The organism is Skermanella aerolata KACC 11604, from assembly GCF_000936425.1.
GTDB lineage: Bacteria > Pseudomonadota > Alphaproteobacteria > Azospirillales > Azospirillaceae > Skermanella > Skermanella aerolata.
Genome location: NZ_AVFK01000049.1, coordinates 1 through 45,524 on the forward strand (window position 1 = coordinate 1; position 45,524 = coordinate 45,524).

Annotated in this window: 46 protein-coding genes and 4 tRNA genes; 30 read left to right on the top strand and 20 right to left on the bottom strand. The window is 63.5% G+C overall.

Going from position 1 to position 45,524, the window contains the following annotated elements; genetic code table 11:
- Nucleotides 1-279: 279 nt before the first annotated feature.
- From N826_RS33005 to N826_RS33020, 4 genes are all read left to right on the top strand, one after another.
- Nucleotides 280-354: transfer RNA gene (locus N826_RS33005), tRNA-Gly, on the top strand.
- A 136-nt stretch (nt 355-490) separates the two neighbouring features.
- A tRNA-Ala gene (locus N826_RS33010) sits at nt 491-566 on the top strand.
- Between the two features lie 37 nt (nt 567-603).
- Nucleotides 604-689: transfer RNA gene (locus N826_RS33015), tRNA-Tyr, on the top strand.
- Between the two features lie 581 nt (nt 690-1,270).
- Nucleotides 1,271-2,638, top strand: coding sequence for a ribonuclease J (locus N826_RS33020; protein ID WP_244619737.1), 1,368 nt, complete (start codon nt 1,271-1,273; stop codon nt 2,636-2,638).
- Nucleotides 2,639-2,766: 128 nt separating this feature from the next.
- Here the strand turns inward: N826_RS33020 and N826_RS33025 are convergent.
- Nucleotides 2,767-2,842 (bottom strand) — tRNA-Ala (locus N826_RS33025).
- A gap of 198 nt (nt 2,843-3,040) precedes the next feature.
- The gene (locus N826_RS33030) at nt 3,041-3,439 is read right to left on the bottom strand and encodes a TIGR02300 family protein (protein ID WP_044436114.1); all 399 of its coding nucleotides are present in this window, start codon (nt 3,437-3,439) and stop codon (nt 3,041-3,043) included.
- 224 nt (nt 3,440-3,663) lie between these two features.
- Between N826_RS33030 and aroA the strand changes: the two genes are divergently transcribed.
- From aroA to rpsA, 3 genes are all read left to right on the top strand, one after another.
- Nucleotides 3,664-5,022 (top strand): 3-phosphoshikimate 1-carboxyvinyltransferase, encoded by a 1,359-nt coding sequence (gene aroA / locus N826_RS33035; RefSeq protein WP_044436115.1) that lies wholly within the window; start codon nt 3,664-3,666, stop codon nt 5,020-5,022.
- Nucleotides 5,023-5,074: 52 nt separating this feature from the next.
- Nucleotides 5,075-5,740: a (d)CMP kinase gene (gene cmk / locus N826_RS33040; RefSeq protein WP_044436116.1), complete on the top strand. Its 666-nt coding sequence runs from the start codon at nt 5,075-5,077 to the stop codon at nt 5,738-5,740.
- A 141-nt stretch (nt 5,741-5,881) separates the two neighbouring features.
- The gene (gene rpsA, locus N826_RS33045; RefSeq protein WP_044436117.1) at nt 5,882-7,606 is read left to right on the top strand and encodes a 30S ribosomal protein S1; all 1,725 of its coding nucleotides are present in this window, start codon (nt 5,882-5,884) and stop codon (nt 7,604-7,606) included.
- Nucleotides 7,607-7,623: 17 nt separating this feature from the next.
- Here rpsA and N826_RS33050 read toward each other — a convergent pair whose 3' ends face one another.
- The 3 genes from N826_RS33050 to N826_RS33060 form a co-directional block, all read right to left on the bottom strand.
- Complete coding sequence (locus N826_RS33050; protein ID WP_063772355.1) at nt 7,624-8,964, bottom strand: type II toxin-antitoxin system HipA family toxin; 1,341 nt, start codon at nt 8,962-8,964, stop codon at nt 7,624-7,626.
- Entirely contained in the window at nt 8,961-9,251 is a 291-nt protein-coding gene (locus tag N826_RS42285; protein ID WP_244619736.1) for a helix-turn-helix domain-containing protein, read from the bottom strand. Before N826_RS42285 ends, N826_RS33050 begins: the two co-directional genes overlap by 4 nt.
- A 127-nt stretch (nt 9,252-9,378) precedes the next feature.
- Nucleotides 9,379-10,752: an MFS transporter gene (locus N826_RS33060; protein ID WP_044436118.1), complete on the bottom strand. Its 1,374-nt coding sequence runs from the start codon at nt 10,750-10,752 to the stop codon at nt 9,379-9,381.
- Nucleotides 10,753-11,131: 379 nt separating this feature from the next.
- Between N826_RS33060 and N826_RS33065 the strand changes: the two genes are divergently transcribed.
- Both N826_RS33065 and N826_RS33070 read left to right on the top strand, forming a co-directional pair.
- Complete coding sequence (locus tag N826_RS33065; protein WP_044436119.1) at nt 11,132-11,692, top strand: hypothetical protein; 561 nt, start codon at nt 11,132-11,134, stop codon at nt 11,690-11,692.
- Nucleotides 11,693-11,848: 156 nt separating this feature from the next.
- Nucleotides 11,849-12,637 carry an SDR family NAD(P)-dependent oxidoreductase gene (locus N826_RS33070; protein ID WP_044436121.1) on the top strand — a complete coding sequence of 263 codons (789 nt, stop codon included), beginning with the start codon at nt 11,849-11,851 and terminating at the stop codon, nt 12,635-12,637.
- A gap of 89 nt (nt 12,638-12,726) precedes the next feature.
- Here N826_RS33070 and N826_RS33075 read toward each other — a convergent pair whose 3' ends face one another.
- From N826_RS33075 to N826_RS33115, 9 genes are all read right to left on the bottom strand, one after another.
- Nucleotides 12,727-13,011 carry a hypothetical protein gene (locus N826_RS33075; RefSeq protein ID WP_044436122.1) on the bottom strand — a complete coding sequence of 95 codons (285 nt, stop codon included), beginning with the start codon at nt 13,009-13,011 and terminating at the stop codon, nt 12,727-12,729.
- A gap of 96 nt (nt 13,012-13,107) precedes the next feature.
- Nucleotides 13,108-13,722, bottom strand: a complete 615-nt coding sequence (locus tag N826_RS33080; protein WP_044436124.1) for a glutathione S-transferase family protein — start codon at nt 13,720-13,722, stop codon at nt 13,108-13,110.
- 84 nt (nt 13,723-13,806) lie between these two features.
- On the bottom strand, nt 13,807-13,998 hold the full coding sequence (locus N826_RS43685) for a hypothetical protein (protein WP_147041168.1): 192 nt from the start codon (nt 13,996-13,998) through the stop codon (nt 13,807-13,809).
- Between the two features lie 468 nt (nt 13,999-14,466).
- On the bottom strand, nt 14,467-14,676 hold the full coding sequence (locus tag N826_RS33090) for an antitoxin (protein ID WP_244619735.1): 210 nt from the start codon (nt 14,674-14,676) through the stop codon (nt 14,467-14,469).
- 139 nt (nt 14,677-14,815) lie between these two features.
- Nucleotides 14,816-15,172 carry a type II toxin-antitoxin system PemK/MazF family toxin gene (locus tag N826_RS33095; RefSeq protein WP_211099449.1) on the bottom strand — a complete coding sequence of 119 codons (357 nt, stop codon included), beginning with the start codon at nt 15,170-15,172 and terminating at the stop codon, nt 14,816-14,818.
- A 78-nt stretch (nt 15,173-15,250) separates the two neighbouring features.
- Nucleotides 15,251-15,505: a type II toxin-antitoxin system Phd/YefM family antitoxin gene (locus N826_RS33100; protein ID WP_044436132.1), complete on the bottom strand. Its 255-nt coding sequence runs from the start codon at nt 15,503-15,505 to the stop codon at nt 15,251-15,253.
- A 191-nt stretch (nt 15,506-15,696) separates the two neighbouring features.
- Nucleotides 15,697-15,939 (bottom strand): ribbon-helix-helix domain-containing protein, encoded by a 243-nt coding sequence (locus tag N826_RS33105; protein ID WP_244619734.1) that lies wholly within the window; start codon nt 15,937-15,939, stop codon nt 15,697-15,699.
- A 71-nt stretch (nt 15,940-16,010) separates the two neighbouring features.
- Nucleotides 16,011-16,349, bottom strand: coding sequence for a type II toxin-antitoxin system PemK/MazF family toxin (locus tag N826_RS33110; RefSeq protein ID WP_211099450.1), 339 nt, complete (start codon nt 16,347-16,349; stop codon nt 16,011-16,013).
- Entirely contained in the window at nt 16,327-16,485 is a 159-nt protein-coding gene (locus N826_RS33115; protein ID WP_244619733.1) for a hypothetical protein, read from the bottom strand. The genes N826_RS33110 and N826_RS33115 overlap by 23 nt, the downstream gene beginning before the upstream one ends.
- 477 nt (nt 16,486-16,962) lie before the next feature.
- Here N826_RS33115 and N826_RS33120 point away from each other — a divergent pair, with 477 nt between their 5' ends.
- The 3 genes from N826_RS33120 (at nt 16,963) to N826_RS33125 (ending at nt 18,514) form a co-directional block, all read left to right on the top strand.
- The gene (locus N826_RS33120) at nt 16,963-17,184 is read left to right on the top strand and encodes a hypothetical protein (RefSeq protein ID WP_147041167.1); all 222 of its coding nucleotides are present in this window, start codon (nt 16,963-16,965) and stop codon (nt 17,182-17,184) included.
- 80 nt (nt 17,185-17,264) lie between these two features.
- Nucleotides 17,265-17,954: a hypothetical protein gene (locus N826_RS43690; protein ID WP_147041166.1), complete on the top strand. Its 690-nt coding sequence runs from the start codon at nt 17,265-17,267 to the stop codon at nt 17,952-17,954.
- Between the two features lie 104 nt (nt 17,955-18,058).
- The gene (locus N826_RS33125; protein ID WP_044436136.1) at nt 18,059-18,514 is read left to right on the top strand and encodes a hypothetical protein; all 456 of its coding nucleotides are present in this window, start codon (nt 18,059-18,061) and stop codon (nt 18,512-18,514) included.
- 494 nt (nt 18,515-19,008) lie between these two features.
- Here N826_RS33125 and yddG read toward each other — a convergent pair whose 3' ends face one another.
- Nucleotides 19,009-19,929 (bottom strand): aromatic amino acid exporter YddG, encoded by a 921-nt coding sequence (gene yddG / locus N826_RS33130; RefSeq protein ID WP_044436138.1) that lies wholly within the window; start codon nt 19,927-19,929, stop codon nt 19,009-19,011.
- A gap of 148 nt (nt 19,930-20,077) precedes the next feature.
- On the opposite strand from yddG, the gene N826_RS33135 reads away from it, so the two are divergent.
- The 6 genes from N826_RS33135 (at nt 20,078) to glyA (ending at nt 28,107) form a co-directional block, all read left to right on the top strand.
- Nucleotides 20,078-21,328, top strand: a complete 1,251-nt coding sequence (locus N826_RS33135) for a sarcosine oxidase subunit beta family protein (protein ID WP_044436140.1) — start codon at nt 20,078-20,080, stop codon at nt 21,326-21,328.
- Between the two features lie 16 nt (nt 21,329-21,344).
- The gene (locus tag N826_RS33140) at nt 21,345-21,686 is read left to right on the top strand and encodes a sarcosine oxidase subunit delta (RefSeq protein WP_044436142.1); all 342 of its coding nucleotides are present in this window, start codon (nt 21,345-21,347) and stop codon (nt 21,684-21,686) included.
- Nucleotides 21,683-24,706, top strand: a complete 3,024-nt coding sequence (locus N826_RS33145; protein WP_044436144.1) for a sarcosine oxidase subunit alpha — start codon at nt 21,683-21,685, stop codon at nt 24,704-24,706. Before N826_RS33140 ends, N826_RS33145 begins: the two co-directional genes overlap by 4 nt.
- Nucleotides 24,699-25,295, top strand: a complete 597-nt coding sequence (locus N826_RS33150; protein WP_052832490.1) for a sarcosine oxidase subunit gamma — start codon at nt 24,699-24,701, stop codon at nt 25,293-25,295. Before N826_RS33145 ends, N826_RS33150 begins: the two co-directional genes overlap by 8 nt.
- Nucleotides 25,296-25,388: 93 nt before the next feature.
- Nucleotides 25,389-26,768 carry an L-serine ammonia-lyase gene (locus tag N826_RS33155; protein WP_044436146.1) on the top strand — a complete coding sequence of 460 codons (1,380 nt, stop codon included), beginning with the start codon at nt 25,389-25,391 and terminating at the stop codon, nt 26,766-26,768.
- Between the two features lie 28 nt (nt 26,769-26,796).
- Nucleotides 26,797-28,107: a serine hydroxymethyltransferase gene (gene glyA / locus N826_RS33160; RefSeq protein ID WP_044436148.1), complete on the top strand. Its 1,311-nt coding sequence runs from the start codon at nt 26,797-26,799 to the stop codon at nt 28,105-28,107.
- 29 nt (nt 28,108-28,136) lie between these two features.
- On the opposite strand, the gene N826_RS33165 is transcribed toward glyA, so the two are convergent.
- Both N826_RS33165 and N826_RS33170 read right to left on the bottom strand, forming a co-directional pair.
- Nucleotides 28,137-28,454 carry a DUF4351 domain-containing protein gene (locus N826_RS33165; protein ID WP_044436150.1) on the bottom strand — a complete coding sequence of 106 codons (318 nt, stop codon included), beginning with the start codon at nt 28,452-28,454 and terminating at the stop codon, nt 28,137-28,139.
- 36 nt (nt 28,455-28,490) lie between these two features.
- Nucleotides 28,491-29,480 (bottom strand): Rpn family recombination-promoting nuclease/putative transposase, encoded by a 990-nt coding sequence (locus N826_RS33170; protein WP_169789459.1) that lies wholly within the window; start codon nt 29,478-29,480, stop codon nt 28,491-28,493.
- A 215-nt stretch (nt 29,481-29,695) separates the two neighbouring features.
- Between N826_RS33170 and N826_RS33175 the strand changes: the two genes are divergently transcribed.
- From N826_RS33175 to N826_RS33205, 7 genes are all read left to right on the top strand, one after another.
- Nucleotides 29,696-31,738 (top strand): NADH:flavin oxidoreductase, encoded by a 2,043-nt coding sequence (locus N826_RS33175; RefSeq protein ID WP_044436154.1) that lies wholly within the window; start codon nt 29,696-29,698, stop codon nt 31,736-31,738.
- A gap of 7 nt (nt 31,739-31,745) precedes the next feature.
- Complete coding sequence (locus tag N826_RS33180) at nt 31,746-33,641, top strand: (Fe-S)-binding protein (RefSeq protein WP_044436156.1); 1,896 nt, start codon at nt 31,746-31,748, stop codon at nt 33,639-33,641.
- Nucleotides 33,638-34,867 (top strand): electron transfer flavoprotein subunit alpha/FixB family protein, encoded by a 1,230-nt coding sequence (locus tag N826_RS33185; RefSeq protein ID WP_044436158.1) that lies wholly within the window; start codon nt 33,638-33,640, stop codon nt 34,865-34,867. The genes N826_RS33180 and N826_RS33185 overlap by 4 nt, the downstream gene beginning before the upstream one ends.
- Nucleotides 34,860-35,642 (top strand): adenine nucleotide alpha hydrolase family protein, encoded by a 783-nt coding sequence (locus N826_RS33190; protein ID WP_044436160.1) that lies wholly within the window; start codon nt 34,860-34,862, stop codon nt 35,640-35,642. Before N826_RS33185 ends, N826_RS33190 begins: the two co-directional genes overlap by 8 nt.
- Nucleotides 35,643-35,714: 72 nt before the next feature.
- The gene (gene proV / locus N826_RS33195; protein ID WP_084721392.1) at nt 35,715-37,067 is read left to right on the top strand and encodes a glycine betaine/L-proline ABC transporter ATP-binding protein ProV; all 1,353 of its coding nucleotides are present in this window, start codon (nt 35,715-35,717) and stop codon (nt 37,065-37,067) included.
- 3 nt (nt 37,068-37,070) lie between these two features.
- Nucleotides 37,071-37,982 (top strand): ABC transporter permease, encoded by a 912-nt coding sequence (locus N826_RS33200; protein ID WP_044436161.1) that lies wholly within the window; start codon nt 37,071-37,073, stop codon nt 37,980-37,982.
- A gap of 43 nt (nt 37,983-38,025) precedes the next feature.
- Nucleotides 38,026-38,916, top strand: a complete 891-nt coding sequence (locus N826_RS33205) for a glycine betaine ABC transporter substrate-binding protein (RefSeq protein ID WP_044436163.1) — start codon at nt 38,026-38,028, stop codon at nt 38,914-38,916.
- Nucleotides 38,917-39,221: 305 nt separating this feature from the next.
- Here the strand turns inward: N826_RS33205 and N826_RS33210 are convergent, their stop codons facing one another.
- Nucleotides 39,222-40,727: an MAC/perforin domain-containing protein gene (locus N826_RS33210; RefSeq protein ID WP_044436165.1), complete on the bottom strand. Its 1,506-nt coding sequence runs from the start codon at nt 40,725-40,727 to the stop codon at nt 39,222-39,224.
- Nucleotides 40,728-41,165: 438 nt separating this feature from the next.
- Between N826_RS33210 and N826_RS33215 the strand changes: the two genes are divergently transcribed.
- Nucleotides 41,166-41,870: a transposase gene (locus N826_RS33215; protein WP_044436166.1), complete on the top strand. Its 705-nt coding sequence runs from the start codon at nt 41,166-41,168 to the stop codon at nt 41,868-41,870.
- Nucleotides 41,871-41,887: 17 nt separating this feature from the next.
- On the opposite strand, the gene N826_RS33220 is transcribed toward N826_RS33215, so the two are convergent.
- The gene (locus N826_RS33220; RefSeq protein WP_063772356.1) at nt 41,888-42,109 is read right to left on the bottom strand and encodes a DUF2283 domain-containing protein; all 222 of its coding nucleotides are present in this window, start codon (nt 42,107-42,109) and stop codon (nt 41,888-41,890) included.
- A 162-nt stretch (nt 42,110-42,271) separates the two neighbouring features.
- Between N826_RS33220 and N826_RS33225 the strand changes: the two genes are divergently transcribed.
- The 3 genes from N826_RS33225 (at nt 42,272) to N826_RS33235 (ending at nt 44,125) form a co-directional block, all read left to right on the top strand.
- Nucleotides 42,272-42,487, top strand: coding sequence for a ribbon-helix-helix domain-containing protein (locus tag N826_RS33225; protein WP_044436192.1), 216 nt, complete (start codon nt 42,272-42,274; stop codon nt 42,485-42,487).
- Between the two features lie 23 nt (nt 42,488-42,510).
- Nucleotides 42,511-42,852 carry a type II toxin-antitoxin system VapC family toxin gene (locus N826_RS33230; protein ID WP_345769888.1) on the top strand — a complete coding sequence of 114 codons (342 nt, stop codon included), beginning with the start codon at nt 42,511-42,513 and terminating at the stop codon, nt 42,850-42,852.
- Between the two features lie 541 nt (nt 42,853-43,393).
- The gene (locus N826_RS33235; protein WP_044436172.1) at nt 43,394-44,125 is read left to right on the top strand and encodes a CPBP family intramembrane glutamic endopeptidase; all 732 of its coding nucleotides are present in this window, start codon (nt 43,394-43,396) and stop codon (nt 44,123-44,125) included.
- A gap of 98 nt (nt 44,126-44,223) precedes the next feature.
- Here the strand turns inward: N826_RS33235 and N826_RS40865 are convergent, their stop codons facing one another.
- The gene (locus N826_RS40865) at nt 44,224-44,796 is read right to left on the bottom strand and encodes a hypothetical protein (protein WP_052832492.1); all 573 of its coding nucleotides are present in this window, start codon (nt 44,794-44,796) and stop codon (nt 44,224-44,226) included.
- Nucleotides 44,797-45,147: 351 nt separating this feature from the next.
- Between N826_RS40865 and N826_RS33250 the strand changes: the two genes are divergently transcribed.
- Nucleotides 45,148-45,516: a response regulator gene (locus N826_RS33250; protein ID WP_044436175.1), complete on the top strand. Its 369-nt coding sequence runs from the start codon at nt 45,148-45,150 to the stop codon at nt 45,514-45,516.
- The last annotated feature ends 8 nt before the right edge of the window (nt 45,517-45,524 follow it).

Here is a 45,524-nt window from a genome sequence, read left to right on the forward strand (position 1 = left end):
CAGGTACGATAGTTCGAGCAGGACGGTTGAAAATATTACCTTCAACCACAGTTATTAGGGTAGCATTGGCCCAAGCAGTCCGCGTCAGCGGCGCTACGCCAGGATACCCGGATCCGCAGTCCCGTACGTTCAAGGACTGGAAGCGCGGGGACCTCAGGAGGGAACGAAGCTGCGACCCATACGGTCGAAGTGGGACCGATCGAGGGCCGGGAAGGTGAATGCCCGGCAACCAAGTGCCGATACGACACACGACTACGACAGACACACCACACGAAATTCGCGGGCGTAGCTCAGGGGTAGAGCACAACCTTGCCAAGGTTGGGGTCGAGGGTTCGAATCCCTTCGCCCGCTCCATCGCTTCATCCACGTAAGACCTGATCGGCAGCCGCAAGTGCAGGCGCCGCGTAGGGCAGGGGAGTTGCCGGTGAGCGGTACCGACACGAGACACGACACGACGACATCGCCCATCGACATGGGTGTTCCAGAGATTGGGGCCATAGCTCAGCTGGGAGAGCGCTACAATGGCATTGTAGAGGTCAGCGGTTCGATCCCGCTTGGCTCCACCACTACCTTCCCCTCAGGGGCCTCAAGTTCGATCCATCCGGAGGGGTGGCCGAGTGGTTAAAGGCAGCAGACTGTAAATCTGCCCGCGATAGCGTACGCTGGTTCGAATCCAGCCCCCTCCACCATGAACCCGATCATCGCACCCGGTTCTCAGATCGTTCCGCATATGCGGTGGCGGTCAGAGCAGCCGGGTTATTCGTTTTTCCGTTTTCGTCTCGTATCTCCAGTTCGTCCGAGACTGGATCCGCACTGCCGGCTTGATCGGCGTTTGGCCGTATTTTCGGCCACTCATCAAGCTTTTCCAAAAGTTTTCCGAAATTCAGTGGGCGCATTCAGACGATGCGTCATTTTAAACCGGTCCGAAATCCGTGGTTTCAATCCGCCTGATTTCCGACGCAAGCAAGAAAGAACAAACTGCATGAGAAGTCCAAGGGATCGCCGCCGTTCGCGGACATCCACCTTATCCGTCCGTAGCGCTCAGGATCTCGGTGTCGGGGAACAGCCCCTGATCTCCACGTCGCCGACGGTTCCAGCCAGAACGGCGGCCCCCGCCGCTGCACGTACTCCCAGCCCCCGCACTCAAGCCCCCCGTACTCAGGCAACCAATCAAGCTGCCCGTACTCCCAATGCCGGCCCCGTACGTGGCCCGGTCCCCGGTACCGACGAGATCATCTTCCTGCCTCTCGGCGGTTGCAACCGCATCGGCATGAACATGACCCTCTACGGTCATGCCGGCAAATGGCTGATCGTCGATGCCGGCGTTGCCTTCGGCGGCGACGACATGCCGGAAGTCCAGTCTTTCATGGTCGATCCGGCCTTCATCGAAGAGCGGATGGACGACGTCGTCGGCCTCGTTGTCACCCATGCCCACGAAGACCACATCGGCGCCATCCACCACCTCTGGCCTCGGCTGGAATGCCCGATCTACGCCACTCCCTTCGCGACTCACCTAATCCGCGAGCGCCTGAAGGAAGCCGGCGTCGCCCGCGCCGTCCAGGTCAACACCTTCCCGATCGGCGGGCGCTTCCGCATCGGTCCGTTCGACATCGAGGCGATCGCCGTCACCCACTCGGTGCCGGAACCGGTCTCGCTCGCGATCCGCACCCGCGCCGGCAACCTGCTGCACACCGGCGACTGGAAGTTCGATCCGGAACCGCTGGTCGGTCAGAGCACGGACTTCGCGGCTCTCAAACGCTTTGGCGACGAGGGGGTGCTGGCCATGGTCTGCGACAGCACCAACGCGCAGGTCGAAGGCTCCACCGGCTCCGAAGGCCAGGCCCGTGCCGGTCTGGTCGATGCTTTCCGGGGACGCCGGGGCGCCGTCGCGGTTACCTGCTTCGCCAGCAACGTCGCCCGCATGAAGGGCATCGCCGAGGCCGCTGCCGCCAACGACCGCAAGGTCGTGCTCGCCGGCCGCTCGCTTCTGCGGATGGAGAAAGCCGCCCGCGCCTGCGGCTACCTGGACGGGCTTCAGCCCTTCCTCAGCCTGTCGGAAGCGTCGAGCATTCCCCGCCGCAACCTCGTGCTGATCTGCACCGGCAGCCAGGGCGAGGAGCGTTCGGCCCTCAGCAAGATCGCCCGCGCCGAGCACCGCTCGCTGGCGCTCCAGGCCGGCGATACCGTGATCTTCTCCGCCCGGACCATTCCAGGCAACGAGGACGCGATCGGCGCGATCTACGAGCTGCTGACCAGGATGGGCGTCAGCATCGTCACGCCGTCGGATGCCCCGGTCCACGTTTCCGGCCATCCGGCGCGCGGCGACCTGACCCGCATGTACGAACTGATCCGCCCGCGCTTCGCGGTGCCGGTCCACGGCGAGATCCACCACCTGGAAGCCCATGCCCGCCTCGCGCGCGGCTGCGGCGTCGAGCGTGCCTTGGTGCCCGAGGACGGCGACGTGATACGTCTGGCCGAGGTCAACACCTCCGTCATCGACCATATCGAGCCGCACCGTCTGGTCAACGACGGCCAGTTCCTGCTCCCCTGGGCGGGCTCGGTCGAAGCGACCTTCGGCATCCGCGCCGAGCAGCGGGCCGAGCACAAGGGTCTCAACCACACCCACGCCGCCGCCTGATAATGCTGAACGGCCCACGTCCCCGCGGCTTCGGAGAAATCCAGTTGCGGGGATGTCGCCCTACCGAATACCAGCACCGCAAAACAGAAAAGGCCTCGACCGCATCGGCGGTCGAGGCCTTTTCTGTTTGGTGGAGCCAAGCGGGATCGAACCGCTGACCTCTACAATGCCATTGTAGCGCTCTCCCAGCTGAGCTATGGCCCCAATCTCTTGATCTTATTAAGATCTATCTCGCTGCGGCATCCGTTACGGCGGTTTGGGGAACCACCCGGCGTCGCGGTGCCGGGGAATATCCTCAAACCGGCACCCTCATTCAAGTGAAAAATACGCTCTCGTCGATTTCTTCAGCAGATTTCTTCGGGAGCGGCCCTTCACCCGGGCACCGGACCGCCAGGGCCGTCCTCAGCGCTCCTCGTCGTCGTTCTCGACATCGACCACTTCGCCCATGTCGTCCTCGTCACCCAGCTCGGAAGCGTCTTCCAGCAGAACGTCGTCCTCTTCTTCTTCCTGGACGGGTTCGTCGGCGTCTTCTTCCAGGTCGTCCACGGCGGCTTCGTCGTCGACTTCCTCCAATTCGGTCTCGCCGGCGTCCGCCGCTTCCTCATCGTCCTCCGACTCGGGTGCAACCTTCTTGACCACTTCCTCGACCGGAGCCGGTCTGGCCCGGCGGGACTTCAGAAGCGCTTCAGGGTCGAACGTCGTGCCGCAGCTCGGGCAAACCGGCGGGTCCTTTTGCAGGTCGTAGTAGCGCGCTCCGCAACTGGGGCAGATGCGTTTGGTTCCCCATTCTGGTTTCGCCACGCCTTATCCTCCGGTCTCTACTATACGCGCGTACGCATATGGAAATTCGTCAAAGCACGCCCGTCTGCCATGCCGTCACCGAGATGTCAAAATCTAATTGCTGAACCGCCCGATGCGCCTGCTCCGCCAGCGCGTCCCCTTACCCCCGATGCCCATCTGTGCTAGGAACCCGCCCTACCAGCCGCACCGCTACCGCCGCACCCATCCAGAGGGGAAACAGACCCATGGCGCCCAGGCCGCTCCAATCCGTCAAAACCGGCCCGCTGTCCGGGACCGTCCGGGTGCCGGGCGACAAGTCGATCTCCCACCGCGCGATCATGTTCGGCGCCATCGCCGTCGGCGAGACCACGATCCACGGCCTGCTGACCGGCGAGGACGTGCTCCACACCGCCGCCGCCATGCGGGCGCTTGGCGCCGACATCACCAGGAGCGACGACGGGATCTGGCGCGTTCGCGGAGTCGGCATCGGCGGCCTGGTCGAGGCCGATCAGGTTCTCGACATGGGCAACAGCGGCACGGCGGCCCGCCTGATGATGGGGTTGGTCGCCAGCCACCCGATCACGACCTTCTTCACCGGCGACGCCAGCCTCGCCAAGCGCCCGATGGCGCGGGTCACCACCCCGCTGGAGCAGATGGGCGCCAGCTTCGTCAGCCGCACCGGCGGCCGCCTGCCGCTGGCCGTCATCGGCACCGAGAACCCTGTTCCGATTACCTACCGCCTGCCGGTCGCCTCCGCCCAGGTCAAGTCCGCGATCCTGCTGGCCGGCCTCAATACCCCCGGCGTCACCACCGTGATCGAGGCGGAACCGACCCGCGACCATTCCGAGCTTATGCTGACCCACTTCGGAGCTACCGTTAAGACCGAGCGGATCGAAGGGGGCGCGCTCGCCGTCTCGATCACCGGCGAGCCGGAGATCACCGGCCGCCCGGTCCACGTTCCCGCCGACCCCAGCTCCGCCGCCTTCCTGACCGTCGCGGCCCTGATCCGCCCCGGCTCCGACATCACCCTGACCGATGTCGGCATGAACCCGCGCCGCACCGGTCTCTACGACACCCTGATCGAGATGGGCGCCGACATCACTTTCCTGAACCGCCGGGTCGAAGCCGGCGAACCCGTCGCCGACCTCCGCGTCCGTTACAGCGCCCTGACCGCCGTCGCCGTCCCGCCCGACCGCGCGCCGTCGATGATCGACGAGTACCCGATCCTCGCCATCGCCGCCGCCTGTGCCGAGGGCACCACCACAATGCACGGCCTTGCCGAGCTTCGCGTCAAGGAAAGCGACCGCCTCGCCATGGTCGCCAACGGCCTGGACGCCTGCGGCGTCGGCGTCGAAGCCGGCCCCGACAGCCTGACCGTCCACGGCGCCGGCGTACCGCCGGGAGGCGCCACCGTAGCGACCGCCATGGACCACCGCATCGCCATGAGCTTCCTGGTGCTTGGCATGGCCTCGGCCGAGCCGGTCGCGGTGGACGACAGCGGCTTCATCGACACCAGCTTCCCCGGCTTTGTGGACCTGATGAACGGCCTCGGCGCCCGCATCTCTCTCCCGAACACCCAGTCTGCCGCCCGGCCCACCGCATGATACGCGAGCAATCCCGATGAGGTATCCCATGCCCGACGCACGGCCCACAGCAATGGTCATCGCCATCGACGGACCGGCCGCCAGCGGCAAGGGTACGCTGTCGCGCCGGCTGGCCGACCGCCTGCATTTCGCCCATCTCGACACCGGCTCGCTCTACCGCGCCGTCGGCCTCGCCGTCCTGCGCGCCGGCGGCAATCCCTCCGACGCCGCCCAGGCGACCGAGGCCGCCTATGCCCTGCACCCGGAAACCACGCCCCTGGTCCTGGCCGACCCGGCGCTCCGCGCCGACGAAGTCGCCTCCGCCGCGTCCCAGGTTGCGATCGTCCCGGCGGTGCGGGAAGCGCTGCTGGCATTCCAGCGCGATTTCGCCGCGTATCCCCCCGGTAATGCGCGCGGCGCGGTGCTGGACGGCCGCGATATCGGCACGATCGTCTGCCCCGACGCCGACGCCAAGCTGTTCGTCACCGCATCGGTAGAGGCAAGGGCCGAGCGGCGCCTGAAAGAGTTGCGGGAACGCGGCGTCCCGGTTATATATGCAGCCGTCCTGGAGGACATGAGAGAACGAGATGCGCGCGACAGCCAGAGAGCGGTGGCCCCGCTCAAGCCGGCTGCCGACGCATTTTTGCTTGACACCTCGTCAATGAACGCCGATCAGGCACTCGACGCGGCGATATCTTTCATCTGCTCCAAAACCGGCCTCTCCGATCATTGTGCGTAGGCCTGCTGCCGAGCCAGCGCCGTCCAGGATTAGAAAATAAAGTCGCCGGACATGAGGTCCGGCGCGGCGGTCCCCATTCCGTTTCAACCATCGGATGCCGACGGTTCGGGGGCGGCTATATGATCAACCTTAGGAGTTTCAATGGCACAAGCAGCAGCTAGATCCGAGAGCTTTGGCGGAATGGAGAGCTTCGCCGCATTGCTCGAGGAGACGCTCGGCACCAGCGACAGCCTGGAAGGTACCGTCGTCAAAGGCCGTGTCATCTCGATCGAAAACGACAACGTGCTTATCGACGTCGGCCTGAAGTCTGAAGGCCGTGTTGCCCTCAAGGAATTCGGCGGCCCCGGCGGCAACGTCGAACTGAAGCCCGGCGACACGGTCGAAGTCTACCTTGAGCGGATGGAAGACAAGAACGGCGAAGCCGTCCTGTCCCGCGAAAAGGCCAAGCGCGAAGAAGCCTGGACGCTGCTGGAGAAGTCGTTCAACGATCAGTCCCGCGTCACCGGCGTGATCTTCGGGCGGGTCAAGGGCGGCTTCACGGTCGATCTCTCCGGCGCCGTGGCGTTCCTGCCGGGCAGCCAGGTGGACATCCGTCCGGTCCGCGACATTTCCCCGCTGCTGGGCACTCCCCAGCCGTTCCAGATCCTCAAGATGGACCGCTCGCGCGGCAACATCGTGGTGTCCCGCCGCGCCGTGCTCGAAGAGAGCCGCGCCGAGGCCCGGTCCGAACTGGTCGCCAACCTCAAGGAAGGCCAGGTTCTCCAGGGCGTCGTCAAGAACATCACCGATTACGGCGCGTTCGTCGATCTCGGCGGCGTCGATGGCCTGCTGCACGTCACCGACATCGCGTGGCGCCGCATCAACCATCCGTCGGAAGCCCTCCAGATCGGCCAGACCGTCACGGTCCAGGTCATCCGCTTCAACCCGGAAACCCAGCGCATCAGCCTCGGCATGAAGCAGCTTGAGGCCGATCCGTGGGAAGGCGTGGAAGCCAAGTACCCGGTCGGGGCCAAGTTCAAGGGCCGCGTCACCAACATCACCGACTACGGCGCCTTCGTGGAGCTGGAGCCGGGGATCGAAGGTCTCGTGCACGTCTCCGAGATGTCCTGGACCAAGAAGAACGTCCATCCCGGCAAGATCGTTTCGACCTCTCAGGAAGTCGAAGTCATGGTGCTGGACGTCGATCCCCAGAAGCGTCGCATCAGCCTGGGCCTCAAGCAGTGCCTGGACAACCCGTGGGAGTCCTTCGTGGACAAGTTCCCCGGCGGTACGGAGCTGGAAGGCGAAGTCAAGAACATCACCGAGTTCGGCCTGTTCGTCGGCCTGCCCGGCGATATCGACGGCATGGTCCACATGTCCGATATCGACTGGAACAAGTCGGGCGAAGAAGCCATCGCCGAGTTCAAGAAGGGCGATCAGGTCAAGGTCAAGGTTCTCGACGTCGACGTCGAGAAAGAGCGCATCAGCCTGGGCATCAAGCAGCTCTCCTCGGATCCGTTCGAGAGCGCCGCTGCCGGCATGAAGAAGGGTGACGTCGTCACCACGACCGTTACGGCCATCACCGATGGCGGTATCGAAGTCGCGGTCGCCGACGGGTTCTCCGGCTTCATCCGCAAGTCCGATCTGTCGCGTGAGCGTTCCGAACAGCGTCCGGACCGTTTCGCCGTCGGTGAAAAGGTCGATGCCAAGGTCACCCAGGTCGATCGCGGCGGTCGTCGCATCAGCCTGTCGATCAAGGCCAAGGAAGTCGAAGAAGAGAAGCAGGCCATGCAGGAATTCGGGTCCTCGGACTCGGGCGCCAGCCTCGGCGACATTCTCGGCGCGGCCCTCCGCCGCGCCCAGAGCAAGGAGCAGAGCGAGGATTAATCCCCCTCGTCTCCCGTTCAAGCTTTGGTCTGAAAGGGGCCGCCGCGAGCAATCGCGGCGGCCTTTTCCATGTCATCTTCACCGCCGCTATCACCGATGTCCTCGACATGGGCGAGGTTACGGACCACGGTCCGGCAGCGAGATTCGATCGCGGCGGCAAAGTCGCCCAGCAGCGGATGGTCACCGCCGGGCATGGCCCTGACCGACTCGACCGCCTGCGGGATATTCCGGCGAGTCTTTTCGGCAAGGGCTTCGACCCGTTGCAGGATCATGGTGCGGTTGAACCCGCACTCGCCGGCCATCCGTTGCCAGTGGCGTCCCATCACGTAGTCGCCCCTGTCCTTGCCCGCGATCGTCTGCGACAAGTTCCTGGTGACGGTCTCCCATGTCGCCGCGCACATGAGATCGTAGAGCGGGGCCAGCGAGAACCCCCGGCCCGTGAGCAGGATGCTGTAGTTCTTCGCGTGAGCATCCGTATTGCAGATCAGGATGTTGAAGATGACGGCGTCGAGCAGCCGGGTGCGATCGGCCGCCGTCAGGTGAGTGTCCACCACCGCGAACATGTCGACAAGGCGTGGCCCTTTGACGCCCGAACGGTTCCGTTCGTACTTCGCCCCCGGCGGCTTGCCGAGCGCTTGGCAGAAGTCCTCCTGATGGATGCGAAGGCGCTGCCCGTTCCGCTCCACGCGGTCGTAGCGGGTCACGAGCAGATAACTTCGCTCCCCGGCCTTGCCGATCGACACCTTCGCGGTCTTCAGTCCGCAAAGAGCGGAGAGCGTCATGCACAGGGCCTCGTTCTGCACGCTTCCCCAAAGCCGCCGCTGCGCATCGGGCTTCAGGATATGAGTGGACGGTGCCCCGTTGACCGGAATTCCGAGCGTTCCATCCGCCATCAGCGCGACGGGCAGCTTATCCTGGGCGCCGGCCAGCGACATCGACACGCCGTCTTCGCCCGCCAGGAACGGTTTGGCCGGAAGCTCATCGATGATCCGCTCAAGACCAACCTCGCCGGAAATCGGCCGATAACCGGGAATATCTCCTTCCCGCAGCCGCCCGATGGTCAGGGCTCCTGCCGTGTCCCGGCCGATCCGCTCCAGGATTCCGATGGTATCCTGCGGCGAAACGCCGAGGTTTCGTCCTATGGCGAGAAGATTGCCCTCTTCCGGCAGAAGGTTGGCCAGCCACGGCAGCAGCGTTCCCGAGGCAAAGGGGCTGGGGTCCAGCGGCATTCCCAGCGACACCGGGAAGGCTCCCCGCGTCTTCGGCCAGCGGGGATCATAGGTGAAGGAGGGGCCATCCTCGGCAAACGTGATGTTCCCGACGAGGAAGCTTTCATAATAGATCGGTAGAGTGTTCAAGCGTCCCCTCCGATATCGGGAAGGTCAGGGTAGGCGTCGGCGGGTCCGTCGGCTGTAAGCTCACCCCCGGACAAGGCTGGAGCAGCGTCGGTCAACTGGATGCCGACACCTCTGGCGACGGCAAGAGCCTTGCCAAGCTGGCAAGTCGGCTTGCCGCTCTCCAGATCGACGATGAATCGCTCGCCGACGTTGACGGCAAGGGCGAGGTCACGCTGCGTCAGCCCAAGCGCCTGTCGGCGCAATCGGATCAAGCCGCCGAGGCGGTTGGCTGAATCGATGATCTCCACGACCCACCCCCTATCTTCCCGCTCGGTAAGATGATCCAGTACCATAACCGGGTCAAGACCTTATCTTCCCGAGCGGGAAGACCAATCGATCGCGGCGTGCGCTTATCCCGGCATCTTTTGGCTCCCGCTATCCACTCTGCCCCTGTGGCGCCGTGAACCGCCGCAGCCCACTGGCGACTCCCGCCAGCGCCGCCGCACCGGCCGCCAGCCCGACCGCGATGATCGTCCCGCGGCCATGATCGGGGACCAGCCCGAAGATCAGCCCGACCAGCGCCGCTCCCAAGGTCTGGCCCAGCAGCCGGGCCGTCGCCTGGATTCCGCTGGCCCCGCCGCTACGCTCCCTCGGCGCGCTGGTGATCAGCACCTTGTTGTTCGGCGACTGAAACAGCCCGAAACCCAGTCCGCAAAGCGCCATCCGCCAGGAGATATCGGCCAGCGTCGGGTCCGCCGGCATCATGGCGAGCAGCCCCAGGCCCGCCGCCAGCACGCCCAACCCGGCAGCCGCCAGGATTCCCGGATCGTAGCGGTCCGCCAGCCGGCCCGAAATGGGCGCTATGACGGCGATAGCCAGCGGCCACGGCGTCATCAGCAGCCCGGTTTCTCCCTGCGACCGGCCGATGACGTCCTGGAAGTAGAAGGGCAGGGAGACATAGGCGATGCTCTGTGCCCCGAACGAACAGACGGAAGTAACTACCGACAGCGCGAACACCGGCAGCTTCAGCAGGTCGACCGGCAGCAGGGGTGCTTCCTGCGACAACTGCCGCCTGATCAGGAAATACCCCAGCACCAAGGCCCCGCCGAGTTCCGCAACGACCAGCGCCGTATGCTGGCTGTCGTCCAGCCCCTTGATGCCGACGATCAGCAGACCGAAAGTCAGGGCATTCAGCAAAGCGCTGAGTGCATCGAACTTCCGGTCGGCATGCGGAGTTTCCGGCAAGGCCCGCCACGCGACGAACAGCGCCAGCAGGCCCAGCGGCACGTTGATCGCGAACAGCCATTGCCACGACGCGGCGGACAGGATCAACGCCGCGACGCTTGGACCGGCGGCGGAGGACACCGCGACGATCAACGCGTTATAGCCGACGCCGCGTCCCAGCAACTTGTATGGATAGATGAACCGGATCAGCGCGATGTTCACGCTCATCAGGCCGGCGGCGCCCAAACCCTGGACGATGCGCGCCAGCGTCAGGGTCAGCAGCGAATCCGACATCGCGCAGGCCAGCGACGCCACGGTGAACACCGCGAGCCCGCTCAAGTAAACCCGCCGATACCCGAAGATGTCGCCCAGCGACGCCAGCGGGAACAGCGAGACCGTAACTGCAAGCTGGTAGGCATTGACGATCCAGATCGAATCGGCCGGCCGGATATTCAGCTCTTTTGAAATGGTCGGTAAGGCGACATTCGCGATCGAGCTGTCGAGAACCGCCATGGTGAGTGCGATCGCGATCGCCGAAACAGCCCAGTACCGTTGCGGTACCGGAAGTCCATCCGCAGGATTCATTCTTGAAGCAAGCCCCTCATGACTCCGGCGCCTGATTGCCGGAGTCCCATTAACAATGGTGAGGGTTAGTCGGCGCTTGTGACAAGCCCCAACTCGTCGCCTTAGGCCGCCCGATCCACCACGGGGAACTCGTGCTGCGTCGTGCGGATCAGCGCCTGTACCGCGTCCTCCATCACGCTCGACGGCGACCCCCCCCACGGTTTACCGGGATGCTTCGTTTCCATTAATGGACTGCGCCCAGCCGATTTGAGCCGTTTCGCCCCATCGCGTGTTCATGCACCACCAATGCGAAGGACTTGCCCCCTATTTGGAGAAAACGCCGTGACGATGCCGAAGCCGATCCAGTCCCCGCGGCCCGTTTCCCGAGGGAGCCGCTGACATGCGTCTGCTCGATTTCATCGCGCGGCTGGTGTTCGGCATTGCCAGCATCTTCCTGATCCTGCTGGCAGGCGCGCTGATCTGCTACGCCGGCTGGGGCGTCGCCCAGGCCATCGGCCAGTCGGCGGATAACATCGGCTCGGTCCTGCTGGAAGCGGTCGGCTACACGATCATCTCGATCGCCGTCTTCGACGTCGGCAAATACCTGCTGGAGGAGGAGGCGATCCGGGCGCGCGAGTTGCGCCACGCCGGCGAAGCCCGCCGCAGCCTGACCAAGTTCATCTCCACGATAGCGATAGCGGTCTTCCTGGAAGCGCTGGTCGCCGTCTTCGAGGCAGCCAAGCAGGACATGAGCATGATGCTCTATCCGACCCTGCTGATGTTCGTCGGCGTCACCCTGATCGTCGGCCTCGGCATCTTCCAGCGCCTCAGCATCGAGGTCGAGATCGAGACCGGCGGCCCCCGCAAGGAACCGAAGAACGATGCCGAGGCCAAGGAAGAGAGGGAGGAGGAACGTGAAGCTCCCGAGGAAGAAGGCCCTCGGACCGCGCAACAGTCGTAGCATCGGGCCGCGACGCTTGTAGCATTCGTCACCGTCATGACACATCCTCACGACATCGGCCAAGGGCGGTAACATCATGTTTTGAATGGACATTGCGATTTGTGCAGTCATTGGCCCGATGTTTGCTGCACCGGCATGGTACAAGGAGGAAAAGCCATGCCAACGAACATTGAAAACAAGAGCATCGTCGTAACCGGCGCCGGACGCGGGATCGGCGCGGAAATCGCGCGCGGCCTTGCCGCCGACGGCGCCCGCCTCACCGTCGCCGACCTGTCCGGAGAAGCCGCCGAGAAGGTCGCGGCCGAGATCCGCGGCGCTGGCGGCGCCGCGGTCGGCGTCGCGGTCGATGTCCGCCAGCGCGAAAGCGTCCGCGCCATGATCGACCGGACGGTACAGGAGCATGGCCGGCTCGACGTGATCTTCAACAATGCCGGCGTCGCCCAGACCAAGCCGTTCCTCGACATAACCGAGGACGACTGGCACTTCGTCAACGACGTCAACGCGCTTGGCGTGATGATCTGCATGCAGGAGGCGATCCGCCGGATGCAGGCCCAAGGCGGCGGCGGCAAGGTCGTCAACACGGCGTCGATAGCCGGCAAGCAGGGCTATGAACCGCTGGCCCATTACTCTGCCAGCAAGTTCGCCGTCGTGGCCCTGACCCAAGCCGCCGCCCGCGCCTTCGGCAAGGACCGCATCAACGTCAACGCGATCTGCCCCGGCGTGGTCGCTACCGATATGTGGAAGGTGATCGACGGCGGCTTCCGCGAGCATGGCCTGACGTCCCGGGAGAACGAGGCCTTTGACACCTTCGCCGGCATTGCCGTGCTCGGCCGGCCATCCACTCCCCAGGACCTCGTCGGCGTCGCCCGCTTCCTGGCATCCGCCGACAGCGACTTCATGACCGGCCAATCCCTGCTGGTGGACGGCGGCATGGTCTTTGCGTGAGCGCCTGAGCGAGTCAATACGATCGGCGGAGCGCCCCAACCATCCCCGGCGCTCCGCCGCCTCGGCGCGCCGTCTTCAGCGCGCCGGGCTTAGCGAGTCTGCGTCCCGCCGTCCGGCGTGATCGTCTGCTCGATGTGGCCGGAGCGCTCCTGACCTTCCGCGTCGGGCGGAACGTCCCGGTCGGCGTCCCGCATCACCGCGCGCGTCGCCTGCATTCCCCTGAAGCTCCGGCTTTCGGGCTCGTCCGGCTTATGCGCTTTGCCCTCGTTGATCCGGCGGCCTTCCTCTTCCTTCTCGCTGACGTAGCTGTCGATTTCACTTTCTTCCGGCTGAAGGTTTTCCGGCTGGCGGTCTTCCGGCTTATTGGCGGCCATGGTTTGATCTTTCCAACTGAGTGCTCAACCCATCACCAACAGCCGAAACCTTCGCATGTTACCGACTTGTGGTTCCTGGCCTGCCGGAACGGGTCGTCAGCGGTAGCCTTCCTCCCTCAGCACGCGGTGGACCGCCGGCCGTTCCCGCATCCGCCGGTAGTGCGCCAGACAGTTCGCCGGCAGGTCGATGCCGGTCTTGTCGGCCCAGAACTCGACATAGAACAGGGCGGCATCGGCGATGGAGAAGGCCCCGGCGACGTAGTCCTTGCCCTCAAGCACCGCATCCATCAGCCCGAGCCCCTTGACCGCGATCTCCCGGCCGCGCGCCTTGACAGCGTCGAAGGCAGCTTCATCAGCCGTGAAGGCGGATGTAGTGAAGATCCGCGCGAAGCCCTGCATGTGGATCGTGCCGACGACATAGTCCATCACCTCCATCACCAAAGCGTCGCCGTCTGGATCGCCCGGCATCAGCTTCGCCCTGGGGTTGGTCCGCGCCAGCCAGTAGGCGATGGCCTGAAACTCCGTCAGCGCCGTCCCGTCGTCGCGAAGCAGCGTCGGGATGGTGGATTTCGGGTTCATCGCGACATAGTCAGGCTTGAACTGATCGCCCGCTGGCAGGTTGACGATCGCCGCCTCGAAGGGATTGTCGATCTCCTCCAGCAGGATGTGTATCCCGGTCGAACACGAACCGGGCGTCATGTAGAGCCTCATCGATCACTCCCGCTGCTGGAACCGGAGTGAAACGGTAGCATGCCCGGACGCCCCGCCGTCCTGCGGCCATCCGCCCCGGCCAGATTACCGCATCGGGTGGCTTGGTCGAAATGCATGGGCCAGTTGATCTTCCGTCAAGGGCGGATTGGCCGGGTCAGAAGCGGCATTCGCCTCAACTTCTTCATCGCTCATGGCGCGAAGGCGTTGCCAATCCGTCTTGCCGACCGGTTTGGGATCATGGCCCGGCTGGTAACGCACGATAGTACTTTCGCTCATTCCTGCTTGCCTTCCTGGCGCTGATGATCCGGTAGACCTCAGTCCGCACAAAAAAATACCAAGGGTCGAAGAGATTGATCTATGCGAATACTTTCAGCTGCGTAGGTCGGTCTAAAGCGAAGCGGCAGCCGACATAGACGCGCCTGCTTGTCGGCTGCCGCTTCGCTTTAGACCGACCTACGGCAGGAGCGTCTTCACCGGTCAAATTCTTTAGCCCTTTGTATAAGCCATTTAAATAATCTGATCATCGACTCTGCCGATGGGTCGATAACGGAGTTCGCTGTAGCGTTGCCAGTCAACGATAGTCAGCAACTCTTAGTCGGAGCCGTATCATTCATCAGGGCAGCCTTTGCCCGGCTTATTTCAATTTTCAATTAATGCCGATTGCTGCTATGCCTTTCTCAGGTCTGACCTACGAGGTCACCGTAAGGTAGCTGACTAAAAGCCCGAAACGCGAGTTTCGGGCTTTTACCTTATCGGTGAGTTTAAATCACCCCGACCCCATTGTTCCATATCCTCGGGTTTGACCGGTTCGTCGGCGATCTCCGGGAACTCGTCGTCCAACGGTTCCCATGTGGCCAGCAGATCGAGAAGCCGGCGCTTTGGCGGCGGTTCGATCACCAACCCGTCGCCTTCACGGGGCAGGATGGCTTCATCGCCAGGAAGTTCGAATTCCACCGGTATACTCCAAGTCTGTGCCTCGACATATGCCGCGAATCGACCGCCCTTGTGCAACGGAGATGTCGGGATGCGACCCGGCACGCCGGTTGCCGACCCGCTCAGTTCAGCTCATTCCGACCTGTCCCTTGCGCGGAGCTTATTCCTGCCGAACAACGAGACCGATTCGGCGTTGCCTGGCATTCTCGACCAAAAGGTTCCTGATCCGCGTGAACAAGGCCGGAGGCAGCATGCCATAGTCGAACCGGCCAGCGTTCTCTCTTGAAATCGGCCGCAGGTGCGGTCCGGCCCAAACAAATCGAATAACCTCGCTGATGACAACCCATGAACGCTCCGCATCAAGACCGTGGCGCTGTTTGGTCGCAGCCGGGATTTCCACAGCGGCGTCGTCCTGTGGAGGGCTATGGGTGATCGGGGCGACTGTAATGACCGTTCCATTGGCCGCGCCCTCAGTCGCCAGCATGATGACGCAGGGCTGGTCCTGGGTTCCCTCCACCTGTCCTTGCCGGTGCTTGGCCAGCCAAAGATATGAATAGTCGATGACCAGACCAGGCCGGGGAGTAGGGAAAGGCACTCAGCTTTCCAGTTCAGCGTCAAGGTGGCTGAACTCGGCCGATACTTCCGCCGTGGCGATGGCGTTCAAATTGGCATCACTCAGATGCTCGACAGCCAATACTTCCCGGTCCCGCCGCTTGAGACGGCGGTACTCCTCCACTGACAGGAGCACGGTCTTTTCCCGGCCATTCCGGGTCACGAACACGGGCTCGATCAGGGCACGATCCTGATAAGTTCCAATGTTGCGCTGAAACTCAGCCGCCGGGACGATCATGATGGTTGGCTCCCGTTCACCCTGCAAACTATGGATATTGCATGATACGCATGAAAAGGCAGCATTTGTTCAGAAGCAGGCATGGGCGGTTGTCGGGAGCCGATGGAGCTTGTAAAGCGCCCTGTCGCGCCTCAATGGTCCTTTTTCATATTAAGGCAATCCCATCAGGATGTTCGTATCGCACAGCGACTTCACCATTCGCCGCGCACCTGTTCCTGATATGCCAGCCCATCAATCTTGCGTTCGCCCCAGAGGCCGAAGGCATCCAGTTGGTCAAGCTTGCGACGCCGGATGAGATATTCGTCGATGGCCTGACGAATAACTGCGGCACGCGACCGCTTTTCCTTATGCGCCAGTTCGTCAAGCGCCTGGACCTGCGCTTCTCCAAGGTCAATCAGGATTCTCATGGTCACTCCGATATCCAATATCTGCATGGTATATCAGCGCGATTCGGCCCGCAAAGCTTGCCGGAGGGTCGATCGTGCCTGCTTCGACCCATGTCTTCTCAGTCTGAAATACCCATGACGAAAGCAAGGGCGACATTCAGGTTCACGATGTCCGCAGCGCCGAGCCGACCGATCCGCTGCCCAATGCGCTCTCGTCGGATCGTTACCGGTTCGTCAGCAATTATCTGAGATTTCGAGCGCAAGCCGTTGTTGGTTTTGGGCTCTATGGTCACCCGAAAATGCGGCGCGTCGGCCAGTTCCGAGGTCATCTGGCACACGACGACCGATGCATGCTCCGCCGGGAACGCATCGGTCTGGACGATCACCGCCGGTCGGGGCTTGCCATAGTCACCCGCTGCGGCGACAACGACTACGTCACCGCGCTTCATCGCCGTCATCGAACTCGGAGACCGCCTCGATCCAGTCCAATGCCTCGGACTCAGCTCCGGGATTAAGGGCAGCCACCTCACCAGCAACAAGACGCCGAACAGCTTCCAACCGGGCATCCAGCAGGCTCAGCCGCACCTCACGCATACCCCGCATCCGCCGCCGCTCCCGCATGGCTCTCATTCGATCCGCTGCCGGCATTTGCCATTTCCATATCCGCGATGCGGTTCGGATTGCAATGCGTTACGGTGCCTGGGTCAAACAGCTTTGGGGACTGGCGAACGTACGCTCAATCACTCTGACCGCTTTCGTTCTCCTATTGGGTCCCCTCAACGCCTCAAGGAATACCAAAAACGCAATTCTGATATTCAAAAATAACACTTGTTGGCTAGCAGCCTTGATTCCGACACCACAAGATATATCAACGCGAACGCCGTTCGCTTGCCAAACTCACCAGATGATGTGCATTATGCGCCAGCCTTACCTCGCAAGGTGCGCCTGCATACTTGTATTAGAAAGTCAACATGAAATGTTGACTTTTTGACAAGTTCAGCATAAATTGTTTTGGACAGAGAGCTTGAGCCAAGCAGGTTCAAGCGAAACTTTTTTTGGGGAGTATATACCATGACCGAGCAAGAAAAGTTTCTCGCCCGGTTTGATGTCATGAAAAAGAATGGACTGATCGACATAAAGTTCTTTGTCCGCCGGAGTACCGGCGTGACAATCGAGGACTTTTTCGCCGACGCCAACCGGATTGAGGACGATATCGAAGCTGAGCGCACTGAAAAGCTTGCGGAGTTTCCGCGTCCCCTCCAGCAGTATGGTTTTTTCAGCCACCCTCTCTAGAGGTATATCCTCTAGACTAATCTGAATTTGTGAGATATAAAGGGCGGGTCATATGATCCGCCCTATTTTTGGATTCCCCTGTGAGCGACCCTCTGTTCAGACGAATTGATAATCTTCTTGCCAAGGTTCACCGAGCTGGCTTGTATGATCGTCACCCATACGACCTAAATTCGATTGCTAGTATCATCGTTGCAGACAGCTCGATTGATGAAGTGGAGTTCCATTCATTCCAGAAGCGCCCCAACAAGAATGGATTGATTGAAGGTTTTTTTAAGTTAATACCGATTGAGATAGGAATATACACAGAAAGCTCTATGCTCGCTCGAATATTTATCCGATCTGACCTTGAACCCGAGTGGAGTAGGCTAGTTGCCTGTAAAGAATTATGCCATATTTTATGGCAGGATTTGCCTTCGTCTCGTGCATCAACGCAAGAGCAGTTATTAAATCAGGTTGAGCACATTCTCAGTGAAAACCCATTTGATGACTCACAAAAAATATGTATTCAAGGACTTATCGAGGATTCAGCTCTAGTTGCAGCAATTGAACTGCTCGTGCCCATTGAATTTCGTTTACTGCTGGTCGAGAATTATCAAAATAGGAAAGTCAAACTATCTGATATATCTGAGCGGTTTGGCGTTCCAGAAGCGGTAATTTCCCTGGTTTTTCAAGAAGATTATATGAAATTTACTTCAAAAGGTCGCAGACACTTCTTCAAGGAAGCTACTTTTGAAGGCATGGGAAAACGCATATCACACACAAGCCGATAAAGAGACGACAATCAGTGAACAAAGGTGTCGGAGTGATGAAACATAGATAGCAATCCTTACGGAGTCTTGGCTCCGGAGCTTCCCCCGGCGGTGTTCCGGCAAGCGTGCTCGCCCTGCTGGACAGCTACCGCGATACCGGCGTTCAGCTTCGCGAAGTCGAAGCCGCCCGTGCCAGGATGCTTCCGGCGATCCCGCTCCGCTTCCGGCCGGTCACGGCGGGCAAGGGCGCGTCGCGGTGGCCGGAATGGACGCGGGCGGAGTTGAAGGCGCTCGGGCTGCCGCCTTCCATGCCGCTCCGCCCGTCGCAGACGGACTTTGTCCTGTTTTCCAAGTACGGCGCAGCGCCCGGCTCCGCAAGCCGGGTGGAAGCGGATCGGCGGCATCGGGTTCTTCTCGATGCGTGGCACGACCGGCGGAACGTTCAGAAGGAATGGTTCAGCCGCACCGGCCTCGACGTGATCGAGCGGCGGCGCAGCGGCCTGTTGGCCGACAAGCACCGGATCGAGCGGGAATTGATGGCGTTGATGATCGGCCCTGACAAAGCCGCCACCGACGCCTGACCCGGAAGCCCCGGCGGCGGGTTGTCTCCGCTGCCGGAGCACGGTTGCGGCTTGCGGTTCGTTACGGTTTGCGGCGCGTCGTTCCGGGAGCGGTCAATGGGGCGGTCCTGCCGCGACTTGCCGATTGCGCAACCCATCCGTGGTTATTCGTGTCCATCCGTGTTCCTGTCCCTGTCGCCACGAGCACTCCGGGCATTCTGAAGGGGCTGCTTCGGCTTGGCCGGGATCGGCGTCGAGTTGGGCCATGACGCCGGGTCAGGCGTTGGTCCGGTCCTTGGAGCCCGATGCTTGAAGGAGTTGCCGTGTTGCGGAGGACAGCGTCACGCCGGCGGGGTGGATGCGGCTGCCGTAGTCTTCGCGTCTTCAGGTTGAAGTCATCCCGGCAAGTTTCGCCGGGAGATGCCAAGATCAAGTCTTGGGATGACGGTTGGGTGGAGGAGAACACCCGCGAGATGCATTAGAACGCCTAAATCAGCGTTCTGGAGACGCCCACGTCAGCGCGTCCCCCGCCGCCCCGTCACCACCTCGTGGCTCGCCAGCAAGGCTCCGCCGACGATCAGCCCGCACGCCGCCCAGACCGTCCAGTGACCCGGCGTCAGCCCGAAGCCGATCAGCAGCAGCGTGGACAGCAGCGGCGACGCATACGACAGGGCACCCAGCGCCCGGATGTCGCCGCGCTTGACCCCATGGTCCCAGGCGAAGAAGGCGGCTCCGACCGGCCCGATCCCAAGCCCGGCCAGCGCCAGCCAGCCGATCCCGTCGTCCGGCCAGACCGTCGTCTCCCACGCCAGATGACACCCCAGCGCCAGAGCCGCCGTGACGAGGCAGAAGCCGGAAACCGCGTCGGTCGGCACTTTGCCGAAGCGCCGGTTCAGCAGCGAATACGTCGTCCAGATCAGGGCGCTGCCCAGCGCCGCGACGTAGCCGGCCAGATACTCGGTGCGGATCGTGAAACCGCTGCCCTTCGTCACCAGCAGCCCCGTACCGGCCAGCCCGGCGAGGGCTCCCGCGATATGCCACCAGCGCAAACGCTCGCCCGGCAGCAGGGCCGAGAACAGCACGATGAACAGCGGCCACATGTAGTTGATCAGGTTGGCTTCCACCGCCGGCGCTGATTTCAGCGACAGGAAGTACAGGAAATGGAAGCCGAACAGCCCGCCCACGTTCAGCAGCCAGACGGCGGCCGGCTGCCGCAGGGCGCGAAGCGGATCGCGCCGTCCCGCCAGTGTGCCGCAGATCCCCGTCACTCCGCCGATGGCAAATGCGACCGCCACCGTCTGGAACGGAGGCAGGGTGCCGGTTAGCGCCGTCAGCGGCGCCAGCAGCGCCCACATCAGGATCGCGGAAATACCGATCAGCGTGGCGCGGCCGGCGGCGGGGCTTGTTGTCGCGCCAACGGTGGAAGAACTGCTCATTGTCGATTTCTGACGCTTGATAAGGAACGGATGTCGCTTTTGTTATGCCGAATCGGCTGCTGCATTCTAGCAGTCCGACCCCGTTCCGCCATACCCTTCGGCCCAAGGGCAGGACAAGGTCCGGGACCAAGGGACAGGTGAGGCTGGCATGGCAAAGTATTCGATTTTCTCCCTCGTGAAGAACGCGCTGTCCCATCATCAGAACTGGGACCGGGCGTGGCGCGACAACCGTCCCAAGGACAGCTACGACGTCATCATCATCGGCGGCGGCGGGCACGGGCTGGCGACGGCCTATTACCTTGCCAAGGAACACGGCATCACCAATGTCGCCGTGCTGGAAAAGGGCTGGCTGGGCGGCGGCAATACCGGCCGCAACACCACCATCATCCGGTCCAACTACCTGTGGGACGAAAGCGCCGCCCTGTACGAGAAGTCGCTCCAGCTTTACGAAGGCCTGAGCCAGGACCTCAACTACAACATCATGTTCAGCCAGCGCGGCGTGCTGAACCTCGCCCATAACCTGGGCGACGTGCGCGAAGCGATGCGCCGGGTCCACGCACTCCGCCTCAACGGCATCGACAGCGAGTGGCTGACGACCGAACAGGTCAAGGAATTCTGCCCGATCATCAATGACTCGCGCCAAGTCCGCTACCCGATCATGGGCGGCACCTTGCAGCGCCGCGCCGGCACTGCCCGCCACGACGCGGTCGCCTGGGGCTTCGCCCGTGCCGCCAGCGCACGCGGCGTCGACATCATTCAGAACTGCGAGGTCAAGGGCATCCGCCGCGAGGGCGGCAAGGTCGTGGGCGTCGACACCAGCATGGGCTACATCAAGGCCGGCAAGGTCGGCATCGTCGCCGCCGGTCATTCCAGCGTGCTGGCCGAGATGGCCGATATCCGCCTGCCGGTCGAAAGCCACCCGCTCCAGGCCCTGGTGTCGGAGCCGGTCAAGCCGGTGATCGACTGCGTCGTGATGTCCAACGCCGTCCACGTCTATGTCAGCCAGTCCGACAAGGGCGAGCTGGTGATCGGGGCCGGCGTCGATGCCTATACCTCCTATGGCCAGCGTGGCAGCTTCCACGTGATCGAGCACCAGATGGGCGCACTGCTGGAGCTGTTCCCGATCTTCAGCCGGCTGCGCATGCTGCGCCAGTGGGGCGGCATCGTCGATGTCTGCCCGGACGCCAGCCCGATCATCTCGAAGACGCCGGTGGACAACCTGTTCATCAACTGCGGCTGGGGGACAGGCGGCTTCAAGGCGACACCCGGCTCGGGCTTCGTCTTCGCCCACACGCTGGCTCAGGGGCAGCCGCACGCGCTGAACGCCGCCTTCGGGCTGAACCGCTTCGAGACCGGCTACCTGATCGACGAACACGGCGCCGCCGCCGTCGCCCACTAAGACCGAGGAACCGACCATGCTGACGATCAACTGCCCCTGGTGCGGCCCCCGCGACGAGACCGAATTCGGCTTCGGCGGCGAAGCGCACCGTACCCGCCCGGCCGACCCCTCCGCCCTCAGCGACGCCGAATGGGCCGAGTTCCTTTTTATGCGGACCAACCCCAAGGGCCTGCACCGCGAGCGCTGGGTCCACAGCCACGGCTGCCGCCGCTGGTTCAACGTCGAGCGCCACACCGTCACCAACGAGATCACGCGGGTCTATCAGATGGGCAGCGCCTCGGAAGCCGCTGAAACCGCACCCGCCGCCGAACAAGCGCCCGCAACCGCCGCCATCGAGAAGCAGGGAAGCCGGTCATGACCAAGGCTGAGTTCCGCACCCCCACCGGCGGCCGGATCGACCGGGGCCGCCCTGTCAACTTCACCTTCAACGGCAAGGCGCTCCAGGGCTACGCCGGCGACACCCTCGCCTCGGCCCTGCTCGCCAACGGCATCCATCTGGTCGGCCGCAGCTTCAAGTATCACCGCCCGCGCGGCATCCTGTCCGCCGGCTCGGAAGAGCCGAACGCGCTGATCCAGCTCGAGCGCGGCAACCGGACCGAACCGAACCTGCGCGCCACCCAGATCGAGATCTACGAAGGCCTGGTTGCCAGCAGCCAGAACGCGTGGCCCAACGTCGAGACCGACGTCGGTTCGATCAACAATGTCCTGTCGAAGATCTTCGTCGCCGGCTTCTACTACAAGACCTTCATGCATCCGCAGAGCTTCTGGATGAAGGTCTACGAACCGGTGATCCGCCGGGCCGCCGGCCTCGGCAAGGCCCCGGTCGAGCCCGACCCCGACTTCTACGACAAGATGCACATCCACTGCGACGTGCTGGTCGCCGGCTCCGGCCCCGCCGGTCTGATGGCGGCACTGGCCGCAGCCAAGACGGGCGCCCGCGTCGTCATCGCCGACGAGCAGAACGAGTTCGGCGGCTCGCTGCTGGCTTCACGTGAAACCATCGACGGCAAGCCGGCTGCCGACTGGGTCCGCGACACGGTCGAGGAACTGAAGCGCTTCCCCGAGGTTCGCCTGTTGCCGCGCACCACCGTCACCGGCTATTACGACCACAACTACCTGATCATGGCGGAGCGCCGCACCGACCACCTGCCGCGCGGCTTGGCCCCCAAGGTCTCGCGCCAGCGTCTATGGAAGGTCCGCGCAAGCCAAGTGGTTCTGGCGACCGGCGCCCACGAACGTCCCCTGGTGTTCGCCGACAACGACCGGCCCGGCGTCATGCTGGCCGATGCCGCCCGCACCTACGCCAACCGCTTCGGCACTCTGCCGGGCAAGCGCGCCGTCGTCCTGACCAACAACGACAGCGCCTATCAGGCAGCCCTCGACCTTGCCGACGCCGGTGTCGCCATCGCCGCCATCGTCGATCTGCGCACCCAGCTCGGCGGTCCCCTGGCGGCGCAAGCCAAGCAGCGCGGCATCCGCATCCTGACCAACTCGGCCGTCACCGCGACCTACGGCGCCAAGCGGGTGACCGGCGTCGATGTCATGACGATCAACGGCTCGGGCGAATCCGTCATCGGCGCTCCGACGAAGATCGACTGCGACCTCGTCCTGATGTCGGGCGGCTGGAACCCCGCCGTCCACCTGTTCTCCCAGTCCACCGGCAAGCTGCGCTACGACGACGCGTTGGCGTGCTTCGTCCCCAACGTCTCGATGCAGGCGGAACGGTCGGCGGGAGCCTGCAAGGCGACCTTCACGCTGGCCGGCTGCCTTGCCGAAGGGGCGGCGGCGGGTGCCGAAGCCGCCAAGGCGGCGGGCCATGGCGAGGGTGAGGTTCCAGCACTCCCGTCGGTCGAGCGGACCGAACCGCAGCAGCCGATCCGCCCGCTCTGGGTCGTTCCCTCGACCGATCTGGTCGGGCACGGTAAGGCCAAGCACTTCGTCGATTTCCAGAACGACGTCTCCGCCGCCGACGTGCTGCTGGCGTCCCGCGAAGGCTATCAGTCGGTCGAGCACCTGAAGCGTTACACCACGACTGGCATGGGCACCGACCAGGGCAAGACCTCCAACGTCAACGCCTTGGCGATCCTGGCGAAGTCGCTGGCCTCTCCCATCCCGCAGGTCGGCACCACGACTTTCCGCCCGCCCTATACGCCGACGACCTACGGCGTGCTGGCCGGCCGCGATGTCGGGGAACTGGCCGATCCCGCGCGCCACACGCCGATGCATTCCTGGCACGTCGCCCACAACGCGCTGTTCGAGGATGTCGGGCAGTGGAAGCGCCCCTGGTACTTCCCGCAAGGGTCCGAGGACCTGCATGCCGCCGTCCGGCGCGAATGCCGCGCCGTCCGCTCAAGCGTCGGCGTGCTCGACGCTTCGACCCTGGGCAAAATCGACATCCAGGGTCCCGACGCGGCGCAGTTCCTCAACCGGGTCTACACCAACGCCTTCCTCAAGCTGGAAATCGGCAAGTGCCGCTACGGCGTGATGTGCAAGGAAGACGGCATGGTGATGGACGACGGCGTCACTACGCGCCTGGGGCCGAACCATTTCCTGATGACCACCACCACCGGCAACGCCGCCAAGGTGCTGGACTGGCTGGAAGACTACCTTCAGACGGAATGGCCGGATCTGCGCGTCTTCCTGACCTCCGTCACCGAGCACTACGCCACGGCCTCGATCGCCGGTCCCAAGGCCCGCGAGGTGGTGGCGGAACTGGCGCCCGATCTGGACATGAGCGCCGAAGCCTTCCCGTACATGTCCTATCGCGAAGCCGTGGTCGCAGGCGTGCCGGCCCGCATCTTCCGCATCAGCTTCACGGGCGAGCTGTCCTACGAGATCAACGTGCCGGCCTATAACGGCCTGTATGTCTGGGAACAGATCATGCGCGTCGGCGCCAAGCACGGCATCACGCCGTATGGCACCGAAACCATGCACGTGCTGCGCGCCGAGAAGGGCTACATCATCGTCGGCCAGGAAACCGACGCGACGGTGACGCCGCAGGACCTCGGCATGGGCTGGGTCGTGTCCAAGCAGAAGCCCGACTTCATCGGCAAGCGCTCCTTCAGCCGCGAGGACACGTCGCGGAGCGACCGCAAGCAACTGGTCGGACTGCTGACGGAAGACCCGAACGAAGTCCTGCCCGAAGGCGCGCAGCTTACCGCAACCGCCGACGGTCATCCTCCGATCCCGATGATCGGCCACGTCACGTCCAGCTACTACAGCGAGACGCTGGGTCGTTCGATCGCCCTTGCCCTCGTCAAGGACGGTTTCCAGCGGATGGACCAGCACATCTTCGCGCCGCTGGGCGGCAAGACCGTCAAGTGCGCCGTCACCAAACCCGTGTTCTACGATCCCGAGGGAGTGCGTCTCCATGGCTGATACTCTGATCCGTCAGGGCGGTGCGACCCGCTTCACCCAGGCCGTGGCTTCCCTTGGCGCCAACACCGGTAACGGCACCCGCCTCGCCGAACTGACGCCGCCCGGCCAGATCAACCTGCGCGGACGCCCCTCCGATCCGCGCTTCGTCCGGACCGTCGGCGCGGTACTGGGTTGCGTGCTGCCGCTCAACGCCAACACGGTGACCTCCGCCGCCGAAGTGACCGTGCTCTGGCTCGGCCCCGACGAATGGCTGCTGGTAACTCCGGCGGGCGAGGAAACCGCCCTGATCGCGCGGCTGCGCGAAGCGCTCGGCGACATCCACGCCGCCGTCACCGACGTCACCGGCAACCGCACCCGCCTGCGGCTGTCCGGCCCCGGCGCCCGTGAAACCCTGATGAAGGGATGCAGCCTGGACTTGCATCCCCGCGGCTTCCGCCCCGGCCAATGCGCCCAGACCCTGCTGGCCCGTGGCGGCATCATCCTGCACCAGATCGACGACGCTCCTACATACGACATCTACCCGCGCCGCTCCTTCTCCGAATACACCTGGATGTGGCTGAGCGACGCGGTGGCGGAATACCAGCGCTGAAGTTCGCGGTGTTGGGCCACGGCCCAACCTACAGGCTCCCGCTTCGTAGGTTGGGCCGTGGCCCAACACTCCCTTACCAAACGGGAGGCGGCCATGTCGGTAAGCGTGTTCGACATCTTCAAGATCGGCATCGGGCCGTCCAGCTCCCACACCGTCGGGCCGATGAAGGCGGCTGCCGCCTTCGTCTCCGGCCTGGAGGAGCGCGGCGCGTTGCCCCGCATCGCACGGGTAAACGCCGAACTGTTCGGCTCGCTGGCATTGACGGGAGTAGGCCACGGCACCGACCAGGCCGTGCTGCTGGGCCTGTCCGGCGAGATGCCTGACACGATCGACCCCGACCGCATTCCCGCAATCCTCACCACCATCCGCACCGGCAACCGGATCGGCCTCGGCGGCAAGCACGACATCGCCTTCGACGAGTCCACAGACTTGGCCTTGCATCGGGCGGAAACGCTGCCCGGCCACCCCAACGGCATGCGCTTCACCGCGACCGACGCCGACGGAGCCGTGCTGGACACCCGTATCTACTACTCGGTCGGCGGCGGCTTCGTCGTCTCCGAAGAGGAGATGTTCCGCAACGAACGCCTCGCCGAAGCGCCGCCCGTCCCTTACGATTTCGTCAGCGGCAGCCAGATGCTGGAAGCAGCCAAAGCCTCCGGCCTCGGCATCGCCGACATGATGCGGGAGAACGAACGGGTCCAGCGCACCGACGCCGAGATCGACGCCGGCCTCCGCCGAATCTGGGACGCCATGCAGGCCTGCGTCGCCCGAGGCATGTCGCAGGAAGGCATTCTCCCCGGCGGCCTCAGCGTCCGCCGCCGCGCCCGTGCCCTCCACAAGGAACTTAACGGCCGGGCCGAAGCCTCGCTCCGCGATCCCATGGCGATCATGGACTGGGTCAGCCTCTACGCCATCGCGGTCAACGAGGAGAACGCCGCGGGAGGCCGCGTCGTCACGGCGCCGACCAACGGAGCGGCCGGGCTGATCCCGGCGGTGCTGCACTACTACGACCGCTTCTGCTTCGGCCGGAGCGAGCAGGGCGTCTTCACCTTCCTGCTGACCGCCGGCGCCATCGGAGGACTCTACAAGCGCAACGCTTCGATCTCCGGAGCGGAAGTCGGCTGCCAGGGTGAAGTCGGCGTCGCCTGCTCCATGGCCGCCGCTGGCCTTGCCGCAGCCCAGGGCGGCACGCCCGAGCAGATCGAAAACGCGGCAGAGATCGGCATGGAACACAACCTCGGCCTGACCTGCGACCCGATCGGCGGTCTGGTCCAAATCCCCTGCATCGAGCGCAACGCGATCGGCGCCATCAAGGCGATCAACGCGGCACGGCTCGCCTTGCGGAGCGATGGCCAGCACCACGTCTCGCTCGACAAGGTGATCCGGACCATGCGGGAAACCGGCGCCGACATGCAGACGAAGTACAAGGAAACATCGCTCGGCGGCCTCGCCGTCAACTTCATCGAATGCTGAATGGCATCGACTGCTGAAAGTCCGTGAAATGGCATCTTCCATCGAGCAATTCTTCTCCGCCTCCGTCGCCGACAGCGATCCCGAACTGGCGCAGTCGCTGCGCCGCGAACTCGCCCGTCAGCAGGATCAGGTCGAACTGATCGCCTCGGAGAACATCGTCTCCACCGCCGTGCTGGAAGCCCAGGGCTCCGTCCTGACGAACAAGTATGCGGAGGGCTATCCCGGCCGCCGCTACTACGGCGGCTGCGAGATCGTCGATATCGCGGAACAACTCGCGATCGACCGCGCCAAGGCGCTGTTCGGCTGCTCCTACGCCAACGTCCAGCCGCATTCCGGCGCGCAGGCCAACCAGGCCGTCTTCATGGCGCTGCTCCAGCCGGGCGACACGATCCTCGGCATGTCGCTGGCGGCAGGCGGCCACCTGACCCACGGCGCCTCGGTCAACCAGTCCGGCAAGTGGTTCAACGCCGTTCAGTACGGCGTCCGCCGCGAAGACGCGCTGATCGACTACGATCAGGTCCGCGATCTTGCGCGCGAGCATAAGCCGAAGCTGATCGTCGCCGGCGGCTCCGCGTACCCCCGAGTCATCGACTTCGCCCGCTTCCGCGAGATTGCCGACGAGGTCGGGGCCTGGCTGATGGTCGATATGGCCCACTACGCCGGCCTGATCGCCGGCGGCGTCTACCCCAACCCGGTGCCGCACGCCCACGTCACCACGACGACCACGCACAAGACGCTGCGCGGCCCGCGCGGCGGCATGGTGCTGTCCAACGACGAGGCGCTGGGCAAGAAGATCAACTCCGCCGTCTTCCCCGGCCTCCAGGGCGGCCCGCTGATGCACGTCATTGCTGCCAAGGCCGTGGCGTTCGGCGAGGCGCTTCGCCCCGAGTTCAAGACCTATGCCCGCGATGTCGTGGACAATGCCCGTGCCCTGGCGTCGCGGCTGGTCGAGGGCGGCGTCGATATCGTTTCCGGCGGGACAGACAGCCACATCGTGCTGGTCGATCTGCGCCCTAAAGGCCTGACCGGCAAGGCCGCCGAAGCCAGCCTCGAGCGCGCCGGCATGACCTGCAACAAGAACGGCATCCCCTTCGACCCGGAAAAGCCGATGGTAACCTCCGGCGTCCGTCTCGGCACGCCAGCCGCCACGACGCGCGGCTTTGGCACGGCGGAATTCACGCTGGTCGGCGAGTTGATCTCGGAAGTCCTCGACGGCCTCGCTGCCAGCAACTCCGGCGACAACGCCGCCGTGGAAGCCAAGGTCCGTGGCCGCATCCATGACCTGTGCAGCCGCTTCCCGATCTACGGCGGCCAATCGCTGGCCGCTGCGGCGGAGTAGGGTTGTTAAAAAGCCGGGTGAGGGTGCAGCTAGTTTGTCTGCTTGTTGTCGAAAACATCAGCAATTGACGCGGCATCCAGCACCCGGTCCAGCCATTCGTCCAGTTCCTCGGCCTTTGCCGAACGGATACGCTTGGTCGTGTCAGGCGGCAAATCACCGAAACGGCGACGAGGCAGTTTCGAAAGCAATTCGGCAAGAGTCTCAACCTTTATTTGGTCCTGCCACTCCTTGATGCGTGCTGACAACATGTCGCGCATCTCCAACAGGTCGTTCAGATCTCCTAACACTGCATCAATCCCAATACGTTCCTGCGTCGAAACGGCATGCTCGACAACTTGGGTAAACAACCGCTCCAGTGCTTCGTGGTTTGGGTGCCAACACCGTCAATTGACCCGCTTATCGTCGAAAACGTCGGAAATGGAAGCGGCATCCAGAACTTGGTCCATCCATGCTTCCAGTTCCGTGTCGGAAGCCGAGTGGATTCGCTCCGTGCAGCTCTGCGGCAATTCTCCGAACCGGTGGCGAAGTTGACGGGAAAGAGCATTAGCCAGGGTCTGCGTCCGAACTTGCGTCCGAGTTTCGACAATCGCCTGAGCTCTTACTTCGTCAGCCCATTTCCTGAACCGTTCTGGCACCATGTTCCGCATCTCCAACAGGTCGGTCGCCGTTAAGGCGGCTGGTTCGTTCGCGAAGGCGGCCTGCTCTGACAGAGCGTATCCCACTATCTCGGTGAACAACTGCTTCAATGTTGCATAGTCCGGGTGCTGGCGGAACCAGCCGATGATCTCATCGACCAGATCGATCAGCTCCGCCGGACCAGGACTAGCCTCCAACCGGAACAGCAGCGCCACCAGACTGTCGTGGCGCTCCAAATCGCTGCCCGGCAAGGCCTTCTCGTCCACCAGATGATCGCGAATTGACGGTTGCCAATGCCACAGCGCCGAATCCGCCGGCAGCGCCACCAGCTCCGCCGTTCCGGTCGGCGCGTTCCACGCCTTGTCGCCGTTGTAGAGCACGACCGGCAGGACCGGCGGCAGCCGGTCGCCCGGCTTCAGCCTCATCTCGTCGATGATCTGTTGCCAGAGCAGGCCCGCATAGACCTGGATGCGAACCGGCATCCACCAGTCGATCTGCGACTGGAACTCCAGCATCAGGTACAGGTAGACGTCACCGCCGCATTCGGTCGGAATACGCCAGATCACGTCGCCCTCGCGCCGCCGTCCGCCGCGTCCGTGGAACTTGGCGTTGACCCGCTCCATCCGGCTGAAATCCAGCCCGAGCGCCAGTGCCGCCGGGACGAAATCGCGGACGAACTGCTCGACCATGACCGGGTGCGAGAACAGCCGGTGGTACAGGGAATCGGACGGGTTCAATCGAAGGGTCATTCGCGGCAAAAGTGCGGTACGCCGCATCCAGCACGTGGCATCCGCGCCCCGCAAGTCCGCGCCGCGCCATGCGACGGTATGCCCATCCGCAGACCCCGATACACCTTGTCGCAAGTTGACGGAATTTTGTCGCGGCATGGCATGTGCGGATGCCCGCGCGGGCGAATTCTTAGAACCGTAACAATGATGGGGAACCGAGACACATGTCTCCCGTCGAAGCGCTTCTCCGCCCCTTGAAAATCAAGCACCTGACCATCCGCAACCGGGTGATGAGCACGTCGCACGCGCCGTCCTACGGCTCGGACGGCAAGCCCAAGGAGCGTTATCAGCTCTACCACGAGGAGAAGGCCAAGGGCGGCATCGGCCTGACCATGTTCGGCGGCTCGTCCTCGGTGGCGCTGGACAGCCCGGCGGCCCCGTGGAACCAGATCTCCGTCGCCGACGACAGCGTCATCCCCTTCTTCCAGGAGTTCGCCGACCGCGTCCATCAACATGGCGCCGCCCTGATGATCCAGCTCACCCATATGGGCCGGCGGACCAAGTGGGATACCGAGAACTGGCTGCCGACCATGTCGGCGTCACCCAAGCGCGAGCCGGCCAGCCGTTCCATCCCGAAGGAGATGGAAGACACCGACATCCGCCGCATCATCGCCGACTACGCCGCCGCCGCGCGCCGCTGCAAGGAAGGTGGCCTGGACGGGTTCGAACTATCCGCCGCCCACGGCCACCTGATCGACCAGTTCTGGAGCCCGTCGGTCAACAAGCGCACGGACAAGTACGGCGGCAGCCTGGAAAACCGGATGCGCTTCGGCATCGAGGTGCTTGAAGCCTGCCGCGAAGCGGTCGGCGACGACTATATCATCGGCATGCGCATGTCGGGCGACGAGCTGATCGACGACGGCCTGACCCACGAGGACTGCGTCGCGATCACCCGTACCTATGCCGAGCGCGGGCTGATCGACTTCGCCAACGTGCTGGGCGGACAGGCGCGCGACCATCTGGCCCACGCGATCGTGCTGCCGAACATGTCGTTCCCGGTGGCGCCCTTCCTGTTCCTCGCCAGCGCCATCAAGCGCGAGGTCGATATCCCGATCTTCCACGCCCAGCGCGTCACCGACCTCAACACGGCGGGACGCGCCGTTGCGGAAGGGCATGTCGATATGGTCGCGATGACCCGTGCCCACATTGCCGACCCGCATCTGGTGCGCAAGCTGATGGAAGGCCGGATCGACGACATCCGGCAGTGCGTCGGCGCCGGCTACTGCATCGACCGCATCTACGCCGGCGGCGACGCGCTCTGTATCCAGAACGCCGCCACCGGCCGCGAGCGGACCATGCCGCACGTCATCCCCAAGGCGACGGAGAAGAAACGCGTCGTCGTCGTCGGCGGCGGTCCCGGCGGTTTGGAAGCGGCCCGCGTCTGCGCCGAGCGCGGCCATTCCGTCGTGCTGTTCGAGAAGAACGCCGTCACGGGAGGCCAGATCAACATCGCCGCCAAGGCGACGTGGCGCGAAGCCCTGACCGGCATCACCCGCTGGCTGACCCAGCAGGCGGCCAAGTCGGGCGCCGAACTCCGCCTCGGCACGGAAGCCACCCCCGCCACGATCGAGGCCGAAAAGCCCGATGTGATCATCCTGGCGACCGGCGGCCATCCCAGCCACGGCGACGTCAAGGGCGCCGACCTTGCCGTCACGACCTGGGACATGCTGTCCGGCAAGGTCGAGCCGGCCGAGAACATCCTGATCTACGACGGCACCGGCCAGCACCACGCGCCGTCCTGCGCCGAGTTCCTGGCGAAGCGCGGCGCGCTGGTCGAGATCGCCACGCAGGACCGCATGGTCGCCGAGGAAGTCGGCGCCACCAACCAGCCGATCCACCTGCGCGAGCTTTACAAGCTCGGCGTCGTCCTGTCGCCCAACCTCCAGCTCACCGAGATCTACCGCGAAGGCAACAAGCTGGTCGCCGTCCTCAAGAACGAGTTCACCCACGAGGAGGAGGAACGGCTGGTCGATCAGGTCGTGGTCGAGTTCGGCACCCTGCCCAACGAAGCGCTCTATTTCGACCTGAAGGAAAGCTCGATCAACCGGGGCGAAATGGACCTCCACGCCCTGGTCGAAGGCCGTCCGCAGCCGCACAAGGTCAACGGCCACGGCGGCTCGGCCCTCTACCGGATCGGAGACGGTGTCGCGGGCCGCAACATCCACGCGGCGATCTACGACGCCGCCCGCCTGTGCAAGGATTTGTGAGCGCCCGATGATCGCATCAACGCTCTCCGCGATCGTAATCATTACGCTGGCTTCGGGCTTGGCGCTGGCGCTCGTCCAGGCGAGGCGCTGGCGAGCGGGCCGGGCGGCGGATGTCGATCTGATCGCGGGATTGAAGGCGCTGCCGCGCCGCTATCTGGTCGATGTCCACGACGTGGTCGAGCGCAAGCCGTTCAACTCCCGCTTCCACGCGCTGACGGCGGGCGGCTTCCTGGCCTCGCTGGCGCTGATCCCGCTGCTGGCGATTCCAGCATTTCGGCACTGGACCGTCTGGGGTCTGCTCAGCCTAGCTCTCGTGGCGATGCTGGCCGGAAGCCTGATGGTCGGCTGGCGCCGCCGGGTCGAAAAGCCGGCCGAATTGTCAAAGGGCCGCTTCAGCCGTCTGCCCTTCGCGCTGCTGGCCTACGCCACCGCCTTCCTGGTGGTGGCATTGGACCAGACCGCCGGGGGAGTCCTCCCCTGGCAGCTCAGCCTCGCCCTCGTCCTGGTGGGAGCCTGGGGCTGCGCCGAACTCGTCCTTGGCGTCTGGAAAGGTCCGCTCAAGCACGCGGTCCATGGCGCTCTCCACCTGATCGCCCATCCGCGCCCCGAGCGTTTCCACGACGGCCTGGGCCGCGACACCGCCCTTCGTCCCCTCAACCTCGAGACCAACGGCAAGCTCGGCGCCGAACGCCCCCTCGACTTCGACTGGAACCGCTTGCTCGGGTTCGACGCCTGCGTCCAGTGCGGCCGGTGCGAGACGGCCTGTCCAGCCTATGCCGCCGGCCTGCCGCTCAACCCGAAGAAGCTGATCCAGGATCTGGTGACTGGATTGGAGGACGGCGCCGACGACAGCTCCTATGCCGGCAACAACCATCCCGGCCGGCCGCTCGGCCTCGCCCACGGCAGCCCCGGCCAGCCGGTCATCGGCCCGATGATCCACCCGGACACCCTCTGGGCTTGCACCACCTGCCGCGCCTGCGTGCAGGAATGCCCGATGATGATCGAGCACGTCGATGCCGTGATCGACCTCCGCCGTTTCCAGACGCTGGAACTGGGAGCCACCCCCGGCAAGGCCGCCGGAGTACTGGAGGAACTGAAGGCGACCGACAACCCCGGAGGCCAACCGCTGTCCCGCCGGCTCGACTGGGCCGTGGACCTGAGCCTTCCCATCCTCGCCGACCAGGACCGGTGCGACGTGCTGCTCTGGCTGGGCGACGGCGCGTTCGACCTCCGCACTCAGCGCTCGCTCCGGGCACTGGTCCTGCTGCTGCGCCGCGCCGGGATCGATTTCGCGGTCCTAGGACCCGAAGAACTGGACTGCGGCGACGTCGCCCGCCGCCTTGGCGACGAGGCCACGTTCCAGGATCTGGCACGGCGCAACGTCTCCACGTTGCGCCGTTATGCTTTCAGCCGCATCGTCACGGCGGACCCCCACGCGCTGCACACGCTCCGGCATGAATACAAGCCGTTCGGCCTCGACGTGCCGGTGATCCACCACACCGCTTTCCTGCTCGACCTCCTCCAAGCCGGCAAACTGACGGTCACCGCCGCCAACGGGACATCGGTCACCTACCACGACCCCTGCTATCTCGGCCGCTACAACGGCGAGATCGACGCTCCCCGCGCCCTTCTCGACGCCATCGGCGTCGAGCGCGTCGAGATGGAGCGTTCCGGCCTGCGCTCGAGCTGCTGCGGCGGCGGAGGCGGCGCTCCCTTGACCGACGTGGCCGGCAAGCGCCGCATCCCCGACGTCCGCATGGACCACGCCCGCGCGACCGGCGCCGCCACCGTCGCGGTAGCCTGTCCCAACTGCGCGCTGATGCTGGAAGGCGTCGTCGGCTCCCGTCCACAGGTCGCCGAGATCGCCGAACTGGTCCTGGCCGCGACGGAGTCCCCGAAATGACCCGCCGCCGCCGCGACCCCAGGGCCGAGGCGCTGGCCCTGACCACATCGACCGAACCCCGCCGCCGCATCGCGCGCGGAAACCCGCCCGCAGCACCCGCCACCAACCGCCGCCGCCGCGACCCGAGGGCCGAACGCGCCGCCTCCAGCGTCCAAGCCGGAGCCCGCCTCCGCTACGACCGGAGCGGCAGCGCCCCATCGGCGCAAGCCCGCTCCCATGAGGCCGCCGCCCCCTCCGGCCCCGCCGTCCGGATCGTCGAAGACCCCGCCTTTCTGGTGCTCGTCGTTCCCGACCAACCACGTGGCGAACTGACTGCTCACGACCGCCAGCTCGTCGCCGCCGGCCGCGTCCTGGCCGACGCCGGAGGCGGCGCCGTCGTCGTCCTGGCACCCGATCAAGCTACCACCACCGATTTCGCCGAGGCCGGGGCTGACCGGCTCATAAAGGTTGACTTCGAACTATTCACCGACTATTGCCCTGAGCGTCGCGCGGCCAGCGTGCTGGACGCGGTGGAAACCCTCAAACCCCGCCACGTGCTGTTCGCCGAAAGCGCCGACGGCGGCGCCGACATCGCCCGTCGTGTCGCGGCAGCCATGGGCGAAAGACTTTTTCCGGGTGTCCAGAACCTGACCCCGACCAAGGCTGGACGCCGCGCACGCGGCGGCTCGTCGGAGCTGATCCATGCCCCGGCCCGGCTGATGACCATCGCTCTCGATGCCGTCCCGCCGTTGGAAGATGCCCGCCATGAAGCGCGGGTCATTCCGGCACCGCCGCGGAATCCGCACTCCGCGCCGGGCATCCGCGACGCCCGCCCGCTGGCGGTCGATCCCGACCGGTTTTCGCTGGCCGAGGCCGATTTCATCGTCAGCGCCGGCAACGGGATCACTGACTGGCAGGATTTCGCCGAACTCGCGGAAGCGCTGGGGGCGACGCGCGGCGGCAGCCGCGTAGTCTGCGATGCCGGACACCTGCCGCGCGACCGCCAGATCGGTGCTTCGGGCACCTTGGTGACCGCACGGTGTTACTTCGCGCTGGGGATAGCGGGAGCCCCCCAGCACTTGCAGGGAATTACAGAGGTAAAGCACGTCATTGCCGTCAACACAGACCTTCACGCCGAAATGATCAAGCGCGCCGACCTCGCCATCGTCGCCGACGCGCAAGCCGTGATGCCGGCCCTGATCCGCTACGCCCGCGAGCGCCGTAACGGGACGAACCGTCATGATTGACATCGCCGTCCTGCTCTCCGTCGGCAGCCACCCCGCATCCGGCCGCGCCCGCCGCGCCCTGCTCGACGCCCAGGCTCTCGAACTGGCGCTGCGCCTGACGGAATCCGGTCAGACCGCCCGCATCCACGCCCTACACGCCGGAAACCCGGATGAACCGGCGCTCCGCGACTATCTCGGCATGGGCCTCGACCGCCTGGAAGTGCTGGAAACCGCACCCGGCGCCGACCCCGTCCCGGCCCTGATCGCCCGCCTGCGCGAGCTGTCCCCCGCCATCATTCTGGCCGGCTCGATCGCCGAGGGTGGCGAAGATTCCGGCATGGTGCCCTATCTGATTGCACAGGCACTCAACCGCACGCTGGTCCCCGACATCGTCGGGATCGACGTCAGCGCCACCGAAGCCGCCCTCACCCAGGCGCTCCCGCGCGGCCAGCGCCGCCTTGTCACCGCCACGCCGCCTCTGGTCGCGACTTTGCATAGCTCCGCCCATGCCGCACGCCAGAGCGCCTTCGCCCGCTCCCGCCGGGGCACCATCGACGCCAGACCGGCTGCCACCGTCCACCCGGACGAGTTCCTGGCCGAATGCACCGTCCGCCCGTGGCGCGCCCGGCCCAAGCTGATGCGCGTCCAACGCGGCGGTTCCGCCCTCGACCGCATGAAGGCTGCGACCGAAACCAAGACGGGGCAGGGGCGGCTGATGGTCCAGCCGACACCGGACGAAGCGGCGGCGGCGATCTACGACTGCCTGATCCAGCAGGGCTGGTCCAACAGGGAATAATTCGTTGAATGAACTAAGCATTCGAGTACTGTTGCAGGTAACCGATGTAAAAACAGGGAAGAGGACAATGAGATGAAAGCAGCGTTCGAGGGCATACCCAACCAGGACCCCGCAAGCACGGCTCCGCTGCCATCTTATCCAGCACCCAATGGAGCTACCCCCACGCCGAAGCCGAACGGCTCGGCAACTGTGGCGAGACCGATCAACTCCAAGTCGCAGGCGTCATCCACCGGTGAAGTCCGGCTCGACGTCTCCAACGTCTACAAGATCTTCTCCGACGATCCCAAGCCGGCCCTGGACATGCTGTACGCCGGCGCCACCAAGGACGAGGTGTTCAAGAAGCTGGGCGTGACGGTCGGCGTCAAGGACGCCAGCTTCCAGGTCCGCAGCGGTGAGATCTTCGTGATCATGGGCCTGTCCGGCTCCGGCAAGTCGACCATGATCCGCCTGCTCAACCGCCTGATCGAGCCCAGCGCCGGCAAGATCGTGTTCGACGGCCGCGACCTCGTCACCATGTCCCGGAAGGAGCTGATCGCCGTCCGCCGCAAGGACATGAGCATGGTGTTCCAGTCCTTCGCGCTGATGCCGCACCTGACCGCGCTCGACAACGCCGCCTTCGGGCTGGAGATCGCCGGCGTGCCCAAGCCCAAGCGCCATGAAGCGGCGATGGAGGCCCTGAAGCAGGTCGGATTGGACCAATATCACGCCCGCTACCCGCGCGAGATGTCCGGCGGCATGCAGCAGCGCGTCGGCCTTGCCCGCGCCCTTGCCAACAATCCGACGATCATGCTGATGGACGAGGCGTTCTCCGCCCTCGACCCGCTGATCCGGACCGAGATGCAGGACGAGCTGCTGCGGCTCCAGCGCGAGCACAAGCGCACCATCATCTTCATCTCCCACGACCTCGACGAGGCGATGCGGATCGGCGACCGGATCGCCATCATGGAAGGCGGCAACATCGTCCAGGTCGGCACGCCGTTCGAGATCCTGCGCAACCCGGCCGACGACTACGTCCGCTCCTTCTTCCGCAACGTCGATGTCTCCCGCGTGCTGCGCGCCGGCGACGTCGCCCGGTTCGAGGAGGAGAAGACGGTCATCCGCGTCCCCGGCGTCCTTCAGCCGGCCCTGGAGCAGTTGACGGGTTCGAAGAACGAGTACGGCTACGTCCGCGACCACGACAACAACTACCAGGGCACCGTGTCGCGCGACAGCCTGGAGCGGGCGATCACCGAGGAAGGCCAGCCGCGTTTCGTCCACGCCTTCCTGCCCGATATCGATCCCGTCCACGCCGAACAGCCGCTGCACGACGTCATGCGCACCGTCGCATCGGCCGAATGCGCCGTCCCGGTGGTCGACGACGAGAACAAGTTCCTGGGCGCCATTTCCCCGGCGACCCTGCTCAAGACCCTGAATCGGGAGAAGTAAGCCATGGACTTTCAGCTTCCGATCGACGCCTGGGTCGAGAACATCGTCAACTACATCCTGGACAACTTCCAGCCCCTGCTGGACGGCATCGCCGCCGTGGTCGACGGCTTCGGCGCCACGATAGACGGAGCGCTCCTGGCGCTGCCGATCTGGCTGGCAGTGGCCCTGCTGACGGCCTTCTCCGGCTGGCGCGTCAGCATCCGCTTCGGCATCTTCACGCTGGTCTCGCTGCTGCTGATCGTGTCGATGGATCTGTGGTCCGCGACGATCTCCACGCTGGGCCTCGTGCTGGCGTCCACCCTGCTCAGCCTGATCCTGGGCATCCCGCTGGGCGTCTGGATGGCCCGCAGCAAGGTGGTGGAGAGCATTTCCAAGACGACGCTGGACTTCATGCAGACGATGCCGGCCTTCGTCTACCTGATCCCGGCCGTCATGTTCTTCGGCCTTGGCCGCGTCCCCGGCATCATCGCGACGATCATCTTCGCGATGCCGCCGGCGGTGCGCCTGACCGCACTGGGCATCCAGCAGGTGCCGGCCGAGATCGTCGAGGCAGCCCGCGCCTTCGGCTGCACCGACCGCCAGCTCCTGTTCCGCGTCCAGCTGCCCAGCGCCCGGCCCTCGATCATGGCCGGCGTCAACCAGACCATGATGCTGGCGCTGTCGATGGTCGTGATCGCGTCGATGATCGGGGCCGGCGGCCTCGGCAACGTCGTGCTCCAAGGCATCCAGCGGCTCGACATCGGCCTCGGCTTCAAGAGCGGCCTCAGCGTCGTCCTGCTCGCCATCATCCTCGACCGCATCACCCAGAGCTTCGGCGCCAAGGCGTCCGCAACCGCCAAGTCACGCTGGGCGATGCCCGCGTTCATGCACCGGCTGATGCCGGCCCCCTCGGCCCGTTCGAACCCGACGCACTAAGCGTCGGGCCAATAACAAACTGAAACATGGAGGCTTAGAAACGATGGGCTTTTTCACCAAGACAGCGACCCTCGCCGCCGCATCCTGCCTTGCGGCAACCCTGATGCTGACGACGGCGCATGCCGCCGACAAGGAGATCAACATCGGCTGGACCGCCTGGTCCGACGCCGAGGCCGTGACCAAGCTGGCGAAGAAGGTCCTGGAAGACCGCATGGGCTACAAGGTCGAGATGACCATGGCAGACATCGGCATCCAGTACCAGGGCATCGCCACCGGCAAGCTCGACGCGATGCTGATGTCCTGGCAGCCGCTGACCCACAAGCCCTATCTCGACAAGGTCCGTCAGGACGTGGTCGATCTGGGTCCCATGTATACCCGCGCCAAGCTGGGCTGGGTCGTGCCGTCCTACATCCCGGAATCCGAGCTGAAAAGCATCGAGGACCTGAAGAAGCCCGAAGTGAAGCAGAAGCTCGGCAGCAAGATCCAAGGCATCGACCCCGGCGCCGGATTGATGCAGGCATCCGAGAAGGCGATGAAGGACTACGGCCTGACCGACTACCAGCTGATCTCCGCCAGCGACGCGGCGATGCTGTCGGGTGTCGAGCGGGCCGAGCGCCGCAAGGACTGGATCGTCGCCACCGCCTGGAGCCCCCACTGGATGTTCGCTAAGTCCGAACTCCGTTACCTTGACGACCCCAAGGGCTCGCTCGGCGGCCTGGAAAGCGTCAATAAGCTGGTCCGCAAGGGCTTCTACCAGGAGCAGCCCGAGGCCTACGAATTCCTCGGCCGCATGGTCCTGCCGCTGGCCGACGTCGAAGCGATCATGTTCGAAGCCCAGAACAGCAGCTACGAAAAGGCCGTGGACAACTACATCGCCAAGAACCCGGATCGGATCGAGTACTGGGTGACCGGCCAGATGAAGACGGCGGGCTGATAGCAGCCGCTCCCGAAATGTTGGGCCACGGCCCAACCTACGAGTTTCGTCGCCCGTAGGTTGGGCCGTGGCCCAACAACATGCGCTCTTCCTAAAACCCCGCCTTGTACCAACCGCATTGCAGTTCGACCGGTGAGTTCCGGCAAAGATGTCGGGCTGAAGAGGCCCGACCTACATTATACGCTGGCAAGAGCACGCTGGCGTAGGTCGGGCCTCTTCAGCCCGACATCTAACGCTCCAGACCAGTCAATGTTTAATGCCCCTGGGTTTAATACCCCTGGGTTTAATACCCCTGCTATTCCGCCTCAAACGTCGATGTTCCGCGCCAGCTTCTTCAGCATGACGTTCAGCGTGACGAAGGCACCTGCCTTGCTCGAACAGCAGATCTCGATCCCGGTCAGCACGTAGCCGGCGGTCGGATTAACCGGCTTGTAGTCCTGCTCCCAGCCGGAGAAGGCCCCGGTATTGCCGGACTTGTCCTTGTAGCGGGTCGCCACGGTCGTGCCGAGATGGGTATCCTGGCTCGAATTGCCGTAGTCGATGAAGCTCAGCGCCTGATAGTAAAGGCCCAGATTGTTCAGGTTGCAGTCCTTCTCGCGGATGGCGAGCCCGGTCATGACGGTGCCGGTCGGCACCGTGTCGAAGACCTCGTAGTCGCTCAGGTCGAACTTCGAGACGTCGCCCTTGGCGCAGTAATACACATTGCCTGAATTGATGTCGGTGACCTGGATGCCGATCCGGGTAACGTGCCTGTCGCCGTTGACGCGGCTGCCGAAGCCGGTCACGACCAGCGCGTCCTTGCTGTCCCCGGCCTTCAGGGTCTCATTGAAGTCCGCGTCCACGCTCCAGGAGTAGACGCCGCTCCCTGTGTTCCGGTCCGAACTCGGCGCATAGTCGCGGGTCGCGGTGCCGGTCGTGACCAGCCGGTAGAGGTCGTCGAACTGCGCCGACAAATAGCTGGCGCGGGTGGAACTGGTGCAGTAGGTCCAGACGGGAACCAGACCGCTCTCGGTGAACATCACCGGCTTCGGATCGGCCGCCACGGTGGGCGACCAGTCGGTCCACTTGGTCTTGCTGACATCGCCGCCGGTGATGGTGATGCTGCCGGAAACGTTGACCTTGCTGACGGTGGTCGAGGTCGAAAGGTCCATCGACCCGCTGACCCGCACGCTGCCGACCATGTTGTTGTATTTCAGCGACGCATCGGCCTCGAAGGTCGTCGCCGAATAGCTGGTGGACTTGGCGGCGTAGAAGCTGGCCAGATACTGCCCGCCGATCACCAGACCGATGACGAAATGCGTGCCGTACTTCTTGAACAGGGTTTCCGCCGTGACGGCGTCGTTGTTCAGATCGCTCCAGAACCCGGTATCGAAACTGGCCTGCGTCACGTTCGGCAGCTCGGCATGGCCGTAGTTGAAGTTGTCGGTGATCAGCATGTAATGCGTCTCGCTCTGGCGCGACACCTCCTTGCTGTACTTCGCCGACAGCGATCCGGAAAACGCCCCGCGCTTCGCCGTGATGTCCAGGCCGGCGGCCAGCGAGAACTGGATATCGGTGGAAATGCTGGCGTAGTCGAGCGTCGGGGACGACTGGGCGACATCCAGGTGGCTGCAAATCTTGGGATAATAGTACTCGACGCCCTCGATCACCGTGCGTGCATGCACCGCCGGGTCATACGCGGCCGTTTCGAACGCCGCCATCTCCGGAACGACGCATTTCAGCCGCGAAGTCGGCTGCGTCAGCGCGCCGAACACGTTATACGTCCAGCCGAGCAGGTCGGTCCCAGGCAGTCTCTCGATTTCAGCAGTCATTTTTCCATATCCCCGTAGATCGCCAATATTTCAGACCTGAAACGAATAATCATACCGGAGTAAATATTCGCTCCCGAATTACTATTCGTTACTTGCCTGAGCCAATTGCTACCACACAGGAAATGTCCGATGCTATCGAATTGAACAATTCGGCGCGGAAAACGGATATCTGTCGACTGAATACTTTAGTATTCGACTTCATCACCCCAATTTTCGCCGTGGGACGACGCCAAAAATCCGTCATGCCAAGACGAAGCCTCATACCGCGTATAGGAGGATGGAAAATATTGGGGACAGACCACGGTTTCTTAAAATATTGGGGACAGATCACGGTTTCTTCGCAATCAGGAAACAATGAAGGGAAAACGGGGACAGACCACTATTAATATGCTAACCTCAGCACCTCACCCCATCCCCATGCACTTGCAGGTCTCCACCATGCCCCGTCGACCCCGGCTCAGTCTTGCCGCCATGCCATTTCACCTGATCCAGCGGGGCAATAATCGCGGGGCCTGCTTCTTCGCCGAGAGCGACTACACCTTCTACCTGAACGAACTGAAGGCCGCCTGCCAAGCCCATCGAGCGTCGCTCCATGCCTACTGTCTGATGACCAATCATGTTCATCTCCTTCTCACGCCAGCGGAAGCCGATGGTCCATCGCTGGTCATGAAGCGGCTGGGGCAGCGGTATGTCCAGTATGTCAACCGCACCCATGGCCGCAGCGGAACCCTCTGGGAGGGCCGGTTCCGTTCCTGTCCTGTCGGGGAGGAAGCATATCTGTTCGCGTGCGCTCGCTATATCGAATCGAACCCGGTACGGGCGAACATGGTGGCGCAGCCGGCTGACTACCGCTGGTCGAGTTATCGGGCCAACGCACTTGGTCAACCTGACCCATCGGTGACGCCGCACGAACTCTACGAGGCGCTCGGCTCGACCCCGGAAGCTCGGTTGTCAGCGTACCGGGAATTGTTCCGGCAATACCCGGACCAGAGCCAGATCGAGGAGATCCGCAGCGCCACCAATGGCGGCTTCGCACTTGGAAGCGAGACCTTCCAGCAGCATATCGCAAATCTCACGGGGCGCAGAACATGGCGTGGGCATCCTGGACGACCGGCCAGCAGAGAAGTGGGTCAAGTCGTGTAAAGAAAGTCTCCCCGTCTTCATTCAGCGCAAGGTGACCGTGCTTGATGGTCGCATTCCCGCATGAACCGTTGCACCAGTTCCGTCTTCTCGGAAGCATGTTTAATATCGTACCCGAAGGGATCTCCATCTTCGCCAAGATCGAGAAAAACATCCTCCTCGACCTCCCCCGTCCGACGCGACGGCAGCGGGCGGACTTCCAGATACAGGCTGTCAGTCGAGCTATCATAGGTCTGGTTCATGGCTTGAATCTTCGCCAGAGAACGCGTTGTGTACGGTTTCTTCGTCGGATAATAGCCCAACGCGCAGATAGGTGGACATGCTGTGTACGAACTTCCTCCCAGCACCCTCGCCGGCTAGGGATCATTCGATATATCATGCCGATATCAGATATCGGAGTGACCATGAGAATCCTGGTTGACCTTGGAGAAACGCAGGTCCTAGCGCTTGATGAACTGGCGCATAAGGACAAGCGGTCGCGGGCGGCGGTCATTCGACAGGCCATTGACGAATATCTGGTCCGGCGTCGCAAGCTTGAAGAACTCGATGCCTTTGGCCTGTGGGGCGAGCGCAAAATCGATGGGCTCGCGTATCAGGAGCAGGTGCGGGGTGACTGGTAAAGGCGCTGTTCAATACGAATATCCTGATAGATTACCTTAACGCCATACCGGAAGCTCGTGAGGAACTAAACCGCTATACGGACCGGGCGATCAGCATCATCACATGGATGGAAGTGATGGCAGGCGTGGAAGGCCGGCTTGAAGCTCCTACCAGTAGTTTTCTGGATGGCTTCGAAACCATCGGCCTTGATGCGCGGATTGCGGAAAAGGCGGTAGCCCTTCGCCGGGAGCGCCGGATCGAACTGCCGGATGCGGTGATCTGGGCGTCGGCGCAGATGAACGGCATGCTTCTGGTGACCAGGAACACCAAGGATTTTCCCGCCGGCGATCCCGGTGTCCGCGCTCCGTATGGGACGTCTCATTGAGATGAGCGACCAACGCTATGCCGGTGTGTGGGATGCCATCTGCCGATCATTGTTGCCAGCTTTTGCGATGGCAAACAGTTCGCCTTCGACCACTTGTTCGATCAGGCACGATTGATGGGTCTTTGTTTCGTAGGCGTTGTAGATGCGCACAGATGACACCAGAGTGGAGTGGGCTAGAAAAAATTAGCCTGCCCACTCCGGAGTCGTCCGCGGGCCGTGCAAGCGACGGGCTATTTAGGAAATATCATGCAGTAACACCACGGGCTGAAGACATTGACCTGTGGCGACAGTGTTTGTTGGGCCACGGCCCAACCTACAGGCTCCTGCTTTGTAGGTTGGGCCGTGGCCCAACACTTGCTCACCGCCGGTCAGACTCTTCGGCTCTTGATATAGCTCACCCGAGCCCGCCCGCCGATTGGTCCAAGTCGGTGAAACTCAGAAACAATCGGGCCGGAATGATCCAAAGCACCCTCCGTTTGTTAGCCCCAAAGCGCTCAAAGCGCCGGGCATCGACAGACCCTGCTCGGACTGGAGGATATTCATGATCGACCGCGCGGACTTCCCTTATTACAACGGCTACCCGGTTCGCATCGGCGGTCAGGGCTGGGCTATCCTCCTGTTCAGCCTGGCCGTAGCCTTTGCGGTTCTGATCGTCATCCCGGCCAAGACCTTCCCGGCCACGCTGGTTCCGGCGTCGCTGTTCGCCGGAATACCGCTGCTGACGCTGGTTTACCTGACCAAGCGGCACTGGACGGCGCTTTTCCGGCCGGTCGGATTGAAGCAGATCGGGCAAATGATCCTGTTCAGCTTCCTCAGCATCGCCGCCTCCGTGGCCGCCGGCATAGCGGTCTCCAGGCTTGGCTCGGTGGCGCCCAACCCCGTCGTAACCGGCATGAGTGCCATGACCGGGACCGAGTTCGTCCTGCGGCTCATCCCGACGTTGCCTCAACTCGTCGGGGAAGAGCTTCTGACCATCCTGCCGTTTCTGGCTCTCCTGTGGTTCGCCACCACACGCCTGCGCCTGAGCCGGACCGTCGGGATCATGATCGCTACAGGAGGCTCTACTCTTGTCTTTGGCGCAGCGCACCTGCCGACATACGACTGGCACTGGGTGCAGTGCTTCGGCATCATCGGAACCGCTCGCATCGTCCTAACCCTGGCATACATCTGGACCCGCAACTTATGGGTTTCTGCCGGCGCGCATATCATCAACGATTGGTCAGAGTTCTCCTTCGGCTTCGTCATGAGCCACGTTCCGATCGGGACGGCGTGATGTTAGGTAAAAGAAGCAACGGGGCCGAATTGATCAAACGGACGACGATCCTACGGAAACCTGTCCGCTGAGCATCAAGGACGAAGACCACGGCACGTTCAGTCCTGCAACCACTTCCCCATCTTCGGAAACGGATCGAGGCCGTTGGCGCCGGGCGGCTCGAAGAGGCCGAGGCCACCGGTCATTCCGACCTGGGACAGCGCCATGATGCCGAAATGCGTGCCGCTTTCCACCCAGGCCGCCATGGGGTGGGGTTTGATATCGGGGTGATATTTATAGCTGCCGGGAAAGAAGACGCATTCCGGCGGAAGGCCGAGATCCTTCAAGGCGGCGTAGGACCACGCCTGGGCCATGAACTCGCTCATCTTGATCGACGTCTGTAGCTTGAAATCGTCCGCCGCGTCGGGATCGGCGGCCACCACCTCGTCAAGCGACTCGATGACGTCGTTTCCCATCCTTGAGCGCCAGCGGGACGGCACGACGACGATATGCCCGGCCTCGTGCAGTACGTCGCCCGATCCCGCCAGCCGGTCCGGGTCGATCAGCATCACGCCGTTGACGATCTGGATGCCGGGCAGGAAACCGTCCTGCCCAAACGGGCCGGCCTTGAAGGGCATCCCGATGCGGTCGAGAAAATCCAGCATCGGCGGCAGGCACTCGGGATAATACATGGCTTCGGCGGACCTGAGGGTTGGCGGGACCGTAAAGTTCGGGCCGTCCGGCATTTCCAGGAGCGGCGACCCTATTATACCTCTTATGGCCTATGCCTTCCTACAGGTCTTGAGAAGCCCGTCGCCGGAAAACGACTATGGTGCGTGGACATCCTTCGACGACAGCCCTGGCTACCTGAAGATCCGGCAATCTGTATCTTGCAACCTATAGTACACGATGTCCTTTTGGTCAGAGTGGTCCATACCAATACTGTCATATCTATGACGTATGAAAGATAAATTAAGTCAGAAAGTGTGCTAAACCACGATCGACATATCGAAATTCATCATCGATCATTGGAAAATCATGGCATGGACAGTCGCAAGAATTCAAAGATCTATCAAGATTTGTCGATCCTGGTCATAGACGATGATGATTTCACGCGAGCCGTGACGAAGAAGATGCTTGGGAGAATTGGAATTGAAAATGTCTTTTTATCCAAGAGCAGCGAAGAAGGCTTGGTAATACTGAACGTCAATAATATCGATCTGGTCATCTGTGATATAGTGATGGGCGGAATGAGCGGGCTGCAATTATCTAAGTTGATACGGGACAAGAATGTCCGGCTTTACGGAAACAACCGTGAAGTCCCGATCATATTGCTGACGGCTCATACCGATGAAAAAATAGTCGCCACGGCCTTGCCATCTATCAGTTTTGAGGCAAGGCTGTTGACGTGAGGAATCGG

Bases quoted from the DNA above. Each gene is read 5' to 3' on its own strand.
- N826_RS33020 (WP_244619737.1), top strand. From the start codon at position 1,271: ATGAACATGACCCTCTACGGTCATGCCGGCAAATGGCTGATCGTCGAT.
- aroA (WP_044436115.1), top strand. From the start codon at position 3,664: ATGGCGCCCAGGCCGCTCCAATCCGTCAAAACCGGCCCGCTGTCCGGG.
- cmk (WP_044436116.1), top strand. From the start codon at position 5,075: ATGGTCATCGCCATCGACGGACCGGCCGCCAGCGGCAAGGGTACGCTG.
- rpsA (WP_044436117.1), top strand. From the start codon at position 5,882: ATGGCACAAGCAGCAGCTAGATCCGAGAGCTTTGGCGGAATGGAGAGC.
- N826_RS33060 (WP_044436118.1), bottom strand. From the start codon at position 10,752: ATGAATCCTGCGGATGGACTTCCGGTACCGCAACGGTACTGGGCTGTT.
- N826_RS33065 (WP_044436119.1), top strand. From the start codon at position 11,132: ATGCGTCTGCTCGATTTCATCGCGCGGCTGGTGTTCGGCATTGCCAGC.
- N826_RS33070 (WP_044436121.1), top strand. From the start codon at position 11,849: ATGCCAACGAACATTGAAAACAAGAGCATCGTCGTAACCGGCGCCGGA.
- N826_RS33075 (WP_044436122.1), bottom strand. From the start codon at position 13,011: ATGGCCGCCAATAAGCCGGAAGACCGCCAGCCGGAAAACCTTCAGCCG.
- N826_RS33080 (WP_044436124.1), bottom strand. From the start codon at position 13,722: ATGAGGCTCTACATGACGCCCGGTTCGTGTTCGACCGGGATACACATC.
- N826_RS43685 (WP_147041168.1), bottom strand. From the start codon at position 13,998: ATGAGCGAAAGTACTATCGTGCGTTACCAGCCGGGCCATGATCCCAAA.
- N826_RS33100 (WP_044436132.1), bottom strand. From the start codon at position 15,505: ATGATCGTCCCGGCGGCTGAGTTTCAGCGCAACATTGGAACTTATCAG.
- N826_RS33105 (WP_244619734.1), bottom strand. From the start codon at position 15,939: ATGCAGATATTGGATATCGGAGTGACCATGAGAATCCTGATTGACCTT.
- N826_RS33110 (WP_211099450.1), bottom strand. From the start codon at position 16,349: ATGACGGCGATGAAGCGCGGTGACGTAGTCGTTGTCGCCGCAGCGGGT.
- N826_RS33115 (WP_244619733.1), bottom strand. From the start codon at position 16,485: ATGCGTGAGGTGCGGCTGAGCCTGCTGGATGCCCGGTTGGAAGCTGTT.
- N826_RS33120 (WP_147041167.1), top strand. From the start codon at position 16,963: ATGACCGAGCAAGAAAAGTTTCTCGCCCGGTTTGATGTCATGAAAAAG.
- yddG (WP_044436138.1), bottom strand. From the start codon at position 19,929: ATGAGCAGTTCTTCCACCGTTGGCGCGACAACAAGCCCCGCCGCCGGC.
- N826_RS33135 (WP_044436140.1), top strand. From the start codon at position 20,078: ATGGCAAAGTATTCGATTTTCTCCCTCGTGAAGAACGCGCTGTCCCAT.
- N826_RS33140 (WP_044436142.1), top strand. From the start codon at position 21,345: ATGCTGACGATCAACTGCCCCTGGTGCGGCCCCCGCGACGAGACCGAA.
- N826_RS33145 (WP_044436144.1), top strand. From the start codon at position 21,683: ATGACCAAGGCTGAGTTCCGCACCCCCACCGGCGGCCGGATCGACCGG.
- N826_RS33150 (WP_052832490.1), top strand. From the start codon at position 24,699: ATGGCTGATACTCTGATCCGTCAGGGCGGTGCGACCCGCTTCACCCAG.
- N826_RS33155 (WP_044436146.1), top strand. From the start codon at position 25,389: ATGTCGGTAAGCGTGTTCGACATCTTCAAGATCGGCATCGGGCCGTCC.
- glyA (WP_044436148.1), top strand. From the start codon at position 26,797: ATGGCATCTTCCATCGAGCAATTCTTCTCCGCCTCCGTCGCCGACAGC.
- N826_RS33175 (WP_044436154.1), top strand. From the start codon at position 29,696: ATGTCTCCCGTCGAAGCGCTTCTCCGCCCCTTGAAAATCAAGCACCTG.
- N826_RS33180 (WP_044436156.1), top strand. From the start codon at position 31,746: ATGATCGCATCAACGCTCTCCGCGATCGTAATCATTACGCTGGCTTCG.
- N826_RS33185 (WP_044436158.1), top strand. From the start codon at position 33,638: ATGACCCGCCGCCGCCGCGACCCCAGGGCCGAGGCGCTGGCCCTGACC.
- N826_RS33190 (WP_044436160.1), top strand. From the start codon at position 34,860: ATGATTGACATCGCCGTCCTGCTCTCCGTCGGCAGCCACCCCGCATCC.
- proV (WP_084721392.1), top strand. From the start codon at position 35,715: ATGAAAGCAGCGTTCGAGGGCATACCCAACCAGGACCCCGCAAGCACG.
- N826_RS33200 (WP_044436161.1), top strand. From the start codon at position 37,071: ATGGACTTTCAGCTTCCGATCGACGCCTGGGTCGAGAACATCGTCAAC.
- N826_RS33205 (WP_044436163.1), top strand. From the start codon at position 38,026: ATGGGCTTTTTCACCAAGACAGCGACCCTCGCCGCCGCATCCTGCCTT.
- N826_RS33210 (WP_044436165.1), bottom strand. From the start codon at position 40,727: ATGACTGCTGAAATCGAGAGACTGCCTGGGACCGACCTGCTCGGCTGG.
- N826_RS33215 (WP_044436166.1), top strand. From the start codon at position 41,166: ATGCCCCGTCGACCCCGGCTCAGTCTTGCCGCCATGCCATTTCACCTG.
- N826_RS33220 (WP_063772356.1), bottom strand. From the start codon at position 42,109: ATGAACCAGACCTATGATAGCTCGACTGACAGCCTGTATCTGGAAGTC.
- N826_RS33225 (WP_044436192.1), top strand. From the start codon at position 42,272: ATGAGAATCCTGGTTGACCTTGGAGAAACGCAGGTCCTAGCGCTTGAT.
- N826_RS33235 (WP_044436172.1), top strand. From the start codon at position 43,394: ATGATCGACCGCGCGGACTTCCCTTATTACAACGGCTACCCGGTTCGC.
- N826_RS40865 (WP_052832492.1), bottom strand. From the start codon at position 44,796: ATGTATTATCCCGAGTGCCTGCCGCCGATGCTGGATTTTCTCGACCGC.
- N826_RS33250 (WP_044436175.1), top strand. From the start codon at position 45,148: ATGGACAGTCGCAAGAATTCAAAGATCTATCAAGATTTGTCGATCCTG.